At 59.5% G+C, this 41,288-nt stretch carries 32 protein-coding genes (1 of these 32 only partly in view); 12 read left to right on the top strand and 20 right to left on the bottom strand.

The window, feature by feature from the left end; all coding sequences use genetic code 11:
• From Q8R10_RS04460 to Q8R10_RS04430, 7 genes are all read right to left on the bottom strand, one after another.
• A partial coding sequence (locus Q8R10_RS04460; RefSeq protein ID WP_305651393.1) for a cysteine peptidase family C39 domain-containing protein occupies positions 1-255 on the bottom strand: 255 nt, incomplete at its 3' end.
• Positions 256-665: 410 nt separating this feature from the next.
• The gene (gene prpD, locus Q8R10_RS04455) at positions 666-2,150 is read right to left on the bottom strand and encodes a 2-methylcitrate dehydratase (RefSeq protein ID WP_305651391.1); all 1,485 of its coding nucleotides are present in this window, start codon (positions 2,148-2,150) and stop codon (positions 666-668) included.
• 53 nt (positions 2,151-2,203) lie between these two features.
• Positions 2,204-3,403, bottom strand: a complete 1,200-nt coding sequence (prpF, locus tag Q8R10_RS04450; protein ID WP_305651389.1) for a 2-methylaconitate cis-trans isomerase PrpF — start codon at positions 3,401-3,403, stop codon at positions 2,204-2,206.
• A gap of 207 nt (positions 3,404-3,610) precedes the next feature.
• Positions 3,611-6,196, bottom strand: coding sequence for a Fe/S-dependent 2-methylisocitrate dehydratase AcnD (gene acnD / locus Q8R10_RS04445; protein ID WP_305651404.1), 2,586 nt, complete (start codon positions 6,194-6,196; stop codon positions 3,611-3,613).
• Between the two features lie 11 nt (positions 6,197-6,207).
• Positions 6,208-7,371 carry a 2-methylcitrate synthase gene (prpC, locus tag Q8R10_RS04440; protein WP_305651387.1) on the bottom strand — a complete coding sequence of 388 codons (1,164 nt, stop codon included), beginning with the start codon at positions 7,369-7,371 and terminating at the stop codon, positions 6,208-6,210.
• Positions 7,372-7,450: 79 nt separating this feature from the next.
• Positions 7,451-8,341, bottom strand: coding sequence for a methylisocitrate lyase (gene prpB, locus Q8R10_RS04435; RefSeq protein WP_305651385.1), 891 nt, complete (start codon positions 8,339-8,341; stop codon positions 7,451-7,453).
• Positions 8,338-9,078, bottom strand: a complete 741-nt coding sequence (locus tag Q8R10_RS04430) for a GntR family transcriptional regulator (RefSeq protein ID WP_305651384.1) — start codon at positions 9,076-9,078, stop codon at positions 8,338-8,340. Before Q8R10_RS04430 ends, prpB begins: the two co-directional genes overlap by 4 nt.
• Positions 9,079-9,383: 305 nt before the next feature.
• Here Q8R10_RS04430 and Q8R10_RS04425 point away from each other — a divergent pair, with 305 nt between their 5' ends.
• The 3 genes from Q8R10_RS04425 to Q8R10_RS04415 are packed head-to-tail and all read left to right on the top strand — an operon-like array spanning position 9,384 to position 12,442.
• Positions 9,384-9,920, top strand: a complete 537-nt coding sequence (locus tag Q8R10_RS04425) for an ATP-dependent zinc protease (protein ID WP_305651383.1) — start codon at positions 9,384-9,386, stop codon at positions 9,918-9,920.
• Between the two features lie 5 nt (positions 9,921-9,925).
• Positions 9,926-11,452 (top strand): inactive transglutaminase family protein, encoded by a 1,527-nt coding sequence (locus tag Q8R10_RS04420; RefSeq protein WP_305651381.1) that lies wholly within the window; start codon positions 9,926-9,928, stop codon positions 11,450-11,452.
• Positions 11,453-11,458: 6 nt separating this feature from the next.
• Positions 11,459-12,442, top strand: coding sequence for an alpha-L-glutamate ligase-like protein (locus Q8R10_RS04415; RefSeq protein WP_305651402.1), 984 nt, complete (start codon positions 11,459-11,461; stop codon positions 12,440-12,442).
• A 453-nt stretch (positions 12,443-12,895) separates the two neighbouring features.
• Here the strand turns inward: Q8R10_RS04415 and Q8R10_RS04410 are convergent, their stop codons facing one another.
• Together Q8R10_RS04410 and Q8R10_RS04405 are read right to left on the bottom strand one after the other, a co-directional pair.
• Positions 12,896-13,237, bottom strand: coding sequence for a tryptophan synthase subunit beta (locus Q8R10_RS04410; RefSeq protein ID WP_305651379.1), 342 nt, complete (start codon positions 13,235-13,237; stop codon positions 12,896-12,898).
• A gap of 73 nt (positions 13,238-13,310) precedes the next feature.
• On the bottom strand, positions 13,311-17,036 hold the full coding sequence (locus Q8R10_RS04405; RefSeq protein WP_305651377.1) for a retention module-containing protein: 3,726 nt from the start codon (positions 17,034-17,036) through the stop codon (positions 13,311-13,313).
• Positions 17,037-17,491: 455 nt separating this feature from the next.
• Here Q8R10_RS04405 and Q8R10_RS04400 point away from each other — a divergent pair, with 455 nt between their 5' ends.
• The 3 genes from Q8R10_RS04400 to Q8R10_RS04390 are packed head-to-tail and all read left to right on the top strand — an operon-like array spanning position 17,492 to position 22,395.
• Positions 17,492-18,847 carry a TolC family outer membrane protein gene (locus Q8R10_RS04400; protein WP_305651375.1) on the top strand — a complete coding sequence of 452 codons (1,356 nt, stop codon included), beginning with the start codon at positions 17,492-17,494 and terminating at the stop codon, positions 18,845-18,847.
• Positions 18,848-18,875: 28 nt separating this feature from the next.
• Positions 18,876-21,026, top strand: a complete 2,151-nt coding sequence (locus tag Q8R10_RS04395) for a type I secretion system permease/ATPase (protein ID WP_305651400.1) — start codon at positions 18,876-18,878, stop codon at positions 21,024-21,026.
• A 10-nt stretch (positions 21,027-21,036) separates the two neighbouring features.
• Positions 21,037-22,395 carry an HlyD family type I secretion periplasmic adaptor subunit gene (locus Q8R10_RS04390; RefSeq protein WP_305651373.1) on the top strand — a complete coding sequence of 453 codons (1,359 nt, stop codon included), beginning with the start codon at positions 21,037-21,039 and terminating at the stop codon, positions 22,393-22,395.
• 8 nt (positions 22,396-22,403) lie between these two features.
• Here Q8R10_RS04390 and Q8R10_RS04385 read toward each other — a convergent pair whose 3' ends face one another.
• The 7 genes from Q8R10_RS04385 to Q8R10_RS04355 form a co-directional block, all read right to left on the bottom strand.
• Positions 22,404-23,048, bottom strand: a complete 645-nt coding sequence (locus tag Q8R10_RS04385; protein ID WP_371133289.1) for a tRNA-uridine aminocarboxypropyltransferase — start codon at positions 23,046-23,048, stop codon at positions 22,404-22,406.
• Entirely contained in the window at positions 23,038-24,756 is a 1,719-nt protein-coding gene (gene aceK, locus Q8R10_RS04380; RefSeq protein WP_305651371.1) for a bifunctional isocitrate dehydrogenase kinase/phosphatase, read from the bottom strand. The genes Q8R10_RS04385 and aceK overlap by 11 nt, the downstream gene beginning before the upstream one ends.
• Before the next feature lie 153 nt (positions 24,757-24,909).
• On the bottom strand, positions 24,910-25,812 hold the full coding sequence (locus tag Q8R10_RS04375; RefSeq protein WP_305651369.1) for a DNA-3-methyladenine glycosylase: 903 nt from the start codon (positions 25,810-25,812) through the stop codon (positions 24,910-24,912).
• 43 nt (positions 25,813-25,855) lie between these two features.
• Positions 25,856-26,929, bottom strand: a complete 1,074-nt coding sequence (ada, locus tag Q8R10_RS04370) for a bifunctional DNA-binding transcriptional regulator/O6-methylguanine-DNA methyltransferase Ada (protein ID WP_305651368.1) — start codon at positions 26,927-26,929, stop codon at positions 25,856-25,858.
• Between the two features lie 104 nt (positions 26,930-27,033).
• Entirely contained in the window at positions 27,034-28,410 is a 1,377-nt protein-coding gene (gene ppnN / locus Q8R10_RS04365) for a nucleotide 5'-monophosphate nucleosidase PpnN (RefSeq protein ID WP_305651366.1), read from the bottom strand.
• A 101-nt stretch (positions 28,411-28,511) separates the two neighbouring features.
• Positions 28,512-29,420: a LysR family transcriptional regulator gene (locus tag Q8R10_RS04360; protein ID WP_305651364.1), complete on the bottom strand. Its 909-nt coding sequence runs from the start codon at positions 29,418-29,420 to the stop codon at positions 28,512-28,514.
• 136 nt (positions 29,421-29,556) lie between these two features.
• Entirely contained in the window at positions 29,557-30,471 is a 915-nt protein-coding gene (locus Q8R10_RS04355; RefSeq protein WP_305651362.1) for a LysR family transcriptional regulator, read from the bottom strand.
• A 106-nt stretch (positions 30,472-30,577) separates the two neighbouring features.
• Here Q8R10_RS04355 and Q8R10_RS04350 point away from each other — a divergent pair, with 106 nt between their 5' ends.
• Positions 30,578-32,344 (top strand): amidohydrolase, encoded by a 1,767-nt coding sequence (locus Q8R10_RS04350; protein ID WP_305651360.1) that lies wholly within the window; start codon positions 30,578-30,580, stop codon positions 32,342-32,344.
• Between the two features lie 123 nt (positions 32,345-32,467).
• Positions 32,468-33,247, top strand: a complete 780-nt coding sequence (locus Q8R10_RS04345; protein WP_305651358.1) for a TorF family putative porin — start codon at positions 32,468-32,470, stop codon at positions 33,245-33,247.
• 128 nt (positions 33,248-33,375) lie between these two features.
• Here Q8R10_RS04345 and Q8R10_RS04340 read toward each other — a convergent pair whose 3' ends face one another.
• Together Q8R10_RS04340 and Q8R10_RS04335 are read right to left on the bottom strand one after the other, a co-directional pair.
• A complete protein-coding gene (locus tag Q8R10_RS04340; RefSeq protein WP_305651356.1) occupies positions 33,376-33,696 on the bottom strand; it encodes a calcium-binding protein in 321 nt (106 codons plus the stop codon).
• Between the two features lie 274 nt (positions 33,697-33,970).
• Positions 33,971-34,420, bottom strand: coding sequence for a hypothetical protein (locus Q8R10_RS04335; RefSeq protein WP_305651354.1), 450 nt, complete (start codon positions 34,418-34,420; stop codon positions 33,971-33,973).
• 517 nt (positions 34,421-34,937) lie between these two features.
• Here Q8R10_RS04335 and Q8R10_RS04330 point away from each other — a divergent pair.
• Both Q8R10_RS04330 and Q8R10_RS04325 read left to right on the top strand, forming a co-directional pair.
• Positions 34,938-37,127, top strand: a complete 2,190-nt coding sequence (locus Q8R10_RS04330; protein WP_305651352.1) for a M14 family zinc carboxypeptidase — start codon at positions 34,938-34,940, stop codon at positions 37,125-37,127.
• Between the two features lie 273 nt (positions 37,128-37,400).
• Positions 37,401-38,285 carry a DMT family transporter gene (locus tag Q8R10_RS04325; RefSeq protein WP_371133290.1) on the top strand — a complete coding sequence of 295 codons (885 nt, stop codon included), beginning with the start codon at positions 37,401-37,403 and terminating at the stop codon, positions 38,283-38,285.
• 28 nt (positions 38,286-38,313) lie between these two features.
• Here the strand turns inward: Q8R10_RS04325 and Q8R10_RS04320 are convergent, their stop codons facing one another.
• Entirely contained in the window at positions 38,314-38,892 is a 579-nt protein-coding gene (locus Q8R10_RS04320; protein WP_305651348.1) for a tetratricopeptide repeat protein, read from the bottom strand.
• Positions 38,889-39,863: a cysteine synthase A gene (gene cysK / locus Q8R10_RS04315; protein ID WP_305651346.1), complete on the bottom strand. Its 975-nt coding sequence runs from the start codon at positions 39,861-39,863 to the stop codon at positions 38,889-38,891. The genes Q8R10_RS04320 and cysK overlap by 4 nt, the downstream gene beginning before the upstream one ends.
• A gap of 414 nt (positions 39,864-40,277) precedes the next feature.
• Here cysK and Q8R10_RS04310 point away from each other — a divergent pair, with 414 nt between their 5' ends.
• Together Q8R10_RS04310 and Q8R10_RS04305 are read left to right on the top strand one after the other, a co-directional pair.
• The gene (locus Q8R10_RS04310; protein WP_305651344.1) at positions 40,278-41,123 is read left to right on the top strand and encodes a MoxR family ATPase; all 846 of its coding nucleotides are present in this window, start codon (positions 40,278-40,280) and stop codon (positions 41,121-41,123) included.
• Positions 41,124-41,264: 141 nt separating this feature from the next.
• Positions 41,265-41,288: the 5' end (the start) of a VWA domain-containing protein gene (locus tag Q8R10_RS04305; protein ID WP_305651343.1), read on the top strand. The gene runs 1,155 nt beyond the window's last position; the window shows 24 of its 1,179 coding nt (coding positions 1-24); its start codon is at positions 41,265-41,267; its stop codon lies beyond the right edge, outside the window.

The following is a 41,288-nucleotide window of genomic DNA, read 5'->3' as shown; positions in this document are numbered from 1 at the left end:
GCTGGCGGCAATCGCAGGTAACGGGGTGTGCTCCAGGCGCTCGACCTTGCTGCGCACGAACTTGGCTTTCAGACCCAGCTGTTTAGCCGCCAGCAGCAACTCGGGCTTGGCAAACTGCCGGCCGTTGTCGAGGTATTCGTGGGTGAGCTGCTCGGGCGAGGCCGCCACGTTATGAAAGCGTGCGAGCATGACCAGGCAGGCAAGGCCCGTGTCAGCCTCAGCTTGAATAGCCGATTCTGGGTGTTCGTCGTGCATTAGAGTCCCTTCTTGCCAGCATCCGTAGCCGCTGGCCGATGATTCGCCAAATAGAGGTAGCAGGCGAATATGACAGCGGAGTCAGGCAAGGAAGCGCATCGGTGTGCCGGCTATCCCTTGCCTAATAACTAAATCACATCAATAACTTAGCCGAGCAAACTAAACAGCTCATCTCTCAGGGTCAAGGCGCTCGCTCAAAAAGGTGACGCAGCGCATAGCCTCGAACAAGCTGTACCTTAGCTAGACGACAAAGCAGCGAACAATTCTTTATCCGCACTCATGCTCAAGCGACATGCAAATGGCTGGGCAAGCCCATGCAATTGCGCAGTAACGGCTGCAAACAACTTCTGCAGAAAAGCCCAAGCCCGCAGTAAGCGGGCTTGGGCTTTTATATCACTAGCGAACCGAAATCAGGTTACAAACAGATCCATAAAGCGGTTAACCGCCATGGCTTCAAGCCGTGCCTGGTCTTGGCACAGGGCGAAGATTTGCGCGCTGCGCTGAGCGCCAAATCGGGTGGCCAGATTGGTCTTGAACTTGTCTGCCAACAGCGCAATGCCCTCGCCGCGACGGCGGCGATGACCCAGGGGGTATTCGACTGCAACCTGCTCGGTGCTGCTGCCGTCTTTGAAGAACACTTGGATGGCGTTGGCGATCGAGCGCTTGTCGGCTTCCAGGTATTCGCGGCTGTAACGCTCGTCCTCGACCAGCAGCATCTTCTCGCGCAGCTCGTCGATGATCGGGTTGGCGGCGTGGAAGTCGTCTTCATACTGCTCGGCCACCAAGTTGCCGAATGCCAGCGACACGGCGGTCATGTACTGGATGCAGTGGTCGCGGTCGGCCGGATTGGCCAGCTTGCCGACCTTGGCGATGATGCGAATCGCCGACTCCTGGGTGGTGATGACGATCTTGTCGATCTCGTGCAGACGCTCCTTGACCCGCGGGTGCAGGATCACCGCCGCTTCACAGGCGGTCTGCCCGTGGAATTCGGCCGGGAAGCTGATTTTGAACAGCACGTTTTCCATCACGTAGGTGCCGAACTTCTGCGAGAAGCTGAACTCACGCTTGTCCGCAGGTTTGAGTGCCAGATCCTTGTTGGTGTGGCTGAACAGCACGTCGTAGAAACCCCACTGCGGGGCGGTCAACACGCTCGGGATGCCCATTTCACCGCGCAAGGCGATATCGGCCAGACGCACTCCGCGGCTGGAGGCGTCGCCTGCCGCCCAGGACTTGCGGCTACCCGCGTTCGGCGCGTGACGGTAAGTGCGCAGGGCCTGACCATCGACGAAAGCATGGGACAAGGCGGCCAGCAGTTGCTCCCGGTTAGCGCCCATCAGCCTGGCGCAAACCGCAGTGGACGCCACCTTGACCAGCAACACATGGTCGAGGCCGACTCGGTTGAAGGCGTTTTCCAGGGCGATTACGCCTTGGATCTCGTGGGCCATGATCATGGCCTCCAGCACCACACGCATGGTTAGCGGCGCATCGCCCTGAGCAACGCGCTTCTGCGCCAGGTAATCGGCCACGGCCAGAATGCCGCCGAGGTTGTCCGATGGGTGCCCCCATTCGGCCGCCAGCCAGGTGTCGTTGTAATCCAACCAGCGGACCATGCAGCCAATGTCCCAAGCCGCCTTGACCGGATCGAGACGGAAACTGGTGCCCGGCACCCGCGCGCCGTGCGGCACCACGGTACCTGCAACCATGGGCCCCAGGTGCTTGGTGCACTCGGGGAAGCGCAGCGCCAGCAGGCCGCAGCCCAAGCTGTCCAGCAGACAGTTGCGCGCGGTATTCAGCGCCTCTGCAGACTCGATCCGATAGCTCAGCACGTAGTCGGCGATGTCCTGCAGAACCTGGTCATAGCCAGGACGGTCATTCGGCTCAAAGGTGGCAGACATCTTTGTGCTTCCTCCTTGGGGTGTGGAAGAAATCAGGCTTGCCGGAGCGCCCCTTAAAAGGCATCGCCCGGCACGCGCACCCAGCCTTCCATCAGCACCCGAGCGCTGCGGCTCATGATGGCTTTGGTCACCGTCCACTCGCCGTTGACCTGAGTCGCTTCGGCGCCGACGCGCAAGGTGCCGGACGGATGACCAAAACGTACGCTGCTACGCGCACTACCGCCCGCCGCAAGGCTCACCAAAGTGCCCGGAATGGCCGCGGCAGTACCTATGGCCACGGCCGCAGTGCCCATCATCGCGTGGTGCAGCTTGCCCATGGACAACGCACGCACCAGTAGATCGACCTCTTCAGCGGCGATCAGCTTGCCGCTGGAGGCGAGGTAATCCTTAGGCTTGGCGACAAAGGCAATCTTCGGTGTGTGCTGACGCTGGGCCGCCTCTTCCGGCGTCTTGATCAGCCCCATGCGCAAAGCCCCGGCGATACGGATCTGCTCGAACTTCTCCAACGCTTTGGCGTCATTGTTGATCGCCTCGCGCAATTCGGTGCCGACGTAGCCGATGTCTTCGGCGTTGACGAAGATGGTCGGGATGCCTGCGGTGATCATGGTGGCCTTGAGCGTGCCCCCCTTCACAACATCAGCGGGCACCTGAAGATCGTCGATCAGATTGCCGGTGGGGAACATCGAACCGCCCTCGTCCGCGTCATCGGCAGGGGCAATAAACTCCAGCACGATCTCAGCCGCAGGAAAGGTCACCCCGTCCAGCTCGAAGTCGCCCGTTTCCTGGACCTGGCCGTTAGTGACGGGCACATGGGCGATGATGGTCTTGCCGATATTGGCCTGCCAGATACGCACCACACAGGTGCCGTTTTGCGGAACCCGTGCCGGATCGACCAGGCCGGCGTGGAGCGCAAATGCCCCGGCGGCGGTCGACAGGTTGCCGCAATTGCCGGACCAGTCGACAAAGGGTTTATCGATTGAGACCTGGCCGTAGAGGTAGTCCACGTCATGCTCGGGCACGCCGCTCCTGGACAAGATCACGCACTTGGAGGTCGAGGAGGTGGCGCTGCCCATGCCATCGATGTGCGCTGCATAGGCATCGGGGCTGCCGATCACCCGCATAAACAATTTGTCCCGCGCCACGCCTGGTACCTGAGCGAGCTCGGGCAAATCCTGCAGGCGGAAAAACACGCCTTTACTGGTGCCGCCACGCATATAGGTGGCGGGGATTTTGATCTGGGGAACCTGGCTCATAAATTTTTCCTTTGCTCTGACATAGCTTGCGGTTAAGCAGTCTCGTAGGGTGGGTTAGCGGTGCCAGGCCACTGATAATCAGGCATCGCGAGAGTAGCGCACCGCGTAACCTACCAAGCGCATCGCACCGAAGGTGGGTTACGGCGCAACACGCATCGCCGGTACATCGCGATTTGCAGCATGCGCCTAACCCACCCTACGGATTCATCAGCCTACAGTCGCCTCAAGGAAGTCCTGTGCAAAGCGCTGCAGCACACCGCCGGCTTCGTAGATCAACACTTCTTCATCGCTGTCCAGACGGCAGATCATCGGCACTTCGACGCGCTCACCGTTCTTGCGGGTGATGACCAGCGTCATGATCGCGCGCGGGGTGCGCTCACCAATCACGTCATAGACTTCAGTGCCATCGATCGCCAGCGTATGGCGATTGGTGCCGGGCTGAAACTCCAGCGGCAACACGCCCATACCCACCAGATTGGTACGGTGAATGCGTTCAAAACCCTCTGCGGCAATCACCTCGACGCCGGCCAAACGCACGCCTTTGGCGGCCCAGTCGCGGGACGAACCCTGACCGTAATCGGCGCCTGCGACGATAATCAGCGGCTGCTTGCGCTCCATGTAGGTTTCGATGGCTTCCCACATGCGCGTGACTTGGCCTTCCGGCTCGATGCGGGTCAGCGAACCTTTTTGCACTTTGCCGCCGACCACGGCCATTTCGTTGACCAGCTGCGGGTTGGCGAAGGTGGCACGTTGCGCGGTCAAATGGTCACCCCTATGGGTCGCGTAGGAGTTGAAGTCCTCTTCCGGCAAACCCATTTTGTGCAGGTACTCACCGGCGGCGCTGTCCAGCATGATGGCGTTGGATGGCGACAGGTGATCGGTGGTGATGTTGTCCGGCAGCACCGCCAGCGGGCGCATGCCAGACAGCGGGCGTTCACCGGCCAGCGCACCTTCCCAATAGGGCGGACGGCGGATATAGGTGCTCATCTCACGCCAGTCATACAACGGGCTTGGGGACTCTTCAACGGTGCCCAGATCAAACATGGGAATGTAGATTTCGCGGAACTGCTCTGGCTTGACGCTTTCTTTGACGATGGCATCGATTTCTTCATCCGACGGCCAGATATCCTTCAGACGGATTTCGCGGCCATCGACCACGCCCAGCACGTCCTGTTCGATATCGAAGCGGATGGTGCCGGCAATCGCATACGCCACCACCAGCGGCGGCGACGCGAGGAACGCCTGCTTGGCATACGGATGGATGCGGCCGTCGAAGTTGCGGTTGCCCGACAACACGGCCGTGGCGTACAGGTCACGCGCGATGATTTCTTGTTGGATAACAGGATCCAGCGCACCGCTCATGCCGTTGCAAGTGGTGCAGGCAAAACCGACGATGCCGAAACCGAGCTGTTCCAGCTCCGTCAGAAGTCCTGCGTCTTGCAGGTACAGCTCGGCCACCTTGGAACCCGGCGCGAAGGAAGTCTTCACCCAAGGTTTGCGCAGCAGGCCAAGCTTGTTGGCGTTGCGCGCGAGCAGTGCGGCAGCCACCACGTTGCGCGGGTTACTGGTATTGGTACAGCTGGTGATGGCGGCAATGATGACCGCGCCATCCGGCATTTCGCCGGCGGTTTCTGTCCAAGCCCCGGAAACGCCTTTGGCAGCCAGATCACGGGTGGCCAACAGCGCATGGGGATTGGACGGGCCAGCCATGTTGCGACCAACCGTGGACAGATCAAAACTCAACACCCGCTCGTACTCGGCCTGTTTGAGCGTATCGGCCCATAGGCCGGCGGTCTTGGCGTAATTTTCTACCAGCGCCACCTGCTGCGCTTCACGGCCGGTGAGTTTGAGATAGTCGATGGTTTGTTCATCGATATAGAACAGGCCGGCAGTGGCGCCGTACTCAGGGGTCATGTTGGAGATGGTGGCGCGGTCGCCGATGGTCAGGCTGGCCGCCCCTGCGCCGAAGAACTCCAGCCAAGCACCGACGACGCGCTGCTTGCGCAGAAATGCCGTCAGCTGCAAGACAATATCGGTGGCGGTAATGCCGGGCTGGCGCTTGCCGGTCAGCTCGACGCCAACGATATCCGGCAGGCGCATCATCGAGGCGCGGCCGAGCATTACCGTTTCCGCTTCCAGACCGCCAACGCCCACGGCGATTACGCCCAGCGCATCCACATGGGGGGTGTGGCTGTCGGTACCCACACAGGTATCCGGAAAAGCCACGCCGTCACGGGCCTGAATCACCGGCGACATTTTCTCCAGATTGATCTGGTGCATGATGCCGTTGCCGGCCGGAATCACGTCGACGTTCTTGAACGCGGTTTTGGTCCACTCGATAAAGTGGAAACGGTCTTCGTTACGACGGTCCTCGATGGCGCGGTTCTTGGTGAACGCATCCGGGTCAAAACCACCGCACTCAACGGCCAGCGAGTGATCGACGATCAGCTGGGTCGGTACTACCGGATTGACCTTGGACGGGTCGCCGCCCTGCTCGGCAATCGCATCACGCAGGCCGGCCAAGTCGACCAGTGCGGTCTGGCCGAGAATGTCGTGGCACACCACGCGAGCCGGATACCAGGGAAAATCGAGGTCCTGTTTACGCTCGATCAGCTGCTTGAGAGAAGCGGTCAGCGCGGCCGGATCACAGCGGCGCACCAACTGTTCAGCCAGCACACGGGAGGTGTATGGCAGCTTGGCGTAAGCGCCGGGAGCGATGGCATCGATCGCCTCCGTGGTGTCGAAGTAGTCCAGCACGCTGCCGGGCAGGTTCTTACGGTATTGAGTATTCATGCTGCTCATGGTTATGGGCGCTCCTTGAGCGGCACAAACTTGAGGTCCTCAGGGCCGACATAGTTGGCGCTCGGGCGGATGATCTTGCCGTCGATGCGCTGTTCGATGACGTGGGATGACCAGCCCGAGGTGCGGGCGATCACGAACAGCGGCGTGAACATGGCGGTCGGCACGCCCATCATGTGATAGCTGACGGCGCTGAACCAATCGAGGTTGGGGAACATTTTCTTAATGTCTGCCATCACCGATTCCAGTCGCTCGGCAATGTCGAACATCTTGCTGTTGGCCTGCTCGGCGGAGAGCTCGCGGGCCACTTCCTTGATGACTTTATTGCGCGGGTCGGCAACGGTGTAGACCGGATGACCGAAGCCGATCACCACTTCCTTCTTCTCGACCCGGGCACGGATATCGGCCTCAGCCTCATCCGGATTGTCGTAACGCTTCTGGATCTCGAAGGCCACCTCATTGGCACCGCCATGTTTGGGGCCACGCAACGCACCGATGCCACCACAGATGGCGGAATACATATCGGAACCGGTACCGGCCACCACGCGCGCAGCAAAGGTCGAGGCGTTGAACTCATGCTCGGCGTACAGAATCAGTGAAACGTGCATGGCGCGCACCCAGCTGTCACTCGGCGCCTCACCATGCAGCAGGTGCAGAAAGTGCCCACCGATAGTGTCGTCGTCGGTTTCCACCTCGATACGCTTGCCGTTGTGGCTAAAGTGGTACCAATACAGCAGCATTGAGCCCTGGCACGCCATCAGCTTGTCGGCGATGTCACGGGCGCCCGGGTGATTGTGATCGTCTTTCTCCGGGGCCAGGCAGCCCAGCACAGAAACGCCGGTACGCATCACATCCATCGGATGTGCCGAGGGTGGCAGTTGCTCCAACGCGGCTTTCAAAGCAGCCGGCAGACCACGCAGCGCCTTCAACTTGGTTTTGTAAGCAGCCAGTTCCGCCACGTTCGGCAATTTGCCGTGGACCAGCAGGTGGGCGATTTCCTCGAACTCGCAGCTAGTGGCGACATCGAGAATGTCATAGCCACGGTAGTGCAGATCATTGCCGGTGCGGCCAACGGTACACAGGGCCGTGTTGCCGGCAGTCGTGCCGCTCAGGGCAACTGATTTCTTGGGCTTGAAGCCCGACGCGGTGGTCTCTTGAATTGCGCTCATCGCGGGTATCTCCTGGTCAAATCCGGTTAGGTGTTTCTTGTTGTATGCAGGCTGCCTCGTTGGGCAGCCGGCTAGCCGGTTACTTCTTGGCGGCGAACAACGCGTCGAGGCTCTGCTCGAAGGCGTGGTAATTAATGCGCTCGTACAGTTCCATGCGGGTTTGCATGGTATCGATCACATTCTTCTGGGTGCCGTCGCGACGAATCGCGGTGTAGACGTTTTCCGCCGCCTTGTTCATGGCGCGGAACGCCGACAATGGATAGAGCACCAGGGACACATCGGCGGCGCGCAGTTCTTCGGTGGTGTACAGAGGCGTCGCGCCAAACTCGGTGATATTGGCCAGAATCGGCGCTTTCACCTTGGCGGCAAACAGCTTGTACATATCCAGCTCGGTGATCGCCTCAGGGAAGATCATGTCGGCGCCGGCTTCAATACAGGCCGCCGCACGATCCAGGGCCGACTGCAAGCCTTCCACCGCCAGCGCATCGGTGCGCGCCATAATCACAAAGCTGTCGTCAGTGCGGGCATCGACGGCGGCCTTGATGCGGTCGACCATTTCCTGCAGGGAGACGATTTCTTTATTCGGACGATGGCCGCAGCGCTTGGCGCCGACTTGGTCTTCGATATGAATGGCCGCGGCGCCGAACTTGATCATCGACTTAACGGTGCGCGCGACGTTAAACGCCGAGGAGCCAAAGCCGGTATCCACATCCACCAGCAACGGCAGATCGCAGACATCGGTAATCCGTCGCACGTCGGTGAGCACATCGTCCAGCCCAGTGATACCTAAGTCCGGTAAGCCCAAAGAGCCGGCTGCCACGCCACCGCCCGACAGGTAAATCGCCTTAAAACCGGCGCGCTGGGCCAGCAAGGCATGGTTGGCGTTAATCGCGCCGACCACCTGCAACGGCCGCTCATTGGCGACCGCATCACGAAAGCGTTGGCCGGGGGTACTTTTGACTGAACTCATGACTCAGCTCCTGGTTTGGTGGGCTTGATGGCCGCACCTTGGCTGGCGTTAGCGCCTTTATAGTGGCGTTCGATATTGCGCTTGGAAGCACCGATGTGACGGCGCATCAGCAGCTCGGCCAGCTCACCGTCACGGTCAGCAATGGCATCGAGAATTCGGTGGTGTTCGGTGAAAGCTTGACGCGGACGATTGGGCACCACTGAGAACTGAATGCGGTACATGCGCACCAGTTGGTATAGCTCGCCGCAGAGCATTTGCGCCAAGGTGCGATTGCCGCTGCCCTGGATGATGCGATAGTGGAAATCGAAGTCGCCTTCTTGCTGGTAATAACCAACACCGGCCTGAAACGCCGCGTCTTGCTCGTGGGTCTCGAGCACCCGCCGCAATTCGGCGATCTCGGCGACACTCATGCGCTCGGCGGCCAAGCGACACGCCATACCTTCGAGGGACTCGCGAATCTCATACAGCTCAATCAGCTCGGCATGGCTTAACGACACCACCCGCGCCCCCACATGGGGCACCCGCACCAACAAGCGCTGGCCTTCTAGCCGGTGAATCGCCTCGCGCAACGGGCCCCGGCTAATGCCATACACCCGCGCCAGTTCTGGCTCAGAAATCTTACTGCCGGGGGCGATCTCACCTTTGACTATAGCCGCCTGAATCAGCCGAAACACCTGCTCAGCGAGGGTTTCCGCATCATCTTGCAGGCTGCCTGTTACGTCGCTAATCACTTGCATAGTGTCGACACCAAATCACTTAACTGAGCAAAAATTAGCCTTTAAGCGCTTATACGTCAACAAAAAACAACATATTGTCGACAGTAACGTTTTCATGGGAACCCTTAACAACTCATGCAAAACCATTGAAATCACCTCTAAGTGCCTGTCACCGCTGAAAAAGCCCATGTTAGAATGCAACCCTTTGGTGTTTCAGCTACCAAACCGGCTACGGCGCTTAAGCTGCTAGAATCAAGCGCTTGCCCCACCTACAGCTTTCGCAAACATGCGCCCTAAGCTGCCTAATTTTTACCGTTATTGGACTTATGACTCTCAAGCTCCCAACCATTTTGCTTAGCCTGTTGGCATTACCGGGTTTTAGCCTCGCCGCAGACAAACCCATTTTTGGCTTGAATGAGTACGCCCAACTGGTCGGTCTTGATCTTGAAGTCGCCGCCAAGCTGGATACCGGCGCCAAAACCGCATCCCTCAGCGCCCGCGACATAAAACGCTTTAAGCGTAACGGCGAAACCTGGGTGCGCTTTTATCTAGCCATTGATGCGGCCCACGCTCACCCGATCGAGCGGCCGCTGGCACGCATTAGCAAAATCAAACGCCGGGCTGGCGATATTGATCTTGAAGAAGGCAAAACCTACACCCCTCGCCCGGTGATCGAACTGGCCATTTGCATGGGCAAAACCCTGGGCAAGATTGAGGTCAACTTGACCGACCGCAGCGCCTTTCAGTATCCATTGCTGATTGGCTCTGAAGCCCTGAAACACTTCGACGCCCTGATTGACCCCAACTTAAAATACGCAGCAGGTAAACCTGCCTGTGCCACTGCCGCTCTCGCTGCCGAGTAATTCACATGCGCTCTCTTAACCTGCATTTGAAAGTCCTTATCACCCTGTTGGTGGCGCTGGGCATTCTAGTTACGGCCTATCAGATTTTTATTCTCGGCATTCCGGTCACCACCGACGAAACCGATTACCTGTGGAACGTCGACGCCAAAGTCGAATTTCAAGCCAACCCGCGCGATCCGGTGAAGGTGCAGATGTTCGTGCCGCCCCTGAACCAAGACTACGTCAGCCTTAACGAGAGCTTTATTTCCAATAACTACGGCGTCGGCATCAACCGTACCGACGGCAACCGCAAGGTCACCTGGTCGGCCCGTCGCGTCAGCGGCAACCAAACCTTGTATTACCGCCTGGTGCTGACCAAGCGCTACAGCGGTGAAAAACCCAAGGCCAAGGGGCCGATTTTCCGTGAAAGCATTGCCGTCGAAGGCGCCGAGAAAGTCGCCGCCGAAGCGCTGCTGGCACCGATCCGCCAGCACTCAGCCGACGTCGAAACCTTCATCACCGAAACCATTCAACGGGTTAATAACAAGAGTGACGACAACGTAAAATTACTCTTTGCCGGCAATGAATCGATCGGCAACAAAGCCCGCATCATCGAACTGCTGCTGTCGATTGCCCACGTACCCATGGAGCGGGTGCACACTATTCGCTTGGTGGCCGATCAGCCGCAAAATCCAGAGCTGTGGTTGCGCAGCTTCAATGGCAAGGACTGGCTGTACTTCAGCCCAGAAACCGGCGAGCAAGGCTTGCCGAGCGACCGGATGATCTGGTGGACCGGCGATGAAAGCCTGATCAACGTTGAAGGCGGCAAAAAACCAAAAGTGACCTTCAGCCTCAGCAACAGCGAGATGAATGCCATCCAGCTAGCCAAACGCACCGACGCCAATACCGACGTCAACTTCCTCGAATACTCGCTCTACGGCTTGCCGCTGCAAACCCAGCAGACTTACCAGATTCTTATCGTGTTGCCACTCGGCGTGCTGGTGATTTTGATTCTGCGTAACCTCGGCGGCCTGCAAACCCTCGGCACCTTTACCCCGGTACTGATTGCCTTGGCGTTTCGCGAAACCCAGCTGGGTTTTGGCATCATGCTGTTTACCTTAATCACCGCCCTGGGCCTGTCCTTGCGCTCCTACCTTGAGCATCTAAAGCTGCAAATGCTCCCCAGACTCTCGGTGGTGCTGACCTTTGTGGTGATACTGATTGCCGTCATCAGCCTGTTCAGCCACAAACTTGGCCTGGAACGCGGCCTGTCGGTATCGCTGTTCCCGATGGTGATCCTGACCATGACCATCGAACGCCTGTCGATCACCTGGGAAGAGCGCGGTGGCGGCCATGCCTTCAAAGTCGCCCTCGGTACCTTGGTTGCAGCGACACTGGCTTACCTGCTGATGAGTATTCCGGAGGTGATCTACTTTATGTTCACCTTCCCGGCGGTGCTGTTGATCATGGTCGGCTTCATGTTGGCAATGGGACGCTATCGCGGCTATCGCCTGACCGAGCTGTTTCGCTTCAAAGCCTTTTTGAAGGATTGAGCCATGATCGGCCTCTGGAAACGTTGGAAAGCCCTCGAAGCCCGCGGCATCATGGGCATCAACAGGCGTAACGCCGACTACGTGCTTAAGTACAACAAACGCAGCCTGTATCCGATTGTGGATGACAAAATCATCACCAAGATGCGGGCGATCGAAGCCGGCATTCACGTGCCGGAAATGTACGGAATTATCTCGACCGAGAAAGAGATCGATAACCTCGGCAAGATCATCGAAGGGCATCGTGACTTTGTGATCAAGCCGGCTCAGGGCGCCGGCGGTGATGGCATTCTGGTGATTGCCGACCGCTTTGAAGGCCGCTATCGCACGGTTTCGGGCAAGCTGATCAGCCATGAAGAGATCGAACATCAAATCTCCAGCATCCTTACCGGTCTGTATTCACTCGGTGGTCATCGCGACCGCGCACTGATCGAATACCGCGTCACCCCTGACCAAATCTTCAAAAGCATCAGCTACGAAGGCGTACCCGACATCCGCATTATTGTGCTGATGGGCTACCCGATCATGGCCATGTTGCGCCTGCCAACGCGCCAATCCGGCGGCAAAGCCAATCTGCACCAAGGCGCTATTGGTGTTGGCGTTGACCTGGCCACTGGCCTGACATTGCGCGGCACCTGGTTGAATAACATCATCAGCAAACACCCCGACACCACCAACGCAGTGGATGGTGTGCAGCTACCGGGCTGGGATGGCTTTATGCAGCTGGCCGCCGGCTGCCATGAGCTGTGCGGTCTTGGCTATATTGGCGTGGACATGGTGCTGGACCAAGACAAAGGCCCGATGATCCTCGAACTCAACGCCCGCCCCGGCCTGAACATTCAGATCGCCAACGACTGCGGCCTGACCCTGCGCGCGCATGCAGTGGAAGCCCGGCTGGCCGAACTGGAAAAACAAGGCCTCAAGGAAACCCCGCAAGAGCGTGTGCGCTTTGCTCAAGAGTTATTTGGGCATGTACAACCGGCCAGCATCTAGTCGTTGATAGACTTTAATCTTGGCTGTGTCCCAGTTACGTGTTGCAGGCAGGTCGTAGGATGCGGTTGAGCGCAGCGATACCCATCACCGCGTGCGAAGCGTTGCACGTACTCCATGAATTCAGGCTGGCTGCTGCGTGCGGGGATGGCTGGACTGATTACCGCTGGATGAGCTATGGGTATCGCTAAGCTCAACCCATCCTACAAAAAGCTGCTACCGGTTCAACACGTAACTGGGACATAGCCTTTAATTTGGCCGTATCTGCGTTAGCGGTTGCAACGCCAACTGTAGGAGCGCTGCGGCTCGGCTCACCCCATAACGAACACATAACCTTAATTTTCGCGCCGAATGGTCGCCCTGACTGCGGGTTTGCCCACCAAGCGCGCAACGCCAGTGCCAGTGCCAGTGGCGATGAAACGCTTCAACGGCGAATTCTGCCGCAGACCGCAGCGCCTAAATGAACCTATGCTCCTCATCTCCCAGCAAGCCACTGAGCCCACCCAATTTGGCGCGCGTATCGGCGCGGGCATGCAATTTATTGCGGGCGGCCTCGGGCAAATCAGTGTAGCGAATGACCCCGCGATTCACCAGCACATCGACCAAGTCTTCCAGCACCCGCACCATTTCAAGGTCCGAGTTTTTTAACTTCGACAGCCGCTCATGCACGTCCTCGCGCATGGCTAACCAGGCATGCAACTCTTCATCTTCGACCGCCAAGGCTTCTGTCATATCCGCAAAGGGCGCGCGCTCCACCCGCAGCAAACGCCCATCAATATCACGTTGCACATAGACCATGCTGCCTCCTGCAATCTTCCATAAAAAAGCCCGCCACCCCACAAGGTTAGCGGGCTAACTGCCTTAGTGCCGTTTAGGCGGCGTCCACCTTCAGTGCATTGTCATTGAGCAATCCGTTGATTATGGTCGCCGCATCGTTGCTGGCGTAATAAGCGCCACTGGACAGATCCACGCCATCCAACACTATCTGCTGCACCACAGCGCCACCAGCCGTTTCACTGACATCAATGGTGGTACTGGCGGTAAACGTGAAGCTCAGATAGTCATCCAACTCATTGCCATCGGGAGTGCCAGAGAGACCGCTCAGCAACTGCGACAGATCCAACGCATCGGAATTACCGCCCGCCACTCCGGGAGTCTCAATAAAGAAGTCGGTCACGTGATCAACGTCGATATTTGCATCGGCATCCGCAGAGTTCCACACGAAGGTGTCTTTTCCCGCACCGCCTGTCAGCGTGTCATCGCCCAGCCCGCCAATCAGCAGATCATCACCACCGAAACCGAGCAAGCTGTCGTTGCCACTGCCACCCAGCAACACTTCATTGGCGGCAGTGCCGCTGAGGGTGAAGCCGGTGGCCTCGGCGCCAGTGCCCTCGATAGTGACGCTGAAGCTGGTGGTGGCGATCGGGTCGCCGTCGCCGTCCGTCGCGTTCAGGTCGAAGCTCAGGACGGCGTCATCCGGGAAGATCTCCTCGGTCACGGTGATCGACAGCAGGCGGTAATCGTCGCCGCTAGCCGCCCCCAGGCGCAGCTCATCGAAGCCACTGGCCAGGATGGCGGCCTCCGACCCAAAGGTGTAGCTCATGGTGGAACCCGCAATCGGATCCAGGATGTCGAACTCCGTATTGTCGCCCTCGCCGGTGCCGGCCGGCGGAACCCAGGTGCCCGAGGCGATTAGCACGCCTGCGTTAAACACCGCCCAGGTCAGGATATCGCTGGTGCTGAGTTTGTTCAGGGTAAAGCCGGTGTTGATCACATCGGAGTTAAAGGCCACCTTCATCAACTCGCCGCCGTTGATCAGATTATTGTCGATGCCCATACCGTTGCTGGACGAGTTGACGCCGCCTGTACCGGGACTGGTAGCCAGCTCGGTGAAGGTGGCGGTGATGCCGTTGATCGCCAGTGCCAGGCTGGTCACCGGCCCGCCTGGGGTCAGGCCGAGCAGGGATTTGGTGGTTTCAACCGTCGGGCTGGGGGTAACCAGCTCGAAGTCGTAGCTGGCATCGGGGTTCATTGTCAGGATAAAGAAGATGTCACCGGTGGAGTCGACCGTTGCGGTGAGCACAGACGAGCCGTCCAGATTATCCACAGTGCTGTAGCTGATGTACTCATTAGGCTCGATGCCTGACAGATGGAAGGCACCGAAACCATCGGCACCGAAATCGATGTCGCTGAGACCGTGGAGCGTGCGTGCAGGGTCATCCAAACTGGCAAAGTTGCCCATGATGCCGTCCTGAATTGCATTCAGCACCGGGCCGTCGTCGCGGAACACGATCGAACCGCTCAGGTCCAGGCTGACGTCATCGACGTCACCGTCGCGGTCGGTAATGGTCGCGGTCAAACTCAGGCTGCCGGCATCCGGGCTAATGGGTTCGTTCGGGTCCAGGCTTGGGTGTTCAATCGCCCGCACCTGGTCCAGGGTCACGGTGCTGCCGAGCACGCTGAGGCTAAAGGCCACGGCGCCAAACTCGCCACCGACCCGGCCTTCGACGCCAGTCGCGGTGTTGTACAGCAGGATGTCGCTGCCGGTGGCGGTGTCATCCAGGCCACTGTCGGTGCCATCGCTGGTACTGACGCTGTAAACCGTACTGCCAGCAGCGTCCGCGCCATAGCTGCCACTGAAGGCACCCGACACATCGACGCTGTCGTTGGTGGCGAGGACGGTTTCATCCACTTCCAGGCCAACATCGGCTTCTTCCACCAGGCTGATCGAGGGGCCGTCGTCGCGGAACACGATCGAACCGCTCAGGTCCAGGCTGACGTCATCGACGTCACCGTCGCGGTCGGTAATGGTCGCGGTCAAACTCAGGCTGCCGGCATCCGGGCTAATGGGTTCGTTTGGATCCAGGCTTGGGTGTTCAATCGCCCGCACTTGATCCAGGCTCACGCTGCTGCCGAGCACGCTGAGGCTAAAGGCCACGGCGCCAAACTCGCCGCCGACCCGGCCTTCGACGCCGGTCGCGGTGTTGTACAGCAGGATGTCGCTGCCGGTGGCGGTGTCATTCAGGCCACTGTCAGTGCCATCGCTGGTACTGACGCTGTAAACCGTGCTGCCAGCAGCGTCCGCGCCGTAGCTGCCGCTGAAGGCACCCGACACATCGACGCTGTTGTTGGTGGCGAGGACGGTTTCATCCACTTCCAGATTGATATTTGTTTCTTGCACAGGACTGATCGTCGGGCTGTCATCATCGACGTTGATCAGCAGGCTGCTGTCGGCATGGTCGCCATCGCCGTCGGTCACCCGGTAGTTCAGGGTGAGGCTAAGATTATTCTCGTCATCCCCCACCGAATGCGCGATCGACGTGTTCTGGACCACTGCATAGGCGCCCGTGGCGGTGTTCAGCGTCACGGTCAGCACCGTCACACCCAACTGTTTGATCAGCAGATCATCGCCCGACGTCTCGTAAGTGAAGCCCTCCGGTGCGCCGGTGGTCAGCCATACCACCGAGCCCGCGCTGTCGGCACCGAAACTGTGCCCGAGGGTGCCACTGGCATTGACCCCATCAGCGTCGTCACCAATACCGCCAGGGTTACCGGCTACCAGCGCATCGTCGTCCAATTGCACCAGCACATTCTCAAATCCTGTCGGACCATCATCATTAATCAAAATCGTCAAAGGCGCTGCCGGTGAAATATCGCCATCGGTATCCACAACCCGTACGGCAAAGGTTTCGGCGACCTGATCGTCCGCCCCGGTGGCGTCGGGATTACTGTGGTCGACAGTGTTGACCGTGATGCTGTAGACCCAATTGCCTGCGGTATCGAAGGTCAGGGTGCCGTATTGCCCCGCAACGGTTGCGCCAGCGGTGATGTCAATCCAGTCACCCGCAATATTTTGCACTTGCAGCTGCGCTTGCACGGCGGAAATGCCGTCTGGAGAAGTAATAATCAATTGGCCTGAGGTCGTCTCGGCAGGGCTCGATGGGTTGCTGCCAGTCGCCAGTGCCTCCTCATCAACCAGTCCAGGGCCGACCACGACTTGACCTTCGGAATCGTGATAAATGACTTCTATGACAGGCGTGAAGTCCGGCGCTATAACTGCGGCAAGCAGAGGGGCGCCGGCAGGTTCAGCGTCCGGAAACTCCGGCGCAGAGCTAATAGGGCCAGTGGGATAGCCGATGGTTGGGTCGACCACCTCGCCGGTTTCACCCAGCAGCACGAAGGAGTGCCCGCCGCCGGCACCGCCCGCGCCACCCGCACCGCCAGCACCGGGGCCGGCTGCGGTGGCTTCACCGAGTTGGGTCGGGTCTACGCCAGCCTCGATGGCCGCCTGCAGTTGTTGCACATCGGTCAGTGCTTGCTGACTGGGGGCGGCAGTAGCTGCTTGGGCAGCGGTATCAGAGGGGCCGCCGTGGGCCTCGACGAGGATCTGGGAGTCGAGCAGCTGACTGCTGCCACGCCCCAACGTTAACTCGCCACCGCCCGTGAGGGTAATGGCAATAGACCCTTCAGCGCCTGTTACCACCTGTTCACCGGCATATACGCGATCACCTACGGCCAAGGGCCGGCGCGCTCCATCGCTCGCGACTGCGAATGCTTCGCCTACTACTTGTCTGACGACACCGATTAACGTAGCCATGAGCCCATCCTCCGCACTACAACTGCCGACCCGCGTCGACACATCGCTTAAAAGGTCAATGCACTTTTAAAGCGCCGTAGGCATGCGAAGAACAAAACTGACCGAGATGGAACAACGCGGCAGCATCCAAATATCCGGCGACAAAAAAATATCGCTCAAGCCACATCGTACTACTCCACCAGATACATCCCCGCCCTTTGCGCGCACAGCGTGCACAACCACCAAATCTGGCCACGCAACAGAACTAACGCCCAATAACGTGGCGACTAGAGAAAACAATGTGCTGGTTTTCACAGACTGCATAAGAATTTTTCTTCATATCCCTTGGTTCAAAATTTTCTTAGCCCGGTCAAAAAATGTTCTTAGCTGTGTAGTTACAGGCTTGCATCAGTTACGCGGGCAAGATCGTCATTAGTTTGACGAATGAAAGACACCCGCACACTAGGAGAACCCCCATGCGCCGTTTGAACCCTCTCTGGAGTTGCACTCTGCTGGCCATCAGTTGCTCGCAAGTACAGGCCATGACGCTGAGCGATGCGATCCAAAGCACAGTCGAGACTCATCCACAAATCCAGGCCAGCCAGAACGCCAGGCTGTCAGCCAATGAAGAGGTCAAGGTTGCTAAAGGCGGCTATCTACCCAGCGTTGATGTGCTGGCAGGTTACGGCCGGCAAAATTCCGACAGCCCTACCACTCGCGGATTAACGGGCCATAACACTGAAACCAACACCTATGGCACCTCCGAACTGCGCTTACGGCAGATGCTATTTGATGGCTTTAATACCCCTAACGAAGTCGCTCGTACCGAGGCCGTGGTCAATTCCCGCGCCTACTACACCCTGGGCACTGCCGAGGCCTTGGCTTTACGCACTGTTGAGGTTTACCTCGACGTGCTCAAGCGCCGCGAGATGGTGACCCTGGCCACCAACAACCTGCAGGCGCACTTGCGCATGAACGACCAAATATCGCTGCGCAGTGAAACCGGGGTGGGGCGTACCGCCGACTCGGATCAAGCTGAAGCCCGCTTGGCGTTGGCGCAAAACAACCTCTACACCGAGCAAGTCAACTTGGCCGATGCCGAGGCTAACTTTCTGAGTGTGACCGGCCGTAAGGCTGACGACCTGGTCTCGCCTGCCAGCGCCAAAAGCTCAATGCCGGCCGACATCGCCGGCGCCCGGCAAGCCGTAACCAGCAATAACCCACTGCTCAAATCGGCCCAAGCCGACATCCAGGCCGCCGAAAAACAATACGAATCGGCCAAAGCTCCGTTTTATCCACGCTTCGATGCGGAGCTCAGCACCAATGCGGACAACGACATTCAAGGCGAGCAGGGCCATGTGAATGGCTGGAAAGCTGGGATCGCAATGAACTACAACCTATTTAACGGCATGCGTGACAAAGCGCGCTTGCAGTCGTCCGCCTACAAAATCAATGAGGCCATGGACATCCGTAACAACGCCTTGCGCGAGCTCAACGAAAACCTCGCCCTGGCCTGGAACGCGATGGAGAACGCCCGCCTGCAAACGCCCAAAGCACGCGATTATGCCGACTACTCGGCGCGCGTACGTGAGGCTTATCAGCAGCAATTTACCCTCGGCCAACGCACCCTTCTCGATCTGCTCGACAGTGAAAACGAGCTGTTCACCGCTAACCGTCGTTACACCGAGGTGCGCTACACCGAAGAGTTTTCAATGTACCGGGTGATCGCCGCCACCGGTGACTTGCTGCGCCAGCAAAATATTGCGCTGCCGGCAGAGGCGGTAGCCATGAGCGACGTAAACAATCAGGCGGCTCTACCCGACATGAAGTAAGTCCAAGGAGCAGTAGCCCTTGACGACCATGGAACGCGCAGGCCCAGCGGGTGACCCACGGCTTAGCCACGATGACCCGCTACTCGATGGATTGTTGATTCTGTGCAAACTGCACGACTGCCCCGCCAGCCGTGCCAGCTTAACCGCCGGCCTGCCCCTGCCCGAGCAGCGCTTGACGGCCGAGTTACTGCCCCGCGCCGCCGCTCGCGCCGGTCTGCAAGGGCGACTATTAAGGCGTGACCTAAGCGCCATCTCGCCACTCAATCTGCCGGTTTTACTGCTGCTAAAAAACGGCCGTAGCGCGGTGTTGCGCAAATGGGGGGCAAAACAACAGGCGCTGTTACTACCGAGTGAAACCGACGGCGGCGAGCAATGGGTCAGCCTTGAGCAATTGACCGTCGAATACAGCGGTCAGGCCTTGTTTGCCCGCCCTCGGCATGAACTGGATGAAGCCCGCAGGCCGTTAATACCCAGGGTTGAGTCCTGGTTTCGTGACACCCTCAGGTTGTCACGCGGGTTGTATGGCGATGCACTGTTGGCCAGCTTGCTGGTCAATTTACTCGGCCTTATGGTGCCGCTGTTCGTGATGCAAACCTATGACCGTGTCGTGCCCAACCAAGCCTTATCAACCCTTTGGGTGCTGGTCATCGGCCTGTTTGTCGGTACCGCCTTTGAGCTGCTGCTGCGGGTGCTGCGCGCGCATTTGCTCGACACTGCCGGCAAAAAAACCGACGTATTGCTCTCCGCCACCTTGTTTGAGCGCATCACGGGGATGGCGATGACTGCCCGGCCGGCGACGGTCGGCGGTTTTGCCCAAAGCATTCATGACTTTCAGGGCCTGCGTGAGTTTTTGACCGCCGTCACCCTGACCAGCCTGATCGACCTGCCCTTTACCGTGCTGATGCTCTTGGTCATCGGCATGCTCGGCGGCCCACTGGTGATTATTCCGCTACTGGCATTTCCCATTACCGCAGTGTTTGCACTGATCATTCAGTCGCGCCTGCGCGATACCGTGCAACGCAGCCTGACCCTTGGCGCCGAACGTCAGGCGCTGCTGATCGAAACCCTCGGCGGGCTAGAAACCCTCAAGGCCTGCAGCGCCGAAAGCGAGCGACAACACAAGTGGGAAACCACCCATGGCGCACTGACACGCCTGGATACTCACGCGCGTTTTCTCTCGGCACTGGCCATGAATGGCACGCTGTTTTTACAACAGTTTGCCGGCATGGCCACCATAGTGGCCGGGGTTTACAGCATCACGGCAGGCGATCTGAGTGTTGGCGCCTTGGTCGCCTGTTACATGCTCGGCAGTCGGGTGCTCGCCCCCCTTGGGCAGATCGCTGGATTGATTACCCGCTACCAACAAGCCCGGCTCACGATGAAAAGCACCGACGCCTTGATGACCCTGCCGCAAGAGCGCCAAGCCAAGCAGCGGCCACTGGAGCGCACCCACCTGAAAGGCGCGCTGGACGTCCGCCAAGTGAGCTTTCGCTACCCCGCGCAAAGCACACCAGCCCTGGCCACGGTTAATTTTCACATGAGCGCTGGCGAGCACATCGGCATCATCGGCCGCAGCGGCTCGGGCAAGAGCACACTGGCGCGGCTGATCATGGGTTTCTACGCCCCCGAAAAAGGCCAACTGCTGCTTGACGGACTGGACCTGCGCCAGCTCGACGTCGCCGACCTTCGTCACCAAATCGGCTACGTCGCCCATGATCTGCCGCTGTTGGCCGGCAGTTTGCGCGACAACCTGACCCTCGGCGCCCGCTATGCGAGTGACGAGCGCATGCTCGAAGTCGCCGAGATGACTGGCGTCAGCGAACTTGCCCGGCAACATCCGCAGGGCTACGACCGCCCGGTTGGCGAGCGCGGCCAACTGCTTTCCGGTGGCCAGCGCCAATGCGTACTGATGGCCCGCGCCCTGCTGCTTGATCCACCCATCCTGCTGTTCGACGAACCCACCAGCGCGATGGACAACACCACCGAAGAAATACTGCGTAGCCGTCTGCACAACTGGGCGCACAACAAGACCTTGCTGCTGATTACCCACCGCACCTCCATGCTCAGTTTGGTCGACCGCCTGATAGTGCTGGATAACGGCCATATTGTTGCCGACGGTCCGAAAGAGGCCGTAATCGATGCCTTGCGCAAGGGCCGTGTCGGCCCGGCCGCAACTTAGGACGACGATGATGGAACTGGGCCAATCCATGCGTAGCTACTTCAGCAAGCTCGGACAAAACCAGCCCGACACCGAGTTTATGCCCGAAGTTGACGGCAGCCTGCTTGAAGACTCGCCAAAACTGACCCGCATCACCGTCTGGCTGACCTGCCTGTTACTGATCGCGGCATTAGTCTGGGCCAAATTTGCGGTGCTTGAAGAAGTCACCATGGGCGAAGGCAAAGCCATTCCCTCCAGCAAAATCCAGGTCATTCAAAACCTTGAAGGCGGCATAGTGGCGGAAATATTCGTCCGCGAGGGTCAGTTGGTAGACAAGGGGGATGTGCTGTTGCGTCTCGACGACACGCTGTTTATCTCTAACCGCGGTGAAAGCGACGCTGATCGCATGGCCTTAACCGCACGCCTGGTGCGCCTGCAGGCCGAAGCCGAAGGCAAACCGTTAGAGATGCCAGCCGAGATCAGCAGCAAGGCGCCACAGTTGGTCGAAGACGAACTGGCTCTCTACAACTCCCGACAGAATCGCCTGCGCAGCGAGCAGCGCACCCTCAACGAGCAACTTCGGCAAAAAACCCAAGAGCTGGCGGAGTTCAGCTCTAAACAGCAGCAATACCGTTCCAGCCTCGGGCTTATTCAGCAAGAGCTGAACATGTCGCAACCGCTGGTCAGTAGCGGCGCCATCTCCGAAGTCGAAATCTTGCGGTTGCGCCGTAGTGCCGTGGAAATGCGCGGCGAAATGAACGCCACCACCCTGGCCATCCCACGCGCCCAAGCCGGCGTCAGCGAGATTAAAAGCAAAATGGAAGAATCCGAGTTGGTCTTTCGCTCGGACGCCTTTAAAGAACTCAACGAGGTGCGCACCGAGCTGCAGAAAATCACCGCCACCAGTGTGGCGATTGAAGACCGCGTCAGCCGCACCACGGTGCAATCGCCGGTGCATGGCATCATCAAGCAACTCAAGGTAAATACCATCGGCGGCGTGGTGCAACCCGGCAGCGATCTGCTGGAAATAGTCCCGCTGGAAAACAACCTGCTGATCGAGGCCAAGGTACGCCCCCAGGATGTGGCTTTTCTACGCCCAGGGCAGAAAGCCATGGTCAAGTTCAGCGCCTATGACTACACCATTTACGGTGGCCTCAAGGCGCAACTGGAGCTGATCAGCGCCGACACCATCACCGACGAAGAAGGCAACAGCTTCTACCTGATCCAGGTGCGTACCGACCAAAATCACCTGGGCAGCAACGAACGCCCACTACTGATCATCCCCGGCATGATCGCCACGGTCGACATCATTACCGGCGAAAAAAGCGTGCTCGACTACCTGCTCAAACCGGTGCTCAAAGCCCGCACCGAAGCCCTGCGCGAGCGCTAACAACAGCATTATTCAGCCCCATGATTACGCGCAAAGGTGTCTGCGCCCATGGCCGCAATCTGCCCTTCGATCAAGGCCTCAAACGGTTTGAGGAGTTGCTCAAACTGCTGCGGCGCCTCGAGGGTATTCAGCGCCGTGACTATTGCCTCCAACGTCGACAGGGCGCCGGCCATCGGTGCTTTGCGCAGCCGATAACGCGAGGTCAGCCCCTCTGGCAAAGCCACCCGCGGCAAGGCCGCCAGCAGCGGATTGAGGTAGAGCAATTTGCGCGCCTTGCGCCAAGTACCATCCGGCACCACCAGCAACAGCGGTCGCGGGTCAGTTGCGCCGGCAATCGCAGTCAACGGCTGGGCGCCCTCCCCCGGAAACAGCAACCAAGCTTGGTAGGCGGGGTCGTTAAGCAGCTCAGGCAACTCGGGAAACTGCTCCGCAATTAGTAACTCGGCATTGCACAGACCCAGCGCTGCCAAGCGTGCGGTATTGAGGGCATGCCTGGCTTCGTCCGGGTGCTGCAAAATCAGTACCCGCGTGCGGCTGGCTAGTTGTGGAATCAAGCCACATAGGCAATGGTTTTGCGGGCGCTGGCAGCGTTCGCAACGCGAACGCCGTGTCACCGTCAACGCCAGGTTGTTAGCCGCAGGATCAGGCTTCAACTTTGCGCCTATAGGGAAACACGTCGATGACCTTACCGGCGCGAATGGCAGTCTGCAGCCCCTGCCAAAACTCGACCGTGAACAGGTCGCCGTGCAACTGGTTAAACAGCCGGCACTGACGAATATCGGCAAACAAAAACGGCGGAAACTCCTCGGGAAATACATCCAGCGGGCCGACCGAATACCACGGCTCGGCCGACATCTCGTCTTCCGGGTAACGGGCCTCGGGGATCTTGCGAAAGTTCACCTCGGTCAAATAGCTGATCTCGTCGTAGTCGTAAAACACCACCCGCCCGTGACGGGTAACGCCAAAGTTCTTCAGCAGCATGTCGCCGGGAAAAATATTCGCCGCCGCCAGTTGCTTGATCGCCAAGCCGTACTCTTCCAGCGAGTCGCGCACCTGGGCCTCGTTGGCGTGCTCCAGATAGATATTCAGCGGCGTCATCCGCCGCTCGGTCCAGCAGTGACGCACCAACACCACATCGCCTTCGACCTGCACGGTGGCGGCTGCCACTTCCAGCAATTCGGCCAGGCACTCGGGGTCGAACTTGCTCAACGGAAAGCGGAAATCGGCAAACTCCTGGGTATCGGCCATGCGCCCGACGCGGTCGACGCTTTTCACCATCCGGTACTTTTCAATCACGGTGGCGCGATCGACGTTTTTCGACGGAGCGAAGCGGTCTTTGATGATCTTGAATACAGTGTTAAAACCCGGCAGCGTAAACACGCTCATGACCATGCCGCGCACGCCCGGCGCCATGATGAACTTGTCATCGACATTGGCCAGGTGATTGATCAGCGAGCGGTAAAACTCAGATTTTCCGTGCTTATAAAAACCAATCGAGGTGTACAACTCGGCGACGTGTTTGCCCGGCATGATACGGCGCAAAAAGCCGATAAACTCGGCCGGGTAGCCGACCCGCACCATGAAGTACGAACGGGTGAAAGAGAAGATGATCGACACCTCCGCCTCGTCGGTAATCAGCGCATCGATCTGAATCCCCTGGCCCTCACGGTGCAACAGCGGGATCACCAACGGCCATTGCTCATCACGGGTAAAAATCCGCCCGACCAGATAGGCACCCTTGTTGCGGTACAGCCGCGAGGCATACAGTTCGATGCACAGCTCAGGGTCTTTGCGAACCCAATCCGGCAGGCTCTCACACAATTGTTTATGCAGGCGCGTCAGGTCGCGCTCAAGGTCCTCATAGGGGACTTCGAAGCGGTAGTCTTCAAACATCTTCCGCAGGGTTTGATCGAGCTCACCGTGCGGGTGATAGACCCGAGTTTGCGGCGCCCGCTCGTTAACCCGCAAGGCCGGCCGGGTGGTGTGAATAAACATGCAGCCGTCGCTGATCTGCTCGTGATTGAACAGCTCACAGAAAATCGAGTTAAACCAGGTTTCGGCCAGCTCATCATCGAAGCGCAGGTCGATCAGCGCGATATAAGCGCTTTTGACCAGCGGCCACTGCGCCACGTCAAACAACACATCGTCGCTGTACGCACGACGCAAGCCAAAGCCAACCTCAGTGGCTTTTTCTTCATAAAGGTTGATCCGTTCAGCCGCGGCCTGCTGGATTTCCTGCCACTGCGCCTGCTCAAAACGCACCCGCGCGCCATTGGTAATCTGGCGAAAATGCTCACGGTAATCGTCAAAGCCATCGAGGATATGCTTGGCGATAGCGCCGGCGGGCCAATGCTGTGGCATGAGAAAACCTCATAAGCGAAGAAAAGAGTGCCGAGCTTAGCTACAGCCGGCGCTCAGGAAAAGCCTAAGCGTCTAACAAGGGGCTCTGCGCAGAAGAAATAGGGCCAAACATGGCGCAAATATCACCGCCAGGTTTTTACCGTATGGCCCAATTCAATAGACGCTCTGCACTTGCATTGCCCACAGGTGCGCGGCCACCAGTGCGCGCCAGGGGGCGAACTCGGCCAGCCAGCGTTGCGCCTGTGCTTCGCTGATTTGCTCGGGGCTGTCGAGCAGCCGTTGGATGCCACGGCGCACCGCGACGTCGCCGTGTAGTGAGCCATCCAGCCAGCCGAAACCGCGCAGTAAGCTGTAGTTGACTGTCCAGGGGCCAATGCCGCGTACGGCCAGTAGGCGCTCGCGAATGAGTTCGATGGGCGAATTCTGCAGCCAGCTATCCAGCGGCAGTTGATCCGCAACAATCGAGCCGCTGAGGGTCAGCAAGGTCTGGCTTTTAGTGGCCGAGAAGCCGGCCTGGCGCAAGGTCTCTAGGCTCAGTGCGGCAACCTGCGGCGCCGTCGGGTAGCAGAGCAAGCCGCCGGAATGGCGAATGCCTGCGGCACTAATCAGTTTGCGCCGTAGCGAAACCGCCACGGCGACGCTGATTTGCTGGCCGGTAATGGCCCAGGTCAGCGCCTCGAAGGGGCTGGCCGCCACCGGCACCCGCAAGCCCGCTTGCCGGGCTAGCAGCTCGCCGAGTTGCGGATGGTCTGCGTATTGCTGCTCGAAGGTCGCCACATCCTGAGAGAGGCCAAGCATGCGCCGCAGCATGGCCTCGAACTGCGCTGGGCACGCGGCAGAAACTTCACCGTCGACGGCCAGTACGGCAATCGCCTGCTCGGCCTGAAACTCGATGTTTAGGCAGGCCGGCAGACCGTTCCACAGCAGACCTTTACGCAAGCCGTTGGCGCTGACGGACTCGGCAACTTCTTGAGTATCGCGGCGATGGAAAGCCAGAATGTCGTCTGACCGAAACCCGGCTGGTAGCGCCACTGAGCTGACCAGCTGACTGCTCATTGCAGCCTCAGTCGGGCGCCGCAACCGATGCTATCAATGGCGCTCATGCCTGGGCTTCCCGCTCGAGCAAGGCCCGCTTGCGTTCGATGCCCCAGCGATAACCGGACAGCCCGCCATCGTTGCGCACCACCCGGTGACAAGGGATGGCGACCGCCAAGGCATTGGCCGCGCACGCCTGGGCCACGGCGCGGGCCGACTTGGGTGCGCCGATCAATTGCGCCAGGCCCGAATAGCTGACAGTGGAACCCACTGGAATCTCGCGCAAGGCCTGCCAGACTCGCTGTTGAAACAGCGTGCCGCGCACATCCAGCGGCAGACTCAGGCCAAGCTGCGGCGCCTCGACAAAGCCCACCACGGTGGCCACCCGCTGCTCATAATCCTGCTCGCCACCGATCAACTCGGCACTGGGGAAACGCCGTTGCAGATCATTGAGCAACTCATCCGGCCCATCGCCCATAAGGATGGCGCACACACCGCGTTCGCTGCTGGCGACCAGAATCGCACCTAGCGAGCATTGGCCCACGGCAAAGCGAATCTGCGTGTTGGCGCCACCGGCCCGGTAGCGCTTGGGTGTCATGCCCAGCACCTCGCTGGCCTGCGCGTAGAAGCGACTATTAGCCTGGTAGCCCGCCGCATAAATCGCCTCGGTAACGCTGCCAGCAGTACCCAGTTGCTCGCGGACTTTACGGGCCCGCTGGGCCGTGGCGTAGGCTTTGGGCGTGACCCCGGTCAGCGCCTTGAACAGGCGTTGCAGGTGGTAGCTGCTCATGTTCGCGCGTTGCGCCAGCTCGGCCAGGCTGGACGCGGTTTCGGCGCTGTCGATCTGCCGGCACAGTTCGGCAATCAGCGCCCCATGGCGCTCGGCCAGCGGCGGCTGCTCGGGTTTACAGCGTTTACAGGCGCGAAACCCGGCCTGCTCAGCTTGCTCAGTCGTTGAATAAAAACTGACATTTTGCGCCTTGGCCGTACGGGAGCCGCACGACGGCCGGCAGTAAACCCCGGTGCTGCTGACCGCATACACGAACTGCCCATCCGCGCTGCCATCGCGCGCCACCACAGCCGCCCAACGTGGATCGGCGCTGGTCTGGCTGGCGCGCAGTTCAGTTGATTCAGACATCTGCTCGCCCCTATGGCCGCTTGATTAGCGCGCAGTTTAAGCCGTGCCACAGCGGCAAACACTCCGTTACTTGCGGTTGAATTTGGCGCTGTTGGGATGGCGGTCTAGCTTTCCACCACCCGATAACAGGGCACATAGGCCGCGCCGCCGGGCATTTTCATCCGGTGCTGAGCGACAAAGGCTTGCAGCAACTGATCCAGCGGTTGCATCACCGCCGCCTCACCATGGATTTCATAACAGCCGTGCTCCTCGATCAGGCGGATGCCCTTGTCCTTCACATTGCCGGCGACTATCCCGGAAAAGGCCCGGCGCAGATTGGCCGCCAGTTCGTGGGCCGGCAAGTCACGGCTCAGCTGCAGGGCCGCCATGTTGGCGTGGGTCGGGTCGAAGGGACGCTGAAAGCTCTCGTCAATTTTCAGCAGCCAGTTGAAATGAAACGCGTCGTTGCGCTCGCGGCGAAAATGCTTAACCGTCTGCAAGCCCTCGGCCATGTGCCGGGCCACCTGCGCCGGATCATTGATGATGATTTGGTAAAAGCCCTGGGCGGCCTCCCCCAGAGTTGCCCCCACAAAGGTGTGCAACTGCTGCAAGTAGCCCGTGGCGCTCTTGGGCCCGGTCAGCACCACTGGGAAAGGCACGTCCTGGTTATCCGGGTGCATAAGGATACCGAGCAGATAGAGGAACTCCTCGGCAGTACCGGCGCCACCCGGGAAGATCACGATGCCGTGACCAACCCGCACAAACGCCTCCAGGCGTTTCTCGATATCCGGCAGAATCACCAGTTCGTTGACGATCGGGTTTGGCGCCTCGGCCGCGATGATCCCAGGCTCGGTCAACCCCAGGTAACGCCCGCCACTGAGACGTTGCTTGGCATGACCGATGGTGGCGCCTTTCATTGGCCCCTTCATCACTCCCGGCCCGCAACCGGTGCAAATATCCAGTTTGCGCAGGCCCAGTTCGTGGCCAACTTTCTTGGTGTACTTGTACTCCTCGGTGCTGATCGAATGGCCGCCCCAGCACACCACAATTTTTGGCTCGACGCCGGCACGCAGGGTGCGGGCGTTGCGCAGCAGATGGAAGACGTAGTCGGTGATGCCCTGAGAGCTGTGTAAATCGATGCGATGGCTTTCCAGTTCGTTCTCGGTGTAGACGATGTCACGCAGGGCGCTGAACAGCATCTCGCGGGTGCTAGCAAGCATCTCGCCATCGACAAAGGCATCCGCCGGGGCATTGCACAGCTCCAGGCGCACGCCGCGATCCTGCTGGTGAATGCGCACCTCGAAGCTCTGATAAGCATCCAGAATGGTCTTGGCATTGTCGCTGTGCGAGCCGGTATTGAGGATTGCCAGCGCGCACTGGCGAAACAGGCTGTAGATACCGTCCGAGCCGGCTTCGCTGAGCTGTTGCACTTCGCGATGGGAGAGGGTTTCCAGGCTGCCCTTGGGGCTAACTTGGGCGTTGATGACATGTCTTAGGGGCATATTCGGTTCCAGGCAGCGATCTCAGCCAGCCAGCAAGGCCGGCGGATCAGAAAAAAGGCGACGATTAATTACGATGGTAGTTGTCATCCGGTCAGGCCAGCTTACGCCAGTTGCCGAGCGTGCAAAAACCCACCGATAAACTCGATAAAGGCCTGCACCTTGCGAGTAGCGCGTCTGTGGCTGGGGTACAGCGCGAGAATTTGCGGGCCAAAAGCATCGGGTTCAAGCTGGTAGTCAGGTAATAGCTGCACCAGTTGGCCGCTGGCCAGCAGCGGCTGCACGCTCCACAGCGGGCAGTCCATCAAGCCTTGCCCAGCCAGGCAGGCGGCCAGCAGTACATCGTGGTTATCGCTGCTGAGCCGACCTTGCGGAGTCAGGCTAAAACGCTCTGCCCCGCGGCTCAAGCGCCAGCGATGATCGAGCGCCGCATGCTGGTACAGCAAGGCGTGGTGTTCGAGTAATTGCGCCGGCGTCGTTGGCGTACCACAGCGGGCCAGATAGGCAGGGCTGGCGCAGAGCACGCTGCGATTGGCGGCCAAGGGTTTAACGATCATCCCCGGCAAGTCGCTGCGGCCCTCGCGCAGGGCCAGATCAAAACCGCCCTCGACCAACTCCACATAGCTGTCGCTCAGGCTGACGTGCAGTTTCAGTAACGGGTGCTCGGCGATAAAGGCCGCGCAGGCCTCATTCAAAAATGCCGGGCCAAAAGCCAGCGGTGCGGTCAGGCGCAGGGCGCCAGACAAACTGTGCTGCAACTGGCCAATTTCTTCACCGGCCTCGCGCAGACTTTCGAGCACTTGCCGGGCGGTTTCCAGGTAGAGCCCACCCGCTTCGGTCAGCGCCAAGCGCCGGGTTGAGCGCTCAAACAAGCGGGTGCCCAGCTCGGCTTCCAGATGCCCCACGGCCTTGGTCAGCGCCGACGGGGTCTTGCCCAGTTGCTCGGCGGCGCGGCTGAAGCTGCCGTGCTCGGCGGTGGCGACAAACATGCTGAGGGCGCTGAGTTTGTCCATTTGTTCCTCTTGGGCATCACGAAAGCAGTTATGGCCGCAGGCTGAGTACAGCCCAGGCACAGGATATATCGCCCGTGAGGTTAAATCCCAGACGGCTGCAGCTTGCAGTTTTTCCTGGCCGGCACAACAACTCGCCTCAGGCGTAGCCGCGCTCACGCAAAAACGCCTCAAGAAACTGAATAAACACCTGCACTTTGTGGGTGGCGCGGCGGTGGCTGGGGTAAACGGCAAGGATGTGCGGGCCGAAGGCATCCGGGTCCAATTCGTAGTCAGCCATTAAACGCACCAGCCGGCCATCGGCCAAATAGGGCGCGGCGCTCCACCAAGGGGTAATCAGCAGGCCCGCACCGGCCACGGCATTGGCCAGCAGGAAGTCATAGTTATCGCTGAGGATGCGCGGTTGCGGTTGCTCGACCCGAAGCGCCTCGCCCTGCTGCCAGAGCGTCCAATAATGCCGCCCCAGCGCCGGGTGCTTGTACATCAGCCAGTCATGTTGCTGCAGGGTCTGCGGGTTCACCGGCAGCGGATTACGCGCCAGATACGCTGGGCTAGCGCTCAACACTATGTGGTTTTTGCCCACCGGGCGGACGATCAGACCAGGGGTGTTGCAGGCCCCTTCATGCAGGATCAGGTCATGACCACTTTCCAGAATGAACTGATCGTTATCACTTAAATCCACCTGCAAACGCAGTTGCGGATGAGCCAGACAAAACGCCGCGCAGACCTCGGCCAGAAAAGCCGGACCGTAGGCCAGCGCCGCCGCGATGCGCAATTCGCCATGCAAGCCCTGCTGCAGTTGACCGATTTCTTCGCTGGCATTGCCCAGGCAACCCAGTGCCTCACGCGCCGCTTGCGCATACAGGCGGCCGGCCTCGGTCAGTTGCATGCGCCGGGTGGTGCGCTCGAACAGCCGGGTGCCCAGCTCCGCCTCTAGGGCCGCAATGGCCTTGGCGACTGCCGAAGGAGTTTTGCCCAGTTGCTCGGCGGCGCGACTGAAGCTGTTTTGCTCAACCACACAGACCAAGGTGGCGAGCGCATTGAATTTGTCCACCATTTACTCCCAACAGGAACAAAAGTTGTGCCTGTGCGCGGCATTCCGCTCGCCCGCGCACTTGCTTATTCTCAGGCCAAGACTAACAAAAACAAGAGATTCAACCATGAAACGATTTATCCCGAGCCTGCTTGGCGCAGCGCTGGCTTGTGCCTCGCTGGAATCGATGGCGGCGGCCGATTTGATTCTGACCAATGGCCAGGTGTTTACCGGCACCCAAGGTCAAGCTCTGGCTAAGGCCGTGGCGGTGGAAAACGGCAAGATCCTGAAAGTCGGCAGCGACGCCGAAATCTTGGCTCTGGCCGATGCCTCCACCCAACGTATCGACCTAGCCGGCAAGGTGCTGATGCCCGGCATGATCGACACCCACAGCCACCCGATCATGGGCGCCATGGCCAGCATGGGCGCCAACCTGTATGACGAAGTAAAGCCGCTGCCCGAGCTTGAGCAGTGGATCATTGCTCAGGACCAGGCCGGCCAGGCGCGCCACGCTGACGTAATCATCATTGCCGGGGCCAGCTCGGCCTATTGGGAGCAAAGTGCAGGACTCGGCAAGATCTTCAATCAGGGCCGCTGGGCCGACCAGCCGGTGGTGCTCAACGGCATCGACGGCCACACCGGCTGGGCCAACAATGCCATGCTCAAACGGGTAAAGATTGACGCTGCACTGGTCAAGAGCCTGTCCGAGAAAGAGCGCGGCTATATCGGCCATGGCGCCGACTTCACGCCCAATGGTTACCTGGCCGAAAATGGCTGGGACCGGGTGCGCAGCCAGCTACCAGAACCCAGCGAAGAACTGATGCTGAACGCCGCCCGTGAAGCCGTGCGGGTCAACAATCAAGTCGGCGTCACCGCCTGGATGGATGCCGCCGCCAACGCCGGCAACGGCGACTCGCTGTTTGAGCTGCGCCCAAGCGAAAACGATGTCGGCGTGCTGCCGCTCTATCGCAAACTCGCCGAAGACGGCGAACTCAGCGCTCACGTCGCAGCTCTGCTGATCACCCACCCGAAAAGCCAACCGGCCGATCTGGAAGTGCTGGCCAAGGTGATGAAGAAATTCGCTGGTGTGCCGAACCTGAGCTTCCCTGGCATCAAGATCTTTGCCGACGGTGTCATGGAGTTTCCAGGGCAAACCGCAGCGGTGATCGACCCGTTCAAGAACAGTCTCAAGCGCGGTGAACTGCTGATCGACCCGGCCAACTTTGGCAAGCTGGTGGTGGCAGCCGAACAGCGCGGCTGGATCATGCACATGCATGCGGTCGGCGACCGGGCGGTACGTGAGGCGCTGAATGGCTTCGAATATGCCCGCAAACTCCGCCCGACCCCGGTGCCGCACAGCATCAGCCATCTGCAACTGGTCAATCCCAAAGAGTTCCCGCGCTTCCAGCAACTCGGGGTGATTGCCTCCATGCAGCTGCTCTGGGCCACCGCCGAGACCTACACCGAAGACCTGGTCAAGCCTTATGTCAGCGCTATGACCTACAGCCACCAGTACCCGGCGCAATCGCTGCATAAAGCCGGCGCGATCATTGCCGGCGCCAGCGACTGGCCGGTATCCAGCCCTAACCCGTGGAACGCCATCGCCCAGGCGAGCACCCGTAAAGGCCCGATGGGCGTGTTGAATGCCAAGGAAAGCATCGACCGCGAAAGCATGCTCTACGCCTACACCATCAACGCCGCCAAAGCCCTGCGCCTGGATGACCAGATCGGCTCCTTAGCGCCCGGCAAACAGGCCGACCTGATCGTGCTGGACCGCGATGTCTTCAAGGTCAGCGATGCCGAATTGTTCGACACCCAAGTGCTGCAAACCTTCTTCGCCGGTGAGTCGGTTTACACCGCGCCAAACCCCGCTGAAGTCGCAGTGGCCCAGTAAAGCCACGGCGCCGGCACACATCTCCACCCGCTCCACCTCAAAGGTTTTGCTCCCCGCGCAGCGTGGGGCCGGGTGGAGCCTTGCTCGCAATAACCCACACCGCATAAAAATAAGGAACACCGAATGAAAACGCTTTCCCTCCTCGCCTTCGCAGGCCTGGCCCTAGCACCGCTCAGCAGCGCCCAAGCGCTGGAACTGAACGAGCAATTTAGCCTTGCCATCACCCCCGCGATTGTCAGCGACTACCGCGCCAGCGGCATCTCGCAGACCCTCGGCGACCCGGCCGCACAATTGGCCATTAACCTCAGCCATGTCAGCGGTGTGTATGCCGGCGTCTGGGCCTCCAATGTCGACTTTGGCCATGGCGACGAAGCCCGTAATGAGCTTGAGTATTACGCCGGTTACTATTGGCAGATTACCGACGACATCAGCCTCGACACCTTCGTCACCCAATATGATTTCTCCGGCGCCAGCCAATATAACCAGAGCGACGTGCAGACCACGTTGGACGCCTACGGCGTGCTGCTGGGGGCCAAATACGCCAGCAATACCAAAGGCCCGGACTATGAAGATGAAAACGGCAATTGGCAGGACGGCGAACAGAACGAAGACCTGACCTCGGCCTTTATCGGCTACCGCACCGTACTACCGGCCGAGATCGGCTTCGAAGCCCGCTATGAATATGTCGACTACAAGGACGAGGTGTTCTGGAACAGCGACTTCAGCAGCAGCCGCGCGGATTACCGCGACTGGTCAGTCAAATTGAGCCGCGATTTGCTCGGCGTGACCTGGGGCCTGAGCTATATCGACACCGACCTGTCGAAAGCCGAGTGCATGAACTTTATGGGTTACGACGACGTCTGCAGCGCCACCCTGGTGGCCAGCGCCAGCAAGACGTTCTAATCGGCGCCAAGCAACTCGTCCGACTCACACCCAAGTTGATGTCCGAACCTCTTGTAAATGCAGGGGGCCCAGCAGTTGATGGGCCTCCTGTTATCCGCCTGGTTTATTGCCAGTTGGCAGCAATCACGCTATGGCATCTTGCCATCGGCAGTCTTGAACTGCTCGACCTGATACTGGCTGCCGAGATACCAACTCTGGACGACAAGCTTATCGCTGGTACCAATGATGCTGACTTCTAAATTGTTGCCAGTATGGCGGAACCACAGTTGTTCCTGACTGATGTCCGTGCCGAACCAGGCGAGGTCGTTATTGCCAACAGTTGCATCGTTCTCCACGACTTTGTCGATACCGTCACCACGCCCGAACAGGTAGCTGTCGCCCCCCCCTTTAATGTGTCGTTGCCCGTTGCGCCAGCCAGCCAGCCAGTTATCCGCAGCATTTCCGGTCAAAACGTTATTGCTGAATTGACGAGCCGATGTCGGCAACTCCCCATACCCTGGCGCTAGCGGGTAAGAAGACCTATGACCTGGGAGCTAGGAGCCGGGAATGTCTATTTCGTCTATGACGTAGACGGAATCACTCCACTTGGCTTAGATCTGGAAACAGCCAGCGAGCCCCACACAATGAAACGTATAGGCGAAGCAGAGTTGCTCCAGGCAATCAATACAAACTAAGAACTACAACAAAGGGGAAGAATTATTTGTCACACCGACTCAATACCCCCTACTCACGCATCAACAGCCAGCCCGCCGCCTTCAGCTGGTTGCCCTCCACCGCGAACAGCAGCTGGTCGTGCTGGCCGCGCCAGGCGTAGGCCCAGAACTCGCCCTCGGGCTGGCCGCGCCATTCGGTCATGCGTAGCCAGTCGGCGTATTCAGCCTCCGTTGGCGTCCACACCTTATCCGGCGCGCCGAGCAGGCTGCGCAGTTGGCTCGGGGTATAGCGCTCGTTCCAGGCCAGGTCGAACAACTGCTGCATCAGTTGGTGCTTGGGGCCCTGCCATTTGTCGACCTGCTCGTTCCACTGCCCCCCAGAAAAATGCCCGGGTTTGCCGCGTAGCTCATGCCATTGCTGCGCCAGCTGCTGGGCTTCGCTCGACAGCGTTGCCGGCTCGGCCATAACGCAGGCGCTGAGGGCCGCGGCCAAGCTGCAGGCGGCGAGGCTGCGGGTCATATTTTTCACCCATACCTTGTGTGAATGCGACATATCCGTATACCTCCGTGATCGACTCAACACGTGCAGCGCAGCAACTGGATGCACAGCTTAGTGCCTGCAGGGGCAGTCATTAATTTGATCCATTCGAAGTAACACAGCCACGCCCTGGCGTTAATCGCGCTAAGCGCTTGATTTGCCTAACCAGCGGTAAATCTAGCCGACATGCGGTTATGCCCGCACCGTCTCACAATCCTGCGTGATTGACTGAGATACAGCATGAAATTCCATAAAAATCACTGAAACCTCGGCCTTTTACGGAAATTGACAGCAATTTAATCCACTTCTACTTTGCAACAGTTCCCTGCTAGCACAACAGTCCCAACATATGGCTCCGATCGACCCAGGAAGTATCGGTCGTGCCGCCCGCTGGCAGTGGAATGCGCTCCCTAGCCACATCCTGAGTTCCACAAGAACTCGTCCCAGATCGCGAAGCCATCCCTCTTCGTGGAACAATTTTATTCGAAGGAAATGAATAATGAAAATAGCTCTACACACCTTGTCTGCGCTCGCTCTTTTGGTGGCCGGTGTAAATGCCAACTTGGCGTTTGCCGCCCCTAACGCGCCGCAGGATGACTTTCTGCTGATGGAGCAGGAAAAAGCCGACAACCAGATCTACAAGGCGTTCTTCCCCAACAAGGAGATCGCCCGCAAGGCCGCCATCAGCTTCCACGCCCAGATGCTCGAGTCGCACTACGAGGACGGCTATCTGGTCATGGAGCTGAACGATGAGGAAATGCAGAAGCTGCAGCCGTTCGGCTTCACCTTCGCCCCGGCAACGGAGTTTATCGAGAAGCGCAACCAAGTCCTGAGCACTATGCAGAACCGCCTGCAGATGAAAAGCATGGCCTCCAGCGACAGCACTAGCAGCGCCGCAGCGGCCAGCGGAATTCCCGGCTACAGCTGCTATGCCACGGTGGAAGAAACCTTCGCGGAGGCGGCTGGGATGGCCAGCAGCAAACCGAACCTGGCGCAGTGGCTGGATGTCGGCAACTCCTGGGAGAAGAGCAGCAGCCTGGGCGGCTACGACATGCGCGTGCTCAAGCTGACCAACACGGCCAAGACCGGCAACAAGCCCAAGCTGTTTATCAACAGCGCCATCCATGCCCGCGAATACACCACCGCGGCGCTGACCCTGGACTTTGCCCGCTGGCTGATCAATGGCTATGGCGAAAACGCCGATGCCACCTGGATCCTCGATAACCACGAAGTGCATATTCTGTTGATGGCCAATCCGGACGGGCGCAAGAAGGCCGAAGCCGGACTGTCATGGCGCAAGAACGCCAACCAGAGCTACTGCGGCGCCACCAGCAACAGCCGCGGCGCCGACCTCAACCGCAACTTCACGTTCGGTTGGAACAGCACCAACGGCCAGGGCTCCAGCGACAGCCAGTGCAACGATACCTATCGCGGCCCGAGTGCCGGCTCCGAACCGGAGATCCAGGCCTTGGAGAACTATGTGCGCAGCCTCTGGCCGGACCGTCGCGGCCCGACCCCGAACGACGCGGCCCCCAGCGATACCAGCGGCATCCACCTGGATATCCATAGCTATAGCGAATTGGTGCTCTGGCCCTGGGGCGATACCAGCAACCTGGCGCCGAACGCCAGCGCCCTGCAGACCCTGGGGCGCAAGTTCGCCTTCTTCAACAACTACACACCGCAGCAATCCATCGGCCTCTACCCCACCGATGGCACCAGCGATGGCATCAGCTATGGCGAGCTGGGCGTACCGGCCTACACCTTCGAGCTGGGCACCCAGTTCTTCCAGAGCTGCACGACCTACAACAACACCATCAAGCCGAATAACCTGCCAGCGCTGATCTATGCCGCCAAGGTGGTGCGTACGCCGTACACCACCCCGGCGGGCCCGGATATCACCGCTATCAGTCTCAGCGGCAGCGCGGCCACCACTGGCGTGCCTGCCGGGGCTGCGGTGACCCTCAGCGGCACGCTGAGCGATGTGCGCTTCAACAACAGCAACGGCAGCGAGAGCACCCAGGCGATCAGCGCGGTGGAGTACTACCTCGACCAGGCGCCCTGGGAGTCCGGGGCGGCGCCAAGCGCCTTGCTGGCCACCGATGGCAGCTTCAACGGCAGCACCGAAGGCTTTACCGGCAGCCTCAATACTGCAGGGCTGAGCGAAGGCAAGCACATGGTCTACACCCGTGGCCGTGATAGTTCGGGCGCCTGGGGTGCGGTCAGTGCCAGTTTCCTGGTGATAGACGAGGACGGTGGCACCCCGCCGCTGCAGTACTGCACCGCCGCCAGTGGCAGCGCCAGTGCCGAATGGATTGGCAAGGTGCAGGTCGGTGGTTTTAGCAATACCTCCGGCGCCAGCACCTACAGCAACTTCACCGGCCAGACAGCCAACCTGCTGCGGGGTAACAACAGCCTGACGCTCACCCCACAGTTCTCCAGCACCAGCTACAAGGAGGCGTGGAAGGTCTGGATCGACCTGAACCGGGACGGCGACTTCAGCGACGCTGGCGAGCAGGTGTTCAGCTCCGCCGCCAAAACCACCCCCGCAAGCGGCACCCTGGTCATCCCCGCCAGCGCCGCCAGTGGCACGACCCGCATGCGCGTGGCCATGCGCTACAACAGCGCGCCTAGCGCCTGTGGCAGCTACAACTACGGCGAAGTGGAGGATTACAGCGTCGTAATTCCGTAAGCCATCGGCCAGACCGGGAGCCCGCTCCCGGTCTGGCCGACCCTGCGCAGCACAGGGCTGGGCAAAACCTAGGGTGGGCTTCAGCCCACCCTACAAAATCGGCCTGCAACAGCTAACGGGTACATAGCCAAAAAAACTGGCCGCTGTTTAACACTCGGCGACCAGTGTCACCTTCACGATTGATTGCCGATTGCCTTAACCCCGCCAGCCACCAACAATATGCGGCCCTCCTCCTGCGAGCCTGCCTCCGTGAACGCCATCAACTCCCTGCGCATGATCAGCCTCGCGGCCATCTGGGGCGCCAGCTTTTTGTTTATGCGCATGGTCGCGCCAGTGCTGGGCGCGGTACCCAGTGCTTTCTTTCGGGTGGTATTGGCCGGCCTTGGTTTGTTTGCGCTGCTGATGCTGCTGCGGGTCAAACTCGATTTTCGCGGTAAGTTCAAATACTGCCTGCTGCTCGGGCTGATCAACTCTGGCCTGCCATCGATTCTTTATTGCCTCGCCGCACTGGTGCTGCCAGCCGGTTACTCGGCGATATTCAACGCCACTACGCCGCTGATGGGCGCCTTGATCGGCACGCTGTTTTTTGCCGAAGTAATGACCTTCAACAAAGGCCTCGGAGTGTTTCTCGGTTTGTTTGGCGTAGCGCTGCTGACCCGCACCGGGCCGCTGGCCTTTAGCCTGGAGCTGCTCTGGGGCGCCCTGGCCTGCCTGCTGGCGACCGCTTGCTATGGCTTTGCCGGCTTTCTGGCACGCCGCTGGCTGGATCAGCAAGGCGGTTTGGACAGCCGCCTGGCCACCTTTGGCAGCATGCTCGGCGCCACCTTGCTGCTATTGCCGTTGTTTGCCTACTCGGTCGCCAGCCAACCACCGGCCAGCTGGGGCGGACTGAACGTCTGGTTAGCGCTACTGGGTTTGGGCCTGGTCTGCACGGCGTTTGCCTATGTGCTGTATTTCCAGTTACTGAGCGCCATTGGCCCGCTGAAATCCATGGCGGTAACTTTTTTGATTCCACCTTTCGGCGTGCTTTGGGGCGTGTGGCTGCTGGATGAGCCGCTGTCCTGGGCCTACCTGTATGGCGGTGCGCTGATAGTGTTGGCGGTGTATCTGGTGCTCAAGCCCAGCGTTGCACTGGAATCGAGCGCCGCTCAAAGTTAGCTCTGGGCGACGCTACACAGCTAATGCGTTACTCGCCGCAGGGCGGCTCGCCGGGCAGTGTTGGCGGATGTTCCAGCAGATCGCGCGACAAGGCTTCACCGGCCATCTGCCGGTCTTTGCCCAGTTGCTCGATCAGGGTGTCGCGCAGCTCAACCACATCGGCATCCCCGGCGCTGGCCGCCAGGTTCAGCCAGGCGTAGGCCTGCACCGGGTCTTTCGGCAAGCCATAACCTATCACCTGCAAGGCGCCGAGCCGTGACTGCGCCTGGCTATTGCCTTGCTTGGCGGAGAACAGCCAGCACTGCGCCGCCCGCCGGTAACGGGTGTCGTCGTAATAGCGCTGGGCCAAGGAGTTGGCCGCCACTATGGAACCCTGACGCACCGCCGCCCGCAGCCAGCGCTCGCCGTCCTGGCCGGGCAACAGTTCGCCCAAGCGAAACTGCGCCTCCGGCATACCGGCGATGGCTGCCTGCTCCAGCAGGTATTTCGCCTCGCTGAGCTGGTTTTTATCTAACGCCTTTAACCCGGCCAAATAATCATCAGTTGCCGCCGCCTGCAGCGCGCCGCTGAACAACAGAGCCAGTCCACCTAAAAATACTTTTCTCACTGAACCAGTTCCTGTTCACTAAACAGCCCGTCGAACAGCATGCTCGACAGGTAACGCTCGCCGGAGTCCGGCAAGATCACCACGATGGTTTTGCCCTGCATGGCCGGCTCGGCGGCTATGCGCACCGCTGCCGCCATGGCCGCGCCGCAGGAAATCCCGCTGAGAATCCCCTCTTCGCGCATCAAGCGCAAAGCCATGGCCTTGGACTCGTCATCGGTGACGCATTCAACCCGATCGACCATCGCCAGGTCGAGGTTCTTCGGTACAAAACCGGCGCCAATACCTTGAATTTTATGCGGCGCCGGTTTGATCTCCTCCCCAGCCAAGGCCTGGGTAATCACCGGCGAACTCACCGGCTCAACCGCCACCGAGATAATCGCCTTGCCCTGGGTGCCTTTGATATAGCGCGAGATGCCGGTGAGGGTGCCGCCGGTGCCCACCCCGGACACCAGCACATCGACCGCGCCATCGGTGTCATTCCAGATTTCCGGGCCCGTGGTGCTCTCGTGAATGGCCGGATTCGCCGGGTTCTCAAACTGCTGCGGCAAAAAATACTTGGCCGGGTCGCTGTTGGCGATTTCCGTGGCTTTCTCGATTGCGCCCTTCATGCCTTTCGGCGGTTCGGTCAGCACCAGTTCGGCGCCCAAGCCTTTGAGTACCTTGCGCCGCTCCAGGCTCATGGACGCCGGCATGGTCAGCAGCAATTTATAGCCCTTGGCGGCGGCAACAAAGGCCAGGCCGATGCCGGTATTGCCCGAAGTGGGCTCGACAATAGTCATACCTGGTTTAAGTACGCCACGCTCTTCGGCATCCCAGATCATGCTGGCGCCGATCCGGCACTTGACCGAATAGGCCGGGTTACGCCCCTCGATCTTGGCCAAGATGGTTACCCCGGCCGGCCCCAAGCGGTTAATCCGCACCAAGGGGGTATTGCCGATGCTTTGGGCGTTATCTGCAAAAATGCGACTCATGACGGACTCCTTCTGCGTGAGTGGTGGTTCAGCCTTGCCAAAATCCGCGAGTGCACACACCCGCCGAGATCCGCACGGCTTAATAAGACAAGCCTAGGGGGCTGGCCGAGCCGAGTCCAGTCAGTAAATCAGCAAGTCAGGCTGTGTGAAAACGTAGCGAGCGAAGGTTAGGCAAGGCAAAAACAGGCGAGGACGCGCAGTTTACGTGCTGTAAATGAGCAGTCCGAGCCTGTTTTTAACGCCGCATAACCGAGCGCAGCAGTTTTCACGCTGCCTGACGTGTGCGAGTGTCATTCAGTGACTGAATGGCGCTTGTGCGTTCACAGCCCCCCGGCTGGCGCGTTATAGTCGGCTTTTGTAATTACTGCACCGCTGAGTTTCGTGCTCGCGGCCTGTCGCTTGAGGATGTTTCTGATGAAATTTGAAGGTACCCAGTCATACGTCGCCACCGACGACCTCAAGCTGGCGGTCAACGCCGCCATCACCCTGGAGCGCCCGCTCCTGGTGAAAGGCGAGCCTGGCACCGGCAAGACCATGCTGGCCGAGCAACTGGCCGAATCCTTTGGCGCGCGGCTGATTACCTGGCACATCAAATCGACCACCAAGGCCCACCAGGGCCTCTACGAGTACGACGCGGTGAGCCGCCTGCGCGACTCGCAGCTGGACTCGGCCAAGGTCGACGATGTGCGCAACTACATCAAGAAGGGCAAGCTCTGGGAGGCGTTCGAGTCTGAAGACCGGGTGATTCTGCTGATCGATGAAATCGACAAAGCCGACATCGAGTTCCCCAACGACCTGCTGCAAGAACTCGACAAGATGGAGTTCTACGTTTACGAGACCGACGAGACGATCAAGGCAATCAAGCGCCCGATCATCATCATCACTTCCAACAACGAAAAAGAGCTGCCAGACGCCTTCCTGCGCCGCTGCTTCTTCCACTACATCGCCTTCCCGGATCGCGCCACCCTGCAAAAAATCGTCGACGTACACTACCCCAACATCAAGAAAGACCTGGTGGCCGAGGCGCTGGACGTGTTCTTCGACGTGCGCAAGGTGCCGGGCCTGAAGAAGAAGCCGTCCACCAGCGAGCTGGTCGATTGGCTGAAATTGCTGATGGCCGACAACATCGGCGAAGCGGTACTGCGCGAGCGCGATCCGACCAAGGCGATTCCACCATTGGCCGGCGCCCTGGTGAAAAACGAGCAAGACGTGATGTTGCTCGAACGCCTGGCCTTTATGAGCCGTCGCGGCAGCCGTTGATTCAGCTTCTGTAGGGTGGGTTAGCGAAGCGTAACCCACCAACCAGCTGTCAGGCTGGCCAAGGCGATGCCTGCGGCATCGATGGTGGGTTACGCCGCTACGCGGCTAACCCACCCTACGATTTTCTATGAGGCCGGATAGATGTTGCTTAACCTGTTCAACGAA

The sequence above is a fragment of the Pseudomonas sp. genome (genome assembly GCF_030698175.1).
GTDB lineage: Bacteria > Pseudomonadota > Gammaproteobacteria > Pseudomonadales > Pseudomonadaceae > Aquipseudomonas.
The sequence above is the reverse complement of the archived record's forward strand: the minus strand, read 5'-3'. Positions and strand labels throughout refer to the sequence as shown.

Coding starts and splice junctions, on each gene's coding strand:
- cysK (WP_305651346.1), bottom strand. CDS start 39,863: ATGAGTCGCATTTTTGCAGATAACGCCCAAAGCATCGGCAATACCCCC.
- Q8R10_RS04325 (WP_371133290.1), top strand. CDS start 37,401: ATGATCAGCCTCGCGGCCATCTGGGGCGCCAGCTTTTTGTTTATGCGC.
- Q8R10_RS04410 (WP_305651379.1), bottom strand. CDS start 13,237: ATGGTCTATGTGCAACGTGATATTGATGGGCGTTTGCTGCGGGTGGAG.
- prpD (WP_305651391.1), bottom strand. CDS start 2,150: ATGTCTGCCACCTTTGAGCCGAATGACCGTCCTGGCTATGACCAGGTT.
- Q8R10_RS04375 (WP_305651369.1), bottom strand. CDS start 25,812: ATGAGCAGTCAGCTGGTCAGCTCAGTGGCGCTACCAGCCGGGTTTCGG.
- Q8R10_RS04405 (WP_305651377.1), bottom strand. CDS start 17,036: ATGGCTACGTTAATCGGTGTCGTCAGACAAGTAGTAGGCGAAGCATTC.
- Q8R10_RS04350 (WP_305651360.1), top strand. CDS start 30,578: ATGAAACGATTTATCCCGAGCCTGCTTGGCGCAGCGCTGGCTTGTGCC.
- Q8R10_RS04310 (WP_305651344.1), top strand. CDS start 40,278: ATGAAATTTGAAGGTACCCAGTCATACGTCGCCACCGACGACCTCAAG.
- Q8R10_RS04345 (WP_305651358.1), top strand. CDS start 32,468: ATGAAAACGCTTTCCCTCCTCGCCTTCGCAGGCCTGGCCCTAGCACCG.
- prpC (WP_305651387.1), bottom strand. CDS start 7,371: ATGAGCGCAATTCAAGAGACCACCGCGTCGGGCTTCAAGCCCAAGAAA.
- Q8R10_RS04430 (WP_305651384.1), bottom strand. CDS start 9,078: ATGCAAGTGATTAGCGACGTAACAGGCAGCCTGCAAGATGATGCGGAA.
- Q8R10_RS04360 (WP_305651364.1), bottom strand. CDS start 29,420: ATGGACAAACTCAGCGCCCTCAGCATGTTTGTCGCCACCGCCGAGCAC.
- prpF (WP_305651389.1), bottom strand. CDS start 3,403: ATGAGCCAGGTTCCCCAGATCAAAATCCCCGCCACCTATATGCGTGGC.
- Q8R10_RS04335 (WP_305651354.1), bottom strand. CDS start 34,420: ATGACCCGCAGCCTCGCCGCCTGCAGCTTGGCCGCGGCCCTCAGCGCC.
- acnD (WP_305651404.1), bottom strand. CDS start 6,196: ATGAATACTCAATACCGTAAGAACCTGCCCGGCAGCGTGCTGGACTAC.
- Q8R10_RS04425 (WP_305651383.1), top strand. CDS start 9,384: ATGACTCTCAAGCTCCCAACCATTTTGCTTAGCCTGTTGGCATTACCG.
- prpB (WP_305651385.1), bottom strand. CDS start 8,341: ATGAGTTCAGTCAAAAGTACCCCCGGCCAACGCTTTCGTGATGCGGTC.
- Q8R10_RS04420 (WP_305651381.1), top strand. CDS start 9,926: ATGCGCTCTCTTAACCTGCATTTGAAAGTCCTTATCACCCTGTTGGTG.
- Q8R10_RS04330 (WP_305651352.1), top strand. CDS start 34,938: ATGAAAATAGCTCTACACACCTTGTCTGCGCTCGCTCTTTTGGTGGCC.
- Q8R10_RS04400 (WP_305651375.1), top strand. CDS start 17,492: ATGCGCCGTTTGAACCCTCTCTGGAGTTGCACTCTGCTGGCCATCAGT.
- Q8R10_RS04390 (WP_305651373.1), top strand. CDS start 21,037: ATGGAACTGGGCCAATCCATGCGTAGCTACTTCAGCAAGCTCGGACAA.
- aceK (WP_305651371.1), bottom strand. CDS start 24,756: ATGCCACAGCATTGGCCCGCCGGCGCTATCGCCAAGCATATCCTCGAT.
- ppnN (WP_305651366.1), bottom strand. CDS start 28,410: ATGCCCCTAAGACATGTCATCAACGCCCAAGTTAGCCCCAAGGGCAGC.
- Q8R10_RS04395 (WP_305651400.1), top strand. CDS start 18,876: ATGGAACGCGCAGGCCCAGCGGGTGACCCACGGCTTAGCCACGATGAC.
- ada (WP_305651368.1), bottom strand. CDS start 26,929: ATGTCTGAATCAACTGAACTGCGCGCCAGCCAGACCAGCGCCGATCCA.